Genomic DNA, 43,425 nt, shown 5'->3' with positions numbered 1-43,425 from the left:
GCAGGGAATGCCGGGTGCGCGCTGCACCCGCGGTCTCGTGTGCGCTGCTTGCGCAACAAAAAGATGCACACGAGCATACAGGTGAGCGGAGAACACTCCGACATCCCCTGCGCAATGGCTTTACGGCTTATATCGCGCTCTCCCTGGTGAGCGGGCTTGTTGTCACCATCGCCGGCAGCATATGCCGCCGACTTAGCGCCAGCGTCGCGGCGCCAGGACCACACGACTTCGCCGTACGCCCTTGCTCAGTCGTCTGCTGAACAAGCGCGTCCACCGCATCCCATCCCAACGTTTGGTGGCGATGGCCAACGCCCCTCCTCGGGGATGAGGTGCCGCTGTTATAATTCTGATTTGCCGAAATTGGCCAGCGAAATATTTTTGATTCCGGGGCTTGACACGACTTCCGAAAATCAGAACTGATTTGCCCGACGTGTCGAATTTGCCGCACTTCGTCGCCTGACCCACGATGTCGTCCCTGCCTAGGGGCGCAATTGCGCTCCCGGCGCAGGGACCCATACGCCGCGGCCGATGTGCTCGAAACGAGCTGTTCGACGGCTCTGCTTCAACAATGGCTGCCGGTGGTTATGGGCCCCTGCTTCGCAGGGGCGACGAAGTATTGTGCTCACCTGACGTGATGACAACGTCGCAGCCCGCACGCTAGGCTCGCTCCAACCATCAGGGAGGCGCCACATGAGCGAAGAAAATTCCGTTCTCGTCGAACGCGAGGGACCGGTGACCATCGTTTCCATCAACCGGCCGCATTGCCGCAACGCCGTCGATGGGGCGACGGCGCGCAAGCTCTATGATGCGTTTCTGGCGTTCGACGCGGACCAGGACGCATCCGTCGCCGTGTTCACCGGCACCGGCGGCACCTTTTGTGCGGGCGCGGACCTCAAGGCGGTGGCGGCGGGCGATCCGAACAAGAAGCGCGAGATCGGCGGGTTCGGCTCTATCGCGCCGATGGGGCCGAGCCGGCTGCGGCTGTCAAAGCCTGTGATTGCCGCGGTCGAGGGATTTGCGGTAGCCGGCGGCATGGAGCTGGCGCTGTGGGCAGACATGCGCGTGGTCGCCGAGGACGCGACCTTCGGCATCTTCTGCCGCCGCCTCGGCGTGCCGCTGATCGACCTCGGCACCATCCGCCTGCCGCGGCTGATCGGGCATTCGCAGGCGATCGACCTGATCCTCACGGGACGTCCGGTCGGCGGGCCGGAGGCGCATCGCATGGGCCTTGCCAACCGGCTGGTGCCGAAAGGCGAAGCCCGCGCGCATGCCATTGCGCTGGCGAAAGAGCTTTCCCGCTTCCCGCAAACCTGCATGCGCGCCGATCGCCTTTCGGCGCTGCGGCAATGGGATCTTTCGGAGGAAGAGGCCATCGCCAACGAAATGCGCGGCGGGCTGGAAGTGATCGCCTCGGGCGAGACGTTCTCGGGCGCGGCGCGCTTTGCGTCGGGGGTCGGCCGCCACGGCAAGTTCGCCGCAGAGGCGGGCGACTGAGCGGCCTGTCATAAAAATATTCTTGTCGCGACACGCCGTCGTCATCTAGGACTGGAGCGCGATGACTTTTCGTCATCCCGTTCCGGTTCTTGTTTGTGCATGATTGTTTTTGGGGATTTGAAAAGCACTTTTCCGGATCATGCCCCGGCGGCGGTGCAGGGGGCAGGTTTGAAGTGGCCAATCTGACGGTCGGCTTTCTCAATCCGCGCATGCGCGGCGGGTTCAGCGACGTGCTTGGCGGCAGTGCCGCCAGCATCCTCACCATCACCTTCGGACTGTCCTACGCGCTGCTGATCTTCTCCGGTCCGCTGACGCAGTATCTGTCCTACGGCGTCGCGGCGACCTTCATCTCCTCGGCGGTACTCGCCGCAATCATCGCGGTTTTCAGCTCGCTGCCGTTCGCGGTCGCCGGGCCCGACAGCACGACCGCCGCCACGACGGCGATCCTGGCATCGACCATGGCCGAACGCATGGTGTCGGCCAATCCGTCGGCGCCGCTGCTGGCGCCACTCCTGATCACCCTTGGCGTTTCAGCCCTGGCGACTGGCCTCGTGCTCTGCGCATTCGGCATCACGCGGATGGGCCGCGCCATCCGCTATGTGCCCTATCCCGTCGTCGGCGGATTTTTGGGCGCGACCGGCTGCCTGATCGTGCTCGGCGCGATCAAGGTCATCACGGACGTTCCGGTCACGCTCGCAACGCTCCATCACCTCAGCGATGCCATGGTGCTGGCCGAGCTGCTGGCCGCCTGCGCCATGGCGCTGGTGCTGTACCTGACCTGGCACCGCTCCCGAAGTCCGCTGGGATTGCCGCTGATCCTGATCGGCGGCACGCTGGCGGCGCATCTGTCGTTCTGGCTTGCCGGCGTCTCGCGGCTGGACGCGCAGGCCTCCGGCTGGCTTTTCGAGCCGCTGCCGCCGATCCATTTCATGCTGCCGTGGAGCACGGCCGAGCTCGGCCGCTATCCCTGGCACATCCTGCCTGATCTGGCCGGCGACCTGATTGCCGTCATGTTCGTGACCGCGACCAGCACGCTGTTCAACACCACGGGCATTGAAGTCGCGACCCAGCGCGAGGCCGATCTCGAGCGCGAACTGAACGCGGCCGGCATCGCCAATATCGCAAGCGGCGCGGTGGGCGGCTATGTGGGTTGCGTCTCGGTGAGCCGCTCGATCCTGAACTACAGCGCGGGCGGCAGCAGCCGGCTGTCCGGCCTGACGACAGCGGCGATTTCCGTGCTGATGCTGGCCTTTGCGCCAGCCCTGCTCGGCTACATGCCGAAATTCGTGCTCGGCGGCCTCTTGATCTATCTCGGCGCCGACCAACTTCACAAATGGATCATCGAGTCGCGCAAGCGGCTGTCGATCTCGGAATATCTGTCGCTGCTGGCGATCATCGTCATCATCGTGAAGTGGGGCTTTGTGTCGGGCGTGCTGATCGGCGTCGTGATCGGCTGCGCCACCTTCGCCTTCAGCGCCGCCCGGATCGATTCCATCAAGTTCAGCTTTGACGGCACCGAATATCGCTCTTCGCTCGACCGCTCGCGCGACGACCAGGCAATATTGTCGGCACATGGCCGCGCGATCCAGGGCCTCAACCTCCAGAGCTATCTGTTCTTCGGCTCGGCCAACCGGCTGTATCAGCACGTCAAGGCGCTGCTGGCGCGCCATCCGGAGTGCCGCTATCTGGTGTTCGACTTCAAGCTGGTGACCGGCATCGATTCCTCGGCGGCCTACAGCTTTGCCCAGATCAAGCGCAGTGCGCAGGATCTCGGCGTCAGGCTGGCGCTGGTGCACCTGCCGCCGCCAGCGGAAAAGACGCTGCGGTCGAGCGGGTTCATCACCGATGATGTGCTGATCTTCGACGAGCTCGACCACGCGCTGGAGCAATGCGAGAACGCGATCATCGCCGAGCACCAGGGCCATGCGCAGGAGGAAGCGGACCTGCGCGACTGGTTCACCGGGATCGTCGGATCGGCGGACGATGCGGAAGCGCTGATGCATCGCTGCCAGCGCATCGAGGTCGAGGCCGGCGAGATCATCGTGCGCGCGGGCGAAGCTGCCAATTCCATGCATTTCATCCTGGAGGGGCGGGTCGGCATCATGGTGCCGGCCGAGGGCGGCCGCACCACGCGGGTGCGCAGCCTCGGCCGCTACACCACGATCGGCGAGATGGGGCTGGTGGCGCAGGCCCCGCGCAGCGCGACGATCCAGGCCGAGATCGCCAGCGTGCTCTACGTGCTGAGCACGCAGCAGTTCGAGGCGATCAAAGAGGACGATCCGGCGCTGAGCCAGAAACTGCTGACGTATTTCGTGTCCGTGATGGCGGAGCGGCTGACATTCGCCAACCGCACGATCGCGGTGTTGCGAAGGTGATCAGCCGCGAAGCAGCCGATACTTCTTGTGCTGCAAGCAGGTGTTCACGACCAGCGCATAGTCGGCGGTAGCGGCATCCGCCGCCGCTGCGCCGTTCGCCGCGGTGTTTCCGCCGACCGCTTGCGCGGTGCCGGTCGCCGCGTCCAGCGCCCGCGCCTGGTTGAACGTCGATACGGGCAAGAAACTCGCCGCAGTACCTGCAAGGGAAAGCCCGGTGCCGGCCGCCTGTTGCTGCCGGGCCGCGCGGGCCGCCGCTTCCTGCGGGGCCGCTTGCGCCCGACACTCGGCGAGATCCTTTTGATACTTGGCCGGCTTGACGCGATGCATGTCGACCAGCGGCTCGTAGATCGGCGGCAATTGCTCGGTGCTCGCCGTTTGCATGGGCGATGAACCCGATGACGCGGTTTCGCTGGTCTGATTGCACGCGGCAAGGACGAGGCCGATCACGGCCAGCAGCAAATATCTCATGGAAAAACGCCTCAAAAAAATTACTCAACCTTAATCAGCTACCGATTGAACAGGACGGTGCGGCCGTCGGCAAGGCTTCCGGGGAACAAAGCCGGCGAATGCGGCAGGGATGCAACAGGTGCAATCACGCGGCCAGGCAACGCGCGATTGCGGTGCTGAGGTAGTCTCGTTCGGCGACGCCTCTTCCCTTCTCCCCTTGTGGGAGAAGGTGTCGCGCGCAGCGCGACGGATGAGGGGTCTGTCTCCGCGTGGCGATACCTCTCAATCGACTCGGCTGCGCCCGCGGATAGAACCCCTCATCCGGCGCTTCGCGCCACCTTCTCCCACAAGGGGAGAAGGAAAGAAGGTTACACCCCGGCCATCATCACGTATTTGATCTCGACATATTCTTCCATGCCGTGATGCGAGCCTTCGCGGCCGAGGCCCGATTCCTTGACGCCGCCGAACGGGGCGACTTCGGTGGTGATCAAGCCGGTGTTGACGCCGACCATGCCTGATTCCAGCGCTTCGGCGACGCGCCAGACTCGGCCGAGATCGCGGGAGTAGAAGTAGGAGGCAAGGCCGAACGGCGAGGCGTTGCACATCGCGATCACCTCGGCCTCGTCCTTGAAGCGGAATACCGGCGCGAGCGGGCCAAAGGTTTCTTCATGCGCGACCAGCGCGTCCGGCTTGACGTTCGACAGCACCGTCGGCTCGAAAAAACTGCCGCCGAGCGAATGGCGCTTGCCGCCGGTGACGATTTTTGCGCCGCCCTTCACGGCGTCCGCGATGTGCTTTTCGACCTTGTCGACGGCTTCCATGTTGATCAGCGGGCCCTGAACGACGCCGGCTTCCGTGCCGTCGCCGATCTTCATCGCCGAAACCTTCTTTGAGAGCTTCTCGACGAACTGATCGTAGATCTTGTCCTGGGCGTAGAGGCGGTTGGCGCAGACGCAGGTCTGGCCCATGTTGCGATACTTCGAGACGATCGCGCCTTCGACGGCGGCGTCGATGTCGGCATCGTCGAACACCACGAACGGCGCGTTGCCGCCGAGCTCGAGGCCGAGCTTTTTCACACCGACCGATGCCTGCTGGTAGAGGATTTTCCCGACCTCGGTGGAGCCGGTGAAGCCGACGAAGCGCACGGCGGGATGCTCGCACAGCACCTTGCCGATGGCGGAGGAATTGCCGGTGAGAATGTTGAATACGCCCTTGGGCACGCCGGCCCTTTCCGCCAGCGCAACCAGCGCCAGCGCGGTGAGCGGGGTTTCATTGGCGGGCTTCAGCACCACGGTGCAGCCGGCGGCGAGCGCGGGTGATACCTTTCGGGTGATCATCGAGCAGGGGAAATTCCACGGCGTGATCGCGCCGCAAACGCCGATCGGCTGCTTGATCGCGAGCAGCCGCGCATCCGGCCGCTGCGTCGGGATGGTTTCGCCATAGACGCGGCGGGCTTCCTCCGCGAAGAACTCGACATAGGCGCCGCCGATGTCGACTTCGCCCAGCGCTTCCGCCAGCGGCTTGCCCTGCTCGGAGGTGAGGATCAGCGCCAGGTCTTCGCGGTTGGCGGCGATCAGCTCGAACCATTTACGCAGGATGTTGGAGCGCTGTTTTGCGGTGAGCTTGGCCCAGGCCGGGAACGCGCGTTCGGCGGCTTCCACCGCTTGCGTGGTTTCCGCGGTGCCCATGACCGGGATTTTGGCGAGCTCGGCGCCGTTGACGGGATTGGTGACGGGGCGCGAGGGCGTGCCGACCCAGGCGCCGTCGATGTAGCAGCGATCTTTCAGGAGCGAGGAATCCTTCAACCGGTCGCGTAGCGAGGGGGCGGAAGTCTGGGCGCGGGCGGCAGCGGTCGGGGTCATGGCGTGCTCCTCGGATTTTCTTGGGTTTCCTTTAGGATGTCCCAAGTATAGGCCGAAAACAGCCCAAACGCATCGGCCGCCCGGAGGCGGCCGTTTCAACGATATTTGAGGATCGTTTCTATTCCCGTCGTTCCGGGGCGCGCGAAGCGAGAACTATGGGGCGCACTTGCGCCCCTGAGAACCTCGAGATTCCGGGTTCGATGCTGCGCATCGCCCCGGAATGACGGTGTTACGCCGCGCCGCTCATATAGGTTTCGCGGCGGCCGATCATGCGCTCGGCAGCGGCCTTGGCGTCGGCCCGCGAGTTGGTGGCGCAGGTGCGGTATTCAAGCTCGGGCACCGAGGCGGGATCGCGGCGGCCGAACCAGGACTTGGTTCCAACTTGCAGCATCGCCAGCGCCACGGCGACGTTCTCGACCGCGTCGAAGGAATGCAGCGCGCCGGTACCGGCAACTCGGACTTCATAGATGCCGGGGGTGATCGGCGCTTCGATATTCTCGCCGCGGCCCGGCCGCGGATAGCGCTTCCACTCGCTCCACTTCGAGATCATGACTTGCCCCCGCAACAAATGCTTGCAATTGACATGGGCCGGCGCATTGCCGCCGCCGACACTATTAGTGCTGTAATCTGAATACGTTACTGAACAAACGCCGCCGCCTCAGCACGTCCTGAACGATAGCGGCTATGTGGTGGCTGGTCACCGCTCCTGCAATTCTTCCACCGCACATTATGGAAAAGTGTTGCAGTTTGGCCGCGCCCAGCCCCTCCACGAGCACGCCCATCGGGCGCGCGCGAGGAATCGCGGCATCGGCGCACAGGCGGAGCTTCTCCTTGCCGATGACGTAAAGCGGGAGGAAGATCGCCGCACTCCATAACAATAATCTTGAGGAGGCGACCCCCATGCAGAGCAACGCTCAAATCGATCAATTGCTGCGGCAGAAGTGCGACGCCAAAGAGATCCCCGGCGTCGTGGCCATTGCCGGCACCGGAAACGACGTGATCTACCAGGCCGCGTTCGGCAAGCGCGACCTCGGCAAGGACGATGCCATGACCGCGGACAGCGTGTTCTGGATCGCCTCGATGACGAAGGCGGTCACCACGGCCGCTGGCATGCAACTGGTCGAGCAAGGCAAGCTCTCGCTCGACGAGCCGATCGGAAAGCTGTTGCCGGACCTGGCTTCGCCACAGGTGCTGGAAGGTTTTGACGCCAGCGGCGCGCCGAAGCTGCGGCCGGCGAAGGGGCAAATCACGCTGCGCCAGTTGATGACCCACACCGCGGGCTTTGCCTACAACATGTGGAACGGCGATCTCGGCACCTATCTGGAAAAGACCGGCACGCCCGCGATCACCACCTGCCAGAACGCGGCGCTGCAAACTCCGATCATGAGCGATCCCGGCACGCGCTGGGAATACGGCACCAATATCGACTTTGTCGGCAAGGCGGTGGAGGCGGTCAGCGGCAAGAAGCTGGACGCTTACTTGCGCGACAATCTGTTCGCGCCGCTCGGCATGAACGACACCGGCTTCAAGATCTCCGACTCCATGCGCCAGCGGCTGGTCGGCATGCATGCACGCACGCCCGAGGGCCTGGCACCTATCCCGTTCGAGCTGGAGCAAAATCCGGAATTCCACATGGGCGGCGGCGGCCTCTACGGCACCGCGGCGGATTATCTAAAATTCTGCCAGATGATCCTCAACAAGGGCAAAGCAGGCGGCAACCAGGTGCTGAAAGCCGAGACCGTGGCGCTGATGGGCGAAAACCATATCGGCGCGCTGGAGATAGGCAGGCTGCCAACCGCGACGCCGATCTATACCAACGACGTCGATCTCTTCCCCGGCATTATGAAGAAATGGGGGCTGAGCTTCCTGATCAACGCCGAGAAAACGCCGCAAGGCCGCAGCCCGAACAGCCTCGCCTGGGCTGGCCTTGCCAACACCTATTACTGGATCGATCCGTCGCGCGACGTGGCCGGCGTGATCCTGATGCAGCTGCTGCCGTTCTGGGACGGCAAATGCCTGGAGGCGTTTGCCGGCTTCGAGAGCGGCATCTATGCCGGGCTGGACGTCGGCAGCGGGCAGAAGGCGGCGTGAGCAGTTCGCAACGGTGCGCGACCCACTTCCCTTCTCCCCTTGTGGGAGAAGGTGGCGCGCATCGATAGATGCGCGACGGATGAGGGGTTCTCTCCGCGGGTGCAGCAGTGCTGATCTGAAACATATTCGCCGCGGAAACAGACCCCTCACCCGGCTTCATCTCGCTAACGCTCGATTTCGCCACCCTCTCCCACAAGGGGAGAGGGTGCATCGGTGCGTGGTGCTACAAGCACGTGTCGCCGCTCTTTGGCGATCCGGCCCCGTCGCAGGGGATTTTCTTGTTGAGCTGCTGAAGCTTTTGCTTGGCGTTGTTTTGCGCAACGACGTCGAACATGTTTTTCGGCGTGAGCTGGGTGGCGCGGCGAAGATCGGCCGCGGCCTTTTCGAACTGGCTTTGAGCCTCGAAGACGTCGGCACGCGTCGTGTAGCCCTCGAGCGTCTCCTGCTTCTCGACCGCCTGGTTGAGATCCGCGAGCGCCTTGGCGTAATCGCGCTGCGCAGCGTAGGCCTTGCCGCGCAAGGTCAGCGCCGGCGCATCACCCGGCCGCGCCGTAAGGATCGCGTTCAGGTCCGGCATCGCGCCGGCGGCATCGCCCTTGCCGAGATAGGCCCGCGCGCGCACCAGCCGCATGCCGGTATCGTCGTCGCCTGCCGGCGTCGTGATCTGATTGAGCGCGACGATGGCGCGGTCGTATTGGCCGGAGACGAGCATGACGAGCCCGCGGCCGAACAAGGCCGCCGGGTTGGCCGGATCGCGCTCCAGCACGGCGTTGACGTCGGGCAGGCCTTCGCTGGTGCTGCCCCGGAAGATCAGCGCAAGGCCGCGGCTCGCGCGGGCGCGGTTGTCGAATCGATTGAGCGCCAGCGCCTGGTCGAAATCGGGCAGCGCCTTCTCGTACTGGTTCATGCCGAACCAGGTCGTGCCGCGCTCGGTGAACGCATTGGCGTCCTTCGGCGCGAGCTCGATCGCCCGGTCGAAATCGGCGATGGCTTCCGGAAACTTCTTCTGCATGCGCTTGATGATGCCGCGGCTGACATAGACCTTGCCATTGCCCGGGTCCATCGCCACCGCGCGGTCCACCTCGGCCGTGGCCGCATCGAACTGCTTCATGCCGGCCGTCGCCACCGCGCGAGCCGCCAGCAATGGCGCATCGTTCGGCTTCAGCTTGATGAGTTCATCGAGGTCGGCGCGCGTCTCGGCGAGCTGGTTGAGCTTGCCGTGCACGAACAAGCGCAATTTCAGCGCCGTTTCGTCGCGCGGATCGAGCGCGACGGCCTGATCGAGCAGCGTGACAGCCTCCTGGTATTTCGCCTGGGTGACGAGCGTGACCGCGCGGGCCACCAACTGCTTCCCTGAAGATGCCGGAGCTGATGGCGCCGAAGGGGATGCGACAGGCGGCACCGGCGTCGCCACAGTGGGTGCCGCGCCTGCGGGCTTGTCGCGCCCCTTCGCCACCTCGGACTGCATGGCGAGCGTCGATTCCCTGAATTGCCTGGCTGTTGCATTGTCGGGCGCGGCGGCGAGAACGGCGTCGACATCGGCGAGGGCGCGGGCGTAATCGCCCTTGCTGCTGTAGAGCTGGGCGCGCGCGAAGTAGGCTCCGAGATCCTTTTTGTTCTGCGCGATGGCGCGGGAGAAATCGTCCAGCGCCCGATCGGCGTCGCCCTTGCGGCGATAGGCCTGCCCGCGCCAGTAGAAGCCCGAGGGCTCGTTGACGTTGATGGCGAGCGCGCGGTCGAGATCGTTGATGGCGGCGTCGGCGAGGCCCATCTCGACATAGGCGCGGCCGCGCCCGATATAGACCGGCGCGATATCCTGCCGCGCCGCGATGACGTTGTTGTAGTCGGCGATCGCCTCTCCCCATTTTTTCTGCTGGATGAAGAGATTGCCGCGCGCCTGAAGCACCGCGATGTTCTTCGGCTCGATCTGCAATGCGCGATCGAAATCGCCGCGCGCGGCTTCCTGATTGCCCTTGCGTGCCAACACAACGCCGCGCGTCAGCAGCGCGCGTGCCGAGTTCGGATCAAGCTTGAGCGCGGCGTCGGCATCCGCCAGCGCCTTGTCGAAGCGCGAACTGCTCAGATAAATCCGTGCGCGGTTGAGATAGGCCTTCACCTTGTCGGGCACCGGCCGCATCGCATCGGCGATGATGGCGGAGCAGGCGGGCTCCACCTTGTTCACCGCCGTGCCGTTGCAGTCGGTCCAGTCGTCGGCGCTTGCGGAAAGCGGAAAACCGAGCGCAAAAACGGCGACAACCGCCGGCAGGATGCCGGAGACGGCACGAATTTTCCGCGCTGGCGACACCGATCGCTCCCGTACCCGCCTTTTGCGGCGGAAGCTATCCGGCCGGCACAGGAAAGGCAATTAAGGGTTGCGCGTGGTTTTCAGGCGTTTTCGTGCAGATGACGATTACATTACACGGGCAAGCCGTTTTGCCTGGCTAGTTCCTTCAGCGAAACCTGTGGCCGGGCGCCGATGTGCTGGATCACTTCGGCGGCGGCGAGCGCACCGAGACGGCCGGAGTTGTAATGACCGGCGTTGCGGACCATGCCGAACAGGAAACCCGCGGCAAACAGATCGCCGGCGCCTGTGGTGTCCACCAGCTTCTCGATCGGGGACGCCGGCACCGCCACGGTTTCCAGCTTCGACACCACCACGCAGCCCTTTTCGCTGCGGGTGACGACGCCGAGCCGCGTATCGTCGCGCAATTGCTTCAGCGCGGCGTCGAAATCGGAAGTCTGGTACAGCGAATGCAATTCGGATTCGTTGGCGAAGATCAGGTCGACGGTGCCCTTGCGCATGAGATCGATGAACTCGTCGCGATAGCGATCGACGCAGAATGAATCGGAGAGCGTCAGCGCGACCTGGCGGCCTGCGTCATGCGCGATCGTCGCCGCCTTCACGAAGGCTTCCTTGGCGTTCTTGGGGTCCCAGAGATAGCCCTCGAGATAGAGCAAGTGCGACGCCGCGACCTGCGCCGCGTCGATGTCTGACGGCGTCAGGTCCTGCGCCGCGCCGAGATAGGTGTTCATGGTGCGCTCGCCGTCCGGCGTCACCAGGATGTAGGAGCAGCCGGTGGCGGGGCCGTCCTTGGCAGCAGCGGTTTCGAACGCGACGCCGGCGGCGCGGATGTCGTGGCTGTAGAGCTTTCCGATCTGGTCGTCCTTGACCTTGCCGACATAGGCCGCGCGCGCGCCGAGATTGGCGATGCCGACAATGGTGTTGGCAGCAGAGCCCCCCGACACCTGCGTGGCCGGCCCCATGTCGCGATAGATCGCGGCGGCGCGCGGCTCGTCGATCAGCGCCATGCTGCCCTTGGCCATGCCGTGGTCGGCGAGGAACTTCTCGTCGGTCTGCGCAAAGATGTCGAAGATCGCATTGCCGATCGCCAGCACGTCGTATTTCGCTTCAGCCATTTACCAAGTCCAAATTCGGCGTTGAAAAGGTGCTGCGGCCTATCACGTTAGCCCCTTCGCCAGCAAGCGGCGCTGCCTTTTTGTTTTGACGCGCTTTCTTCACGCGAACCGGTACCCACTTCGCTCGAAAGCGCTTTATAAGCGATTTCATGATCCGCTCCTTCCTCACGGTGTCCTCGGGCACGCTGGCCTCGCGACTGCTCGGATTTGCGCGCGATTCGCTGGTGGCAGCGCTGCTCGGCGCCGGCGCGGTGGCGGATGCCTTTCTGGTCGCGTTCCAGCTCGTCAATGTGGTGCGGCGGCTTTTGACCGAGGGCGCGCTGAACGCGGCGCTGGTGCCGGCCTGGTTGCGGATTCGCGAGCAGGAGGGCGCGGCGGCAGCGGCCGCGTTTGCCGGGCGGGTGCTCGGCACCATCAGCGTGGCGCTCATGATGGCCACGATCCTGATCGGCGTGCTGATGCCTTATGTCATGGCCGTGCTGGCGCCGGGCTTTGTCGGCACGGAAACGCTTCAGCTTGCGGTGAGCAACGCCCGGCTGATGCTGCCTTATCTGGCGTTCGCAGGCCCTGTGACGGTGCTGATGGCGCTGATGAATGCGCAAGGGCGCTTTGCATTGCCCGCATTCTCGCCGCTGCTGTTCAACGTGGCGCTGATCGCCGTGACGGTCGCGCTGCTGCTGTGGCATCAGAGCGCAGCGCTCGCGGCGATGGTGCTGGCCGCCACCGTCGGCGTCGCCGGACTGCTGCAATTGTCGATCCTGCTACTCCGGGGCGACGGTGTCACGGCATGGATCCGCGTCAGCTTTGATCGCGAGATGCGCGGCTTTGTTGCGAAAGCCGTCCCGGGCATGATCGCGAGCAGCGGCCCGCAGCTCCTGATGGTCGCCGGCGCCATCATCGCCTCGTCATCGCCGTCGGCGGTGTCGTGGCTCTATTTTGCGGGCCGGCTGATCGAACTGCCGCTCGGCCTCGTCGGCGTTGCCATGGGCGCCGTGCTGGTGCCGGAACTGTCGCGCGCGGCGCATGGCGAGGATCGGGATGCGATTTCGCACGCCCAGTCGCGTTCGCTGGAGCTTGCGGCCGGGCTCGCCCTGCCGGCGGCGCTCGGGCTGCTGGTGCTCAGCGAGCCGATTGTGAAAATGCTGTTCGAACGTGGCGCCTTCACCGCTGATGATACGGCGGCGACCGCCCGCGCGCTGATGTGGCTGGCGCTGGGGCTGCCGGCGCATGTGCTGTTCAAGGCGCTGGCGCCGGCGTTTTTCGCGCGCGAGAACACCACCACGCCGCTGGCCTCGGTGCTCAAGGGCATCGCACTCGCTACCGCTCTCGCCTTCCTGCTCGGACATTTCTTCGGGTCCGAGGGCGTTGCGGCCGCCCTCACCCTGGGCGCATGGAGCAGCGCGCTATCCCTGCTGCGCGAGGGCGCAACGACGTTCGGATTTTCGCTGGATGCCGCTGCACGAAAGCGCTTGCCGCGCATCGCTCTCGCGGCGCTGGCGATGGGCGGCCTGCTCTGGCTGATGACGACGTTTCTGCCGATCGCCAGTCACGGACTTTTTCAGGCGGCGGCCCTGCTCGCGCTTGTCGCCGCCGGCATTGCGCTTTACGGCCTGATTCTGTGGCTTTTCGGCGTGATCGGCTGGCGCGAGGCGGTTAACGCCGTCAGGTCAGGCGGCTTGCACGACTAGACGCCCCGTGGCAAACGACGCCGCGTAACAGACGGGAACGAGAACCATGGCGTTCGTGGAACGGGTTTTTTCAGGCGTCCAGCCGACGGGCAATCTGCATCTCGGCAATTATCTCGGCGCCATCGTCAACTTCGTGAAGTTGCAGGAAACGCACAACTGCATCTATTGCGTCGTCGACATGCATGCCATCACCATGCCGACCGACGTCTGGGGCGGCCCGGCGGAGCTGGCGCGCAACACCCGCGAAGTCACGGCGGCGTTCATCGCAGCCGGCATTGATCCGAAGAAGCACATCGTGTTCAACCAGAGCCAGGTCTCCGGCCATGCCGAGCTCGCCTGGATCTTCAACTGCGTCGCCCGCATGGGTTGGCTCAACCGCATGACGCAATTCAAGGAGAAGGCCGGCAAGGATCGCGAGAACGCTTCCGTCGGGATTTTCGATTATCCCGTGCTGATGGCGGCCGACATTCTCCTGTACCGCGCCACCCACGTTCCTGTCGGCGACGACCAGAAGCAGCATCTGGAGCTGTCGCGCGACATCGCGCAAAAGTTCAACAACGACTTTGGCGACTCGATCCGCAACAACGGCTTCAATGACGGGCTGTACTTCCCGCTGCCGGAGCCGCTGATCACGGGCCCGGCGACGCGCGTAATGAGCCTGCGCGATGGCACCAAGAAAATGTCGAAGTCGGACGCATCAGACAATTCGCGCATCAACCTCACCGACGATGCCGACACCATCGCGCAGAAGATCCGCAAGGCGAAGACCGATCCGGAGCCGCTGCCGACGGAAGAAAAAGGCCTCGAGCCGCGTCCCGAGGCCGACAATCTCGTCGGCATCTACGCGGCGCTGGCCGGTGTCTCCAAGCAAGCCGTGCTCAAGGATTTTGGCGGCGGACAATTCTCCAGCTTCAAGAACGCGCTGGTCGACGTGTGCGTCGCAAAACTGTCGCCGATTGCCGCCGAGATGAAGAAGCTGGTCGCCGATCCCGGCCATGTCGACGCGATCCTGGTGGACGGCGCCAATCGTGCACGCGCGATCGCGGACGAGACCATGCGCAGGACCAAGGACATCGTCGGCTTCATCCGGCAGGCCTGACGTCATCAACCAAAGATAGACCGGAACCGTCACGCTGCCCCTCTCCCATTGGGAGAGGGAGTGTGGCAGCATGCGACGGTTTGGCAGCACCGGGACATGCATGACCAGCAAGCGACAAAGCTACGAATCGGGTCACCAGCCAAAATGCCTTGTCATCGTCGACGACACCGCGGAGTGGGACCGCGCGGTCTACTATGCCAGCCGCTGGGCTATCCGGGTCGGCGGCGGCGTGGTGATGCTGCGCGTGATCGAGACCGAGGACCAGAACCAGCAATGGCTGGGGGTGGCCGACATCATGCGGGCCGAAGCGCATGAAGCCGCCAACGAGGCGCTCGACCGCGCCTCCGGCCGCGCCAACGGGATTGCCGCGATCACGCCGGAGCGGGTGATCCGCGAAGGCGATCCGGCCGAGCAGATTCTCGATGTCATCGACAAGGACGTCGATATCGCAATGCTGGTGCTGGCGGCCAATCCGGGCCCGGAGGGTCCCGGCCCGATCATCACCACCATGGCGAAGACGGTGGGATCGTTCCCGATACCCCTTATCATCGTGCCGGGCGGACTGACCGACGATGAGATCGACGCGCTGTCCTAGACCTACGCCCGTCATGCCCGGGCTCGTCCCGGGCATCCACGTGTTGTTGCAATTGCTCCGAGCGAGACGTGGATGGCCGGGACGAGCCCGGCCATGACGGAGATGCGCGATCGGACACCTAAATGTTTGATGCACCGCAGGAAAAGCTGCCCTGCGCCCTTGACCGTGCGCCGCGGGACGCCATCTGCTAAGCAGGACCTCACGCGCCGGCCTTGAACCGGCGACGCCGGAGAAAACCATGTTCATTCAGACCGAAGCCACCCCCAATCCTGCTACCCTGAAATTCATTCCGGGTCGCACTGTGCTGGACACCGGCACGATGGAGTTTTCCAGCCGCGATTCCGCAGCCCGCTCGCCGCTGGCCGAAAGGCTGTTCAACGTGCCCGGCGTCACCGGCGTGTTTTACGGCTATGACTTCGTCACCGTCACCAAGGCGGATGGCGAGTGGCAACAGCTCAAGCCCGCGATCCTCGGCGCCATCATGGAGCACTACATGTCGGGTGCACCGCTGCTTGCCGACGGCAGCGCGCACAACGACGAGGCGGCCGACGAGGAAGACGAATTTTTCAATGAGTCTGACGCCGACACGGTCGCGCAGATCAAGGATCTGATCGAGACGCGGGTGCGCCCGGCGGTGGCCAATGACGGCGGCGACATCACCTTCCGCGGCTTCAGGGACGGCGTGGTCTATCTCAACATGAAGGGTTCTTGCGCCGGCTGCCCGTCATCGACCGCCACGCTCCAGCACGGCATCCAGAACCTGCTGCGCCACTTCGTGCCCGACGTGGTCGAAGTGCGGCCGATGTGACATCGGCTGAGCCTGCTCGTTTAGCCGTCATGCCCGGGCTTGTCCCGGGCATCCACGTTTTGGGAGGCGGCAAAGACGTGGATGGCCGGGACAAGCCCGGCCATGACGCCGAAAAAAGCTGCTAACATCCCCTCATGCTGATCCTCGCCATCGATACCGCCCTCGACGCCTGCGCCGCCGCTGTCCTCGACACCGCCCAAAATAAACTGATCGCGCAGGAATCGCAGGCGATGAAGCGCGGGCATGCCGAAGCCTTGATGCCGCTGATCGCGCGCGTGATGAAGGAATCCGGTGTCGCGTTCGACACGCTCGATCGCATTGCATCGACGACGGGGCCAGGCAGCTTCACGGGATTGCGGGTCGGTCTTTCCGCCGCGCGCGGCATTGCGCTGGCGGCGAACAAGCCCGTGGTCGGCGTCACCACGCTCGCGGCCTATGCCGCCCCTGTGGTGAGCGAAAGCGACGAGCATCCGATCATCTCCGCGGTCGATGCGCGGCATGACCACGTCTATCTGCAAGTGGTGAGCGGCAGCGGCGCCGCCCTGGTGACACCGCGCGTTGCATCGATTGCAGAAGCGATCGAGGCCGCGCGCTTCGGTGCGCCGCATCTGGTCGGCAATGCCGCAAAACTCCTCGCCGACCGCTGGCCGGCTGAATCGCCGCTGATCAAGGTCGACCCGCAAGCAGCGCCCGACATCGCCTGGGTGGCCTGGCTCGGCGCCGCCGTCGATCCCCAGGTCGCGCTCGCCCGGCCGCTTTACCTGCGCGCGCCCGATGCCAAGCCGCCGAAAGAGGCGCTGCCACAGGCGCCGCAGCCGGCATGATGAACCTCCTCGCGCAGTGGTGGAGCGGCGGCACGCCGGTGGTGGAGTCCGCGACCCAGCGCGATGCCGCGCGGCTCGCGCAATTGCACGCTGCGTCCTTTCATCGCGGCTGGGGCGAAGGCGAGTTCGAGGCGATGCTGCGCGAGCGCAATACGCTGGTGCATCGCTTGCGGCTCGGGCGAAGGGTCATCGGCTTTGCGGTCTCGCGCATGGCCGCGGACGAAGCGGAGATATTGTCGATCGCAGTCGATGCGGCCTATCGCGGCAAGGGTTTTTCGAACAACCTGCTGATGACGCATCTCGGTCATCTCGCGGGATTTGGCGTGCGCCGTATTTTCCTCGAAGTGGAGGAAAACAATTTGCCGGCGCGAAGGCTATATGAAAAGACCGGCTTCGGCGTCGTCGGCCGTCGCGAACGCTATTACCAGCAGCCCGGCGGGGAACAATTGAACGCGCTTCTGATGCGGCGAGACTTGTCGTAAGATGCCGATGGTGGCAAACATCCTCCGTTCGTCCCCAGGATCATTCCAAGGCCCGCGAGCATGACCGCACTCAAATCCTCCGCGCAAAACGCCACCGGCATCGAGGCGCGCTGCGCCGCGACCGGCATGCGCATGACCGAGCAGCGCCGCGTGATTGCGCGCGTGCTGGCGGATGCCGTCGATCATCCCGACGTGGAGGAGCTGTATCGCCGCTGCGTGGCGGTTGACGACAAGATCTCGATCTCGACGGTGTATCGGACGGTAAAGCTGTTCGAGGATGCCGGGATCATCGAGCGGCACGATTTCCGCGAGGGCCGCGCGCGCTACGAGACGATGCGCGACAGCCATCACGACCACCTGATCAATCTGCGCGACGGCAAGGTGATCGAGTTCACCTCGGAAGAGATCGAGAAGCTGCAAGCGGAGATCGCGCGCAAGCTCGGCTACAAGCTGGTCGATCACCGGCTCGAGCTTTATTGCGTGCCGCTGGACGATGACAAGAATTGATCGCGGGACGTCTCATCAACGTGAATCTAGATCTCGTCATCTTTGACTGCGACGGCGTGCTGGTCGACAGCGAAGTCATATCCTGCCGCGCCCATGCTGAGACGCTGACCCGTCACGGCTATCCGATCACCGAGGAACAGGTGCTGCACCGTTTCCTCGGCGTGTCGGACCGCGAGGCGCGAATGATCATCGAGCGCGAGATCGGGCGAGCGCTTCCCGGTGATTTCGAGGCGCAGGTGAAGGAAGCGACGCTGAAATTCTACGCCGGCGACCTCAAGGCCATTGCCGGCGTTGCCGCGGCAATTGCGGCGATCGATCTGCCGAAATGCGTGGCCTCCAGCGGCACGCCGGAAAAAATCCGCCACGGCCTCGAATGCGCCGGGCTCTACGAGCAGCTCGCACCGCACATTTTCTCCGGCACCCAGGTCAAGCGCGGCAAGCCCGCGCCGGATCTGTTCCTGTTCGCGGCCCGGCAGATGGGTGTCGCGGCAGAGCGCTGCGTCGTGATCGAGGACAGCGTTCCCGGCGTCACCGGCGCCCGCGCCGCCGGGATGACCGTGCTCGGTTTCCATGGCGGCAGCCACTGCCAGCCGGGCCATGCCGACAAGCTGCGCAAAGCGGGCGCGGCTGTGGTGTTCGACGACATGCGGCAATTGCCGGAACTGGTCCGCAGAGTCGATTCGCACCAGTGGCCGGCTAGATTATCCTGCTAGGCAGCTGATAGCCGCACGTGAAACTTGCTACCGGTCGCCTCCGCATAGCGCAGCAACGTCTTTGTGCTCGGCAGCGTTTGACCGCTTTCCAGCCGGGCAATCGTGGACTGACTGGTACGCATTCGCGCGGCCAGTTCAGCTTGTGAAAGACCTGCCCGCACGCGAGCTCGAAGCAGTTCGGCGGCAATCTCGAACTCAGGCGCGAGCGCATCGTACTCTGCCTTGACCTTTGGATTAGCAAGGAGGCGAGCCTTAAGCTTTTCGAACGGGATGGTCATTTGATCTCCGTTGCTCGCCGCAGTGCGCGTTCGATCTCGCTCCGCGGCGTTTTCTGCGTTTTCTTGACGAACGCACGTACCACCACGACCCTCCGGCCGATCGCCGTGACGTAAAGAGCGCGTGCGATTCCGTCGCGGCCTGTCAGCCGCAGTTCCCACAGCTTCCCTTCCAGATGCTTGACGTGCGGCTCACTCAGGCTTTCCAGCCACACAGATGCGATCCGCTCCGCAAGCCGTAAAAAACGTGCCTGCATGTCATCTGGAAGAGCGGCGATCTCCGCAGCGACCGTTTCGTTGAGGATATCCACCCGCCAAGCCACACCACTTGCATATCTTATTTTTGAGATATCCGCAAGACGGCGCCATGACCCAATAAAGGCAGCCCTGCCGCTGGATTTTCGCCCCTGTAGGCTATAATTGAGCCCTGCGGCGCGGATGGCGCCGCTTGCTCCCCGACCAGGTTCCATGACGCCGCCGCGCAAGCTGCATATCAAGTCCTATGGCTGCCAGATGAACGTCTACGATGCCCAGCGCATGGTGGACACGCTGGCAGGCGAGGGCTTTGTTGAGACGGCGAGCGCTGACGATGCGGACCTCGTCATCCTCAACACCTGCCACATCCGCGAAAAGGCCTCGGAAAAGGTCTATTCCGAACTCGGACGGCTGCGGGTGATGAAGGACGAGGCCGCACGCAACGGGCGCCAGATGAACATCGCGGTGGCCGGCTGCGTGGCGCAGGCCGAGGGCGAAGAGATCATCCGCCGCGCGCCCGTCGTCGACGTCGTGGTCGGCCCGCAAAGCTATCATCATTTGCCGCAACTGTTGGCGAAGGCGAAGCGCGACGGACGCGCGCTGGAAACCGAGTTTCCGGTGCAGGACAAGTTTGGCTTCCTGCCGCCGCCGAAGCCGGATGCGATTCGTTCGCGCGGCATTTCCGCCTTCGTCACGGTGCAGGAAGGCTGCGACAAGTTCTGCACGTTCTGCGTCGTGCCCTATACGCGCGGCGCCGAAGTTTCGCGCCCCGTCGCAAAGATCATCGACGACGTGACGCGGCTCGCCGACCACGGCGTGCGCGAGATCACGCTGATCGGCCAGAACGTCAACGCCTACCATGGCGACGGTCCGGATGGCCGCGCATGGCCGCTCGGAAAACTGCTGCACCGCCTGGCCGATATCCCCGGCATCGCCCGGCTGCGCTATTCCACCAGTCATCCGAACGACGTCGACGACAGCCTGATCGCGGCGCATCGGGACTTGTGCGAATTGATGCCGTTCGTGCATCTGCCGGTGCAATCGGGATCCGACCGCATCCTCTCGGCGATGAACCGCAGGCATACCGCCGCGGAATACCACGCCGTCATCGATCGTTTCCGCGCCGCGCGCCAAGACATTGCATTTTCATCGGATTTTATCGTGGGTTTTCCCGGTGAAACCGAAGAAGATTTTTCTGCGACCCTCGCCCTCGTCACACAAATCGGATACGCTGCCGCCTATTCATTCAAGTATTCGCCGCGGCCCGGGACGCCGGCGGCGGACATGCCGGAGATGGTGTCAGCAGGCGAGATGGACGAGCGATTGGAGCGGCTCCAGCAATTGATCGACAGTCAGCAATCGGCCTTCAACCTGGCGGCGATTGGCTCAACGGTCGATGTGCTGTTCGAACGGCCCGCGCGCAAGGAAGGCCAGATCGTCGGCCGCACCGCCTACCTACAGCCCGCGCATGTGATGGCTTCACCCGACATCATCGGACAGATTCGCCCTGTCAGCATCGAGAGCCTCGAGCGCTACAGCCTGCTCGGCCGTCTCGCGTCGCGGCCGATCGCATCCGCGCCGTCAGCGCATTCGCAGATATCTACTGGAGCCTGAACCCTTGCCTAAAAGCGCATCGGATTCGTCTTCGCTCGCTCCCAGCCGCAAACTTGACCGCGACATGCAGATACCGCCCGAAACGCAAGTCGTCATCGATTTCGACGACAACCGCGCCGTTTCCGCCCTCGTCGGCCCTTACGGCCAGAACCTTGCGCTGATCGAGCGCCGGCTCGGCGTCGTGGTCGATTCCCGCGGCAATCACATCTCCATCGCCGGCAGCCGCGACGGCTGCGATGCAGCGCGGCGGGTGCTGGAGACGCTGTATGCGCAGGCCACGCAAGGCCAGGATCTGGCGCAGGGCGACGTCGAGGGCGCCATCCGCGCCGTCATCGCGCAAGGCTCGCTGTTCGAATACGACGCCAAGGCCGCGAAGTCGCAGTTCGAGACCATCAACTTGCGCAAGCGTCCGGTGCGCGCCCGCACCGCCGCCCAGGATTCATATATCCGCGCGCTAAAACGCCACGAGCTGGTGTTCGGCGTCGGCCCGGCCGGCACCGGCAAAACGTGGCTGGCGGTGGCCTATGCCGCGCAATTGTTCGAGCGCAAGGAAGTCGATCGCATCATTCTGTCGCGGCCGGCGGTGGAAGCCGGCGAACGGCTCGGCTTCCTGCCCGGCGATTTGCGCGAAAAGGTCGATCCTTACCTGCGGCCGATCTATGACGCGCTGTACGATTTGATGGATGCGCGGATCGTCGAGCGCGCGCTACAGGGCGGCGAGATCGAGATCGCGCCGCTCGCCTTCATGCGCGGCCGCACGCTGACCAACGCCGTCATCATCCTGGACGAGGCGCAGAACACCACATCGATGCAGATGAAGATGTTCCTGACCCGCCTTGGCGAAAACAGCCGTATGATCGTCACGGGCGACCCGTCGCAGATCGATCTGCCGCACGGCCAGGCTTCCGGCCTTGCGGAAGCGGTGAAGCTGCTCGATGGGGTCGAGGGCATCGCACAGGTGAAATTCACGGCCGAAGACGTCATCCGCCACGAGCTGGTGGCGCGCATCGTCGCCGCCTATGAGGGATTGCCGCAGAAACCGGCAACCGGAAAATCTTGAAACGACAAATAACCGCCGGCAACCCCAAGCAATCGGGTTCCGGCCGTCACCAACATTCCAGAACGATGGCACGCCCTGCCCTGCCCCAGACCGAAGTCCTCATCACCGCCGATTGCTGGCAGAACGAGCCCGCGGCCGAAGCCGTGATCCACCGCGCCATCGAAGCGGCCGCCGAAATGGCCGACGCCGACACCGAGGATGCCGAACTCGCGGTGATGCTGACCGACGATGACGGAATCCGCACGCTGAATCATAACTGGCGCGGCATCGACAAAGCGACGAATGTGCTGTCGTTCCCCGCGCTACAGCCGACCGGTCCGGTCGGGCCGGACGATGCGCCGCGCATGCTGGGCGATATTGCGATCGCCTATCAGACGACCCGGCGCGAGGCCGACGAGGAACACAAGCCGTTCGATCATCACCTCAGCCATCTCGCCGTTCACGGCTTTCTACATCTGATCGGCTACGATCACGAGAGCAACGACGAGGCCGAGGCGATGGAAAGCCTCGAGCGCGAAATTCTTGCGCAGCTCGGCATTCCCGATCCCTACGCGGATCGGGAGCGGGTGAACTGACATGCCGGACTCCGACCCTACCCAGAACAATCCGCGCAACACGCCCAACCTGCCGGCGGTGGTGCAAGAAGGCGAAGTGCTGCGCCCGGCCAACGACAACTGGCTGGTGCGCGCGATCCGCACGCTGTTCGGCTGGAAGCCGGGATCGGTGCGCGACGACCTGAAGGTGGTGCTGGACGCATCGCAGCCGGACGATGTCGGCTTCTCCGCGATCGAGCGCACCATGCTGCGCAACATCCTAGGCCTGCACGAGCGGCGCATCGCCGACGTCATGGTGCATCGCGCCGACATCGTGGCGGTCAAACGCGACATCCCGCTCGGCGAATTGATGAGCCTGTTCGAGAGCGCGGCGCATTCGCGCCTCGTCGTCTATAACGAGACGCTCGACGATCCCGAGGGCATGGTGCACATCCGCGACCTGCTCGCCTTCATCACGGCGAAGGCAAAGGTGGGCGAGGTCGCCAAGACGAGGCGCAAGAAGCCGCTGCCTGCCGGCCTCGATCTGCGTGCGGTCGATCTCGCGCTGCCGCTTGCCGATGCGAACATCATCCGAAAGCTGCTTTACGTGCCGCCGTCGATGCGGGCGATCGATCTGCTCGCGCAGATGCAGGCCTCGCGCATCCATCTGGCGCTGGTGGTCGACGAATATGGCGGCACCGACGGCCTCGTCTCGATCGAGGATATCGTCGAGCAGATCGTCGGCGAGATCGACGACGAGCACGACAGTGACGAGCCGCCGTCGATCGTGCGGCAGGCCGACAATTCGTTCATCGCGGATGCGCGCGCGAGCCTCGATGATGTCCGCACCGTGATCGGCGAGGATTTTGTCACCGGCGAAGCGGGCGAAGATGTCGAGACGCTCGGCGGCTATCTGGTGTCGCATGTCGGCCGTCTGCCGGTGCGCGGCGAAGTGATTTCGGGGCCCGGCAATTTCGAGGTCGAGGTGCTCGATGCCGATCCAAGGCGCGTCAAGCGCCTGCGCATCGCCACGCGCAAGGAGCGCCCGGCCCCGCCCACAAGGCGTCGTCGCGACGCTTCCCCCGAGCAAGGTCAGCCTGCTCCCGAGCAGGGCCAGCCGCCCCCGGCCGGTGACAATCCGGCTCCGCCAACCGGCGATGGAGCCGGCACGCGGTGAGGGTAATCGACAAGCTTCATGCAGCCGCGCTTTCGATCCTCCTGACCTGGGGATGGAAGCGCGCAGTCATTGCGATGGCGGCCGGCGCATTGTCGGTGCTGGCGATGGCGCCATTCAACGCCTGGCCGGTGCTGTTCCTGACCTTTCCGGTCGCGGTCTGGCTGATCGACGGCGCGGCCGGCGGGCGATGGCGCGGCGTGCCGGCCGCCGCGCTATCCGGCTTCTGCTTCGGGCTCGGCTATTTCGTGCCGGGACTGTACTGGACCGGCTACGCCTTCTTTGTCGACGCGCAGACATTTGCATGGCTGACGCCGTTCGCCGTGCTGGGCCTGCCCTCTTATCTTGCGCTCTACACCGCGCTCGGCTTTGCGATGGCGCGGCTGATCTGGACAAAAGACGCCTCGCGCGTGCTGGCGCTCGCCGTCAGCCTCACGGTCAGCGAATGGCTGCGCGGGCATCTGCTCACCGGCTTTCCCTGGAATGCGTTCGGCTACGCGCTGTCGGAGCCGCTGGCGCTGGCCCAGGTCGCATCGCTGATCGGGCTGTGGGGAATGACCTTTCTGACGGTTGCAATCTTCGCGAGCCCCGCGGCGCTGATCGATGGAAAAGCATCCGGCCGCCGGCCGTGGATCTGGCCTGCGTCCGCGCTCGCGCTGCTGGTCGCGATGGGCGCGCTCGGCGCCATCAGGCTTTCGATGCAGCCGACCAAATTGGTTGCCGGCGTCAAGCTGCGCATCATGCAGCCCAATCTCCAGCAGGACGTGAAGTTCAATTACTCCGCCAAGGCGGAGGTGATGCAGAAATACCTGACCTTGTCGGATCGCTCCTCGGGGCCGAATGCCACCGGCGTGCGCGACGCCACCATCCTGATCTGGCCCGAATCCGCTTTTCCGTTCTTCCTCACCCGCGAGGCGGATGCGATGGCGCAGATCGCCGAATTGCTGCCCAAGGGCACCGTGCTGATCACGGGCTCGGTGCGGGCGCCTGACGATGCGAGGCCCGGTACCAGGGTGACGCGCGCCTATAACTCGATCTACGTGATCGACCACGACGGCAGCGTGCTGTCGGTTTATGACAAGCTGCACCTGGTCCCGTTTGGGGAATACCTGCCATTCCAAAACTGGATGGAAAAGCTGGGCTTCAGTCAACTCACCAAGGTGCAGGGCGGCTTCATCGCCGGCACGCGGCGGCATCCGCTCGCGGTTCCCAATGCGCCGCGCGCACTACCGCTGATTTGTTATGAGGTGATTTTTCCCGGAAATGTTGCAGCCCGCGACGATCGCCCGGGATGGATCATCAATCTGACCAATGACGGCTGGTTCGGAATCTCGACCGGCCCCTATCAGCACCTACAGCAGGCGCGGCTGCGCGCGATCGAAGAAGGCCTGCCTGTGGTTCGCGCCGCCAACACCGGCATCTCGGCCGTGATCGATCCGATGGGACGTATTGCCGCACAGCTCGGTCTGGGGCTCGAAGGCGTGCTGGATGCCGGCCTGCCCGCGGCGATCGCACCGACGGTTTTTGCGCGCGTCGGGAACATCCCTGCTGCAATTCTCGTCATGATTGCCCTGACTTTCGTCGTGGTGCGCCGCCTATCGCGGCAGAATTTCCAATGACGAAATTTTCTTTATTCGAGCGGGAATAATTTGGTGTCCGCAGAAGTTCCGCCTGTTGACATATCGGCGAGGCCATTCGCATTCTGCGCGCGCTGTTCGACCCCGGTCGGCTTGTTGCTCAATTGTCCTGATTCGACGACTTCCCCCTCTGAGGAAACGGCACTCGCATCCGAGGCATTGCGCTTGATCGTTTTGCCTCGTCCCCAGGCGCAAATGCCTCAAGGAGAGACGGAATGTCCACCAAAGCACCGAACCCTGTTGACAAATATGTCGGCAGCCGCGTGCGAATGCGCCGCATCATGTTGGGCATGAGTCAGGAAAAGCTCGGCGAGGCACTGGGACTTACTTTTCAGCAGGTGCAGAAATACGAGAAGGGCACCAACCGCGTGGGCGCGAGCCGCCTGCAACAGATCGCCGAGATCTTGCAGGTGCCGGTCGCCTTCCTGTTCGATGGCGGTCCGAGCGGCATCGCCACCAGCGAAAATTTTGGCGAGAGCGGTTCGCCCGCCTATATCTCCGATTTCCTCGCGACCTCGGAAGGACTGGCGCTGACCCGCGCCTTCACGCGCATCGGCGATTCAAAACTCCGCCGCAGCATCGTCGAGCTGGTCGAGCAGATCGCGGCGCGCGAAGCCGCCGAGAAGCACTAAGTCATGATGCGATTACAAGAAATCGCATCATGACCTAGTCTCCTTGTTTGAGCATGATCTCGGTTTCCACGTTGCGCTAACGCGGCCCTGCGGGTCCGGATCATGCTCGAGATCCGACAATCATTTTTCGAAACAGCGGATTGACGCGGCCAAGGCCGCGAGCGCATGACATTGCCAGTATGATTGCAAGGCAATGACCATGAGTTCGGCATCCGCCAATCCGTTCGATGCGGCAAATATCCTCGACGGCATCCGCCGATGGGTCGAGATCGAGACGCCGACCGACGTGCCGGCGCAGGTCAACAAGCTCGCCGACATTGTCGCCGATGGTTATCGCGACCTGCCGGCGACGGTGGAACGCATCGATGGGCGCGACGGCTGCGGCGACCATCTGGTGGCGCGCTCGTCATGGGGCCAGGATGCGGCAGGCATTCTGGTGCTGAGCCATCTCGACACGGTGCATCCGCTGGGGTTCATCGAACGGCTGCCCTTCAAGATCGACGGCGACCGCGCCTTCGGCCCGGGCATCTATGACATGAAGGGCGGCGCGTATCTGGCCTACCACGCATTCCGCACGATTTGCGCCAACGGCGCGCGGCCGCCGCTCGGCATCACGCAACTGTTCGTTTCCGACGAAGAGATCGGCAGCCCGACCTCGCGCGCGCTGATCGAGACTGAGGGACGCAAGGCAAAATATGTGCTGGTGACGGAGCCGGCACGCGACGGCGGCAAGATCGTCACCGGGCGCAAGGGCGTCGCGCGCTTTGAGGTGTTCATCAAGGGCGTGCCCTCACATGCCGGCACGAGGCCGCAGGACGGCCGCAGCGCGATCCGCGAACTCGGCCATGTCATCAACACGCTGGAAGCGATGAACGATTTTTCGCGCGGCATCTCGGTGAACGTTGGCGTGGTCCGCGGCGGCACCAAGCCCAACGTGATCGCGGAGGAGGCCTATGCCGAGGTCGATATGCGCGTGCCGACAATCGCGGATGCGGACGAGCTCGTTCCAAGAATACTCGGCCTGAAATCGCGCACCGAGGGCGTCAGCGTGCGCGTGGTCGGCGAGCTCAACCGGCCGCCTTATGAAAAGAGCAATGCGGGCGCAGCACTGTATGAGCACGCCAAATCGCTGGCGGCCGAGATCGGCTTCGATCTCGTCGACACCTCGACCGGCGGCGGCTCCGACGGCAATTTCACCGCGCCGCATACCGCAACGCTGGACGGACTCGGCGTCGACGGCGAAGGCGCGCATACCCATTACGAGCAATTGTACATCTCGTCGATCGAGCCGCGGGCGCGGCTGCTTCATCGGCTGTATCAGACGCTGCGATGACGCGCCCCTCCAACCCGGATCGCGAGCACGCGCATGGCCAAGGCTCGTTCTTCGGCCGGCGCAAGGGCCACAAGCTGCGCTCGCATCAGACCGATCTGATCGCGAACCTGCTGCCGCGGCTGGCGCTCGACATCGGCACCCCGGCACCGGAAAATCTCACGGAGGTTTTCGAAGCGCCGCTGGAAGGCGTGCGGCTCGAAATCGGTTTTGGCGGCGGCGAACACCTCATCGCGGAAGCGCTGGCCTTTCCGAACACCGGCTTCATCGGCTGCGAGCCCTATGTCAACGGCATGGCAAAGGTCCTCGCCCAGATCGAGGCGCACAATGTCGGCAATGTCAGACTGTTCGCGGGCGATGCCGCCGAGCTGCTGGCGTGGGCGCCGGCGCGCTCGTTGTCGCGCATCGACCTGATCCATCCCGATCCCTGGCCAAAACGGCGGCACTGGAAGCGGCGCTTTGTGCAGGATGCCACGGTGGCGGCGATGGCGCGCGTGCTGAAGGAGAGCGGCGAATTCCGCTTCGTTTGCGATATCGATGACTATGTCGCGTGGACGCTCGCCCATCTCTTGCGCTCGCGCGATTTCGCATGGCTTGCCGAACGCGCCGACGACTGGCGCCTGCCATGGCCAGGCTACACCATGACGCGCTACGGGAAGAAGGCCGCGCGCGAGGGACGCGTGGCCACGTATCTGCGGTTTCGAAGAACAGGTTAAGCAGGAAGGTCAGCGGGAAAAGATACGCGTTCCAGACGACCATCGACGCTTGTTTCCGACTGGACTTGCGCCAATCTCCCAGCCCGCGCCTCCCCAGATCGCATCGACGACACCAATCTCGCCCATGACATCCCGCACAAAAAAGATGTTCGGCGTAGCATTGATCCGCAACGCGCCATCTTCGCCATTGGCCTGCCGCCGCAACATGCACCAGACATCGATCAGGCCGGCTTCACGACCCTGGCCCAATTGGACAATGATTTCCTGATCGCTTGTCGGCTCGCTCAGGTGATGCGTTTGTAGAGATGTGCTGCCCGCGCGGTCTTCGACCTTGCCTGCGAACCGACGCACGAAGGTTGCACCAAGCCAGGAGATCTTGACTTCGGCCGTCGGCGAGACGTCTTCCTTGAAGTGTTCATGACCTACGAATTTTTCGGCAGAAGGGATTGCCGATGTTGACGGCGGATCGGAGGAGTCCACGGCTTTCCCGCGCAGGGAACACTCGATGCGCGCGATTGGAACAATCGACTGACCTTTTTTGGCATCATCCGCGGCTACGCTGAAGCCCGCCTGCACCAAGAAAAACAAAGCAAGCGAACCCTTGAGGCCTACGCGGTGCATTTTCTTGGTTTCCTTGTGTTCGCGTGCTTCACGAACGCAAGGTAAACTTCATCGAGAAGATGTAAACTAAAGACCGGGTTCCTGGTTAAGGATAAAAAGTAAGACCAACTTTGATCCAAGTTTCCGTCAAATGCGACATAACGCAACCGAGCCGAAAATCTGTTGCGGAGAAACTATCGAGTCTGCTGTCCGGCGCGCTGCAATGGTTCCGGATGTTCGAGATGGAATGAGCGTCAGTGATCCGCAATCGCGGCTATATTCGCCTCTCCGACATCTGAACTGGCGGGCTGACGCCCGGTGAGAAACCAGTCGACAGCGCCCTGCAACACCTCGCTTGCGCGCGAAGGGGATCGCTCCAACTCCAGCGAACGCGCCAGGACGGGTTGTTGGCATAGGCCGGAATGCGCCACACCCAAATGGTTTCGTAGACGCTATCTCCTAGTCCCTCGACATCGGGATGAACGGTCGGCCAAAAAGCCGAGACCGAGACAACGACAGCGAGGGCCGCGATCGACGCGGCCGAGATAATCACTTTGCGCATAACGCGCCTACCTTTCCTGCCTCTTCGCGGGCTTCGCTCACCCGCGATTCCCCGTGCTGCAAAATTGCCCCGCGTCAAACGCTGCCGGCTATAAAGCTCAGCCAATTGCGTTGGCAGGGTCTCATTTTTCCGAACGTGCAAGTTCAAGCAATGCCGTCGTCTTAGCCGCAAGGGGCGGATGCAGGCAATTCAATCCACAACCCAAAATCACCAACGGGAAGAAAGTTTGCGGCTTTCCAGGCCTGAAACAGACAAAATCCGCTGTCGCGCCAGCAAAGGATCAGCCTGGCCGGCCTTCTCAACGACGCACCCCGACGCCGCTGTGCCACCAGGCGTGCGCTCAAGACGACCGAATTGGCGCTCCGGAATGACACATCATGGTTTGGCCGCCATCCGCGCCTTCTTCGCGTCGGTGGCTTCCCACACCATGCGCTTGCCGCGCTCGCGGCCGAGCAGCTCGATCGGATCGCGGTTGTCGATGTGGCCGAATTGGCCCTTGTAAACGCTGTAGCCACAAAGCTCCTGGAGGCGGCGGGGAAAGCGGATCGCGGTCTCGCGGGGGATGCCGAGCTGCAAATTTTCCTGCTGCCGCATCCAGCCCCAGCAATAGGCGCAGGAGAACGCAAAGCGCCGGGCATCTGACATGTTGGCACCGCCGCCGTGCCACAGCGCGCTGTCGAACAGCATCACGCTGCCGGCCGGCATGGTCGCGGTGACAGCGTCATATACCCTTCCGTATTCGGGCGATGAATCGTATTTGTGGCTGCCGGGCACGATCCGTGTCGCGCCATTGTCCTCGCGGAAATCCGACAGCGCCCAGATCGCATTGAGCGTGATCGGGATGTGCGGCCGCGGCAACGGGATCAGTTGCGTATCTTCGTGGATCGGCTGCGCTTCCTGGCCGGGGCCCAGCACCAGCGAGCAGAACGACGACAACAGGCACTCCCTGTCCAGCACGCGCTCGACGATCGGCAGCACGTTCTCGTGCAGCGGCACTTCCCAGAAGACGTCGTCATAGGTGAGCAGGTTGTTGATGCGAACGGTCTTGAATCCCTCGAATGAGGTCTTGGCGTAGCCGAGATTATGGTCGCGCTCGGTGCGCAGCAGCGCTTCCTTCAAGCCTTTGACGAGTTCGGAGCTTGCGGCATGCTCGATCACGGTGAAGCCGTCGTCGCGGATTCGATTGGCGTGCGCCTGAATGTCGGCTTCGAGCATTGCGATCTCCCCGTCCTGGCGCTGTGTGGCGCCTTGGGAAGATCATAGCTGGCTCGTTTTGGTCTTGGAAAGAGCCTCAACCGTCATTGCGAGGAGCCAACGGGTCGCGCGAATGCGCGCCCGATGACAGGATCCGCGACGAAGCAATCCAGCTTTCTCGTTGCGGCAAAGCTGGATTGCTTCGCTTCGCTCGCAATGACGGCGGAAGCATCGTACGCGGAAAAAAGAAGCTACAGCGTCTGCCGCGTCTTCCAGAATTCGACCACGCGCGCGGCGGTCGAGGGCATCAGGCGGGCAAAATTGACGCGGGCGCCTTCGAGGTCGGCCGGCGACGGCACCCGGTTCGGCCCCAGCCGCAACAGGATCAGCGCGCGCACGGTCGCCCATTCGAGCCCGATGGTCTTACCGACGATGATGATCGGATCGTAGCGATCGCCGGCGACCAGGCGATCGAGCGTTCCGATCTTCACGCCGGACTTCGCCGAGAGCGCCGCGATCGACTCTTCGTACCGGTGGGCCTTGGCAAAGCCGAGCAGCGCGGCCTCGGTCAGCCCGCCGGCTTCATGCAAAGCGAGAATGGCGCGCTGGGCCGGCTCGAAATTGCGCTTGCTGTCGACCGGCGCGATCAGGCTGTCGATGTTGGTCATCGCCCGCTTGATCGCGGCCTGCCGCGCCGGCTTCACCACATCGAACAGGCGGCGGCGGATGACGTCGATCGAGCCCTCCAGCAATTCCTTCAGATGCGCTTCGGAAAGATCGTCACGCTGGCCGACCGTGATCGTCAGCACGCCGTCCTGCCCGGCCCGCTTGATCAGCGTCGAGTAGCCCGCCGGCGAAAACTGCGCGCCGGCGTTCTTCGCGGCGCTGCGCACCACGTCACGGTCGCCGCGGCCGACCATGACGTCGGTAAGCGCGGGCGACAGGACGGGGCGCTCGGTCATCGCCAGCAGATGCTCCTGGCTTTTGGCGCGCGCGATCTCGATCAGGGCCTGCTCGTCGATCACGGGCGAGCGGCGCAGCAGGGGACCGGCGATCAGAATGTCGTCCTCGCGCGCGAGCTGACCGACCAGCGTGCGCGGCGCATTCGCCAGCAGCGACAGCCGTTCGGCAAGATCGACACGCGCGGCAATTTCGGTGTGCGGCACGAGGCCGATCAACACGCCGTCGAACAGATCGACGTGCTCGTCGCGGAAACTCGGCGCGCCTTGCAGAAACAAATCCGCAATGCGACGCGCCGCTTCGGCACGGCGTTTAGGATCATCACCTCGGACGATCTCTTCGAGCCCGGGGATCAGGGATATCGCAGCCGCCATCTACTCAACTCAACACCGGCCGGCTGGCGCGGTTGCGGGCTATCTAGGCAGGGGTGTGTGAACGAAGGGTTAGGCCGCAAACACCTAAAATTGTGCCCGGAAACGTGCTTAACGAGCTCGCGGGCCTTGCCGGAGGGTACGAAAACCGCTATATCGGCAGCAACTTACAGTTCTCATACGATCGCGTATTGAGAGTGGGCCCCCCGGGACCCGCTCTTTTTTATTACCTGAACGAGGCCGGCTCCCGTAACGGAGCCGACCGGCTCGGGGATACGCAAACCCGACCGATTCCGGGCCCGGAAAGAACGTCAGACAAGCAACGTTAGACCGACCAAGTCAGGCCACTTTTGACGCTGGATATGACCGATCCAATCGCTGGTTCCGTGGACGCCGAACTGCTTGCCGAGCCGCGCCTCGTGGTCGAGCCCGGCGTCGCCGCGCGGGTGTCGGCGGTCGCAGGCCCGGTGCTGGAGGGCATGGGCTACCGGCTGGTCCGCATCAAGATTTCCGGGGAAGCGGGCTGCACCGTCCAGATCATGGCGGAGCGCCCGGATGGAACCATGCAGATCGAGGATTGCGAAGCGATCTCGCGGGCGCTGTCGCCCGTTCTCGATGTCGCCGATCCGATCGAGCGCGCCTATCGGCTGGAAATTTCCTCGCCCGGCATCGACCGCCCGCTGGTGCGCCGTTCGGACTTCGAGCGTTATGCCGGTCATCTCGTCAAGATCGAGATGGCAGTGCCGCATCAGGGCCGCAAGCGGTTTCGTGGTACGCTCGCCGGCGTCGAGAACGGTACCGTTCGCGTTCGTCGCGATGACACGCCCAAGGGCGAGGATGCCGACGTGCTGCTGGTGATGGAAGACATCGCCGATGCGCGGCTGGTGCTGACCGACGAGCTGATCGAGGAAGCGATGCGCCGCGGAAAGGCCGCCGAGCGCGAACTCAAGCAGAACCTCGGACTGGTTCCGCCTCCGCCGCCGCACGCCAGGAAGAGCGATCCGGCGAAGAGCAACAAGCCGAAGCCGAAACAGAAGAAGCCGCTACCCAAGAATACCAAGAAACACCGCCTCGCCGCGCAAGGATTGCCCGGAGGCGAATTCGATCCGACCGAAGGAGACTGAGCCATGGCCGTCAGTGCCAACAAACTCGAACTGCTACAGATCGCGGACGCCGTCGCGCGCGAAAAGTCGATCGACCGCAGTATCGTGATCGCCGCGATGGAAGACGCCATCGCCAAGGCCGCCCGCGCCCGTTACGGCAGCGAGACCGACGTTCACGCCGAGATCGACGCCAAGAAGGGCGAGCTTCGCCTGTCGCGCCACATGCTGGTGGTCGACGTCGTCGAGAATTCGTCGAACCAGATTTCGCTGGCGGACGCGCAGCGCGCCAATCCGGGCGCCAGGGTAGGCGACACCATCGCCGACACCCTGCCGCCGCTCGAATATGGCCGCATCGCCGCGCAATCGGCCAAGCAGGTGATCGTGCAGAAGGTGCGCGAGGCCGAGCGCGACCGGCAGTACCAGGAATTCAAGGACCGCATCGGCGACATCGTCAACGGCGTCGTCAAGCGCGTCGAATATGGCAGCGTGATCGTCGATCTCGGCCGTGGCGAGGCCATCGTGCGCCGCGACGAGATGCTGCCGCGCGAAGTGTTCCGCAACGGCGATCGCGTCCGCGCCTATATCTTCGACGTGCGCCGCGAAACCCGCGGTCCGCAGATTTTCCTCTCGCGCACCCATCCGCAGTTCATGGCAAAACTGTTCGCGCAGGAAGTGCCTGAAATCTATGACGGCATCGTCGAGATCAAGGCGGTGGCCCGCGATCCCGGCTCGCGCGCCAAGATCGGCGTGATCTCGCGCGACTCTTCGGTCGATCCGGTCGGCGCCTGCGTCGGCATGCGCGGCTCGCGCGTGCAGGCCGTGGTGAACGAATTGCAGGGCGAAAAGATCGACATCATTCCGTGGTCGCCCGATATCGCGACCTTCGTCGTCAACGCGCTGGCGCCGGCCGAAGTCGCCAAGGTCGTGATCGACGAAGAGCGCGAGCGCATCGAGGTCGTGGTGCCCGACACCAACAACCAGCTCTCGCTGGCGATCGGCCGCCGCGGCCAGAACGTCCGCCTCGCCTCGCAGCTCACCGGCTGGGACATCGACATCCTCACCGAGCAGGAGGAATCGGAGCGCCGTCAGGCCGACTTCGAGAACTCGACCCGGGTGTTCATGGAAGCGCTCAATGTCGACGAGGTCGTCGGTCAGCTCCTGGCGTCGGAAGGTTTTACCTCGGTGGAGGAACTGGCGCTGGTCGATGTGCGGGAACTCGCGGGAATCGAAGGCTTCGACGAGGAGACCGCCAATGAGTTGCAGAGCCGCGCCAGGGAATATCTGGAGCGGATCGAAGGTGAACTCGAGGAGCGCCGCAAGGAACTCGGCGTCGAGGACGCCATGAAGGAAGTTCCCGGCATCACCTCGAAGATGCTGGTCAAGCTGGGCGAGAACGACGTCAAGACGGTCGAGGACCTCGCCGGCTGCGCCACCGACGATCTGGTCGGCTGGACCGAGCGCAAGGAAGGCAGCGAGCCGGTCAAGCATGCCGGTTTCCTCGACGGCATCGATGTCTCGCGCGACGACGCCGAAACCCTGATCATGCAGGCACGCGTCAAGGCGGGCTGGATAACCGAGGCCGATCTCGCCAAGCAGCAGACCGCGGAAGCCGAGGCTTCCGAAGAACAGACGGCATAACGCGTGTCCGCGAGAGTGGGCACCGGTTATGTGTGAAGACATGCATAAGATGAAGTAACGGAGATGCCGCGCGCATGCTCGCATCGGTCGATACCGATCTCGACAACGGACCGCGGACCGACAGGTCCGCGACGATGCGGATGTGCGCGGTCAGCCGAGAGGTCCGGCCGATCGACGAGCTGATCCGGTTCGTCGTCTCGCCCGACGGCGCCGTGGTGGCGGACCTCAAGCGCAAGCTTCCCGGCCGGGGCATGTGGGTTTCAGCCTCGCGGGCGGCGGTTGCGGAAGCGGTCCGGCGTAACCAGTTTAGCCGCGGGTTCAAACGCGATATCCGCGCCTCGAAGACCCTGTCCGAAGACACCGAAAGCCTGCTGGCTCGCAGCGTGATCGAGGCCCTGGCCATGGCGGCCAAGGCGGGGCAGGCGGTTGCCGGTTTCGGCAAGGTCGAGGATGCCCTCCGGGCCGGGCAGGTCGCGGCCCTGTTGCATGCCAGCGATGGGGCTGCCGACGGAATCCGCAAATTGGACGCTATCGCAAGGCAACCCGCCGGAAATATTGGTGAATCGGCTGAAATCCCGACCTTCACCATTTTAACTTCGGCGCAATTGGATTTGGCACTTGGGCGCTCAAATGTGATACATGCTGCGCTGCTCGCAGGCCCGGCGAGCAAGACCTTCCTGTCGCGTAGCCAGATCCTGGTCCGATACCGGATGGCGGACGACGACAAGACGGCCGGGGGCGGGGCGGCAAAGAATTCTGAAGCGTGATCCGGAAAAAGCGGGGACCGGTTTTCCGTACGGATCATGCTCAAACGCAGATAGGGCGAGGTGACGAAGGAACGTCATCGCGCCCACCGACGAAACTTCAATAACGCTGTGTGCTCGCGCACGACGTAACGAGATTGGGACTAGTGAATGGTTGATACCAAAACGCCTGGCGACAAGACTTTGAGTGTGCCGAGCAAGACCTTGACGCTGAAGCCGCGCGTCGAGACGGGCACCGTGCGCCAGAGTTTTAGCCACGGCCGCAGCAAGCAGGTCGTGGTCGAAAAGCGCGGCAAGCGCCGCATCGGCGGCGACGGACCGGGCATGGCCGAACCGCAGGCACCGGAACCGGTGGTGGCGAAGGCTGCGCCCACGAGGGCACCGGCCGGCCGTCAGCCGTCAGGCCCGCCGGCGGCGCCCCGCAGCAATTCCGGCGTGGTGCTGCGCACGCTGACCGAGGACGAGCGTTCCGCCCGCGCCAGCGCGCTGGCCGACGCAAAGGTCCGTGACGAGGAAGAGCGCCGGGCTGCCGAAGAGGAAGCCAAGCGCCGCGCCAGCCGCGAAGGCATCGAGCGGGCCGAGCGCGAAGCCGCCGAAGCCCGCCGGCAGGCCGAGGAAGAACGCCATCGCCACGAAGAGGAAGCCAAGCGCAAGGCCGAGACCGAGGCCAAGCGGCGCTTTGGCGAAACCGAGGCTCCGAAGCCCGCGCCGGCAACGGCAAAACCCGCGACCACAACCACGACCGCACGCACGCCGGCCGCCGTCAAGGCTCCCGGCATCGCGGTTGAAGCCGAAGAGGACGAAGGTCCGCGCCAGATCCGCCGCGGCCCCGGCGGCGCCATGCGTCCCGTGGCGGCCCCCAAGACCACGCACAAGCCAGGCCCGCAGAAGCAGCGCGGCCGCCTCACCGTCACGACAGCGCTCAATGCCGACGACGTGCGCGAACGCTCGATCGCCTCGTTCCGCCGCCGCACCCAGCGCCTGAAGGGCCATGCCGCGAACGAGCAAAAGGAAAAGCTCATCCGCGAGGTGATCATTCCTGAAGCCATCACGATTCAGGAACTCGCCAACCGCATGACCGAACGCGCGGTCGACGTGATCCGCCTGCTGATGAAGCAGGGCGCGATGCACAAGATCACCGACGTGATCGACGCCGATACCGCGCAACTGATCGCCGAGGAAATGGGCCACACCGTCAAGCGCGTCGCCGCGTCGGACGTGGAAGAAGGCCTGTTCGACATCGTCGACGATTCCACCGATACCGAGCCGCGTTCGCCGGTCGTGACCGTGATGGGCCACGTCGACCACGGCAAGACCTCGCTGCTCGACGCGCTGCGCCACGCCAACGTGGTGTCGGGCGAAGCCGGCGGCATCACCCAGCATATCGGCGCCTATCAGGTGACCTCGCCGGAGAGCGGCAAGAAGATCACCTTCATCGACACGCCCGGCCACGCCGCGTTCACCGCGATGCGCGCCCGCGGCGCCAAGGTGACCGATATCGTCATTCTGGTGGTCGCGGCCGACGACGGCGTCATGCCGCAGACGGTCGAAGCCATCAATCACGCCAAGGCGGCGAAGGTCCCGATGATCATCGCCATCAACAAGATCGACAAGCCGGATGCCAAGCCGGAGCGCGTGCGCACCGAGCTGCTTCAGCACGAGGTGCAGGTCGAGTCGCTCGGCGGCGACGTCGTCGACGTCGAGGTTTCCGCCAAGAACAAGACCAATCTCGACAAGCTGCTGGAGATGATCGCGCTCCAGGCCGACATCCTGGAACTGAAGACCAATTCGGAACGTCCGGCCGAAGGCACCGTGATCGAAGCCAAGCTCGATCGCGGCCGCGGTCCGGTCGCAACCGTGCTGGTGCAGCGCGGCACGCTGCGCGTCGGCGACATCATCGTGGCCGGCGCCGAAATGGGCCGCGTCCGCGCGCTGATCAACGATCAGGGCGAAACGATCGAAGAGGCCGGCCCTTCGGTGCCGGTCGAGGTGCTCGGCTTCAACGGCCCGCCGGAAGCCGGCGACCGCCTTGCGGTGGTGGAGAACGAAGCCCGCGCCCGCCAGGTCACCAGCTACCGCGCGCACCAGAAGCGCGAGAACGCGGCGGCCAGCGTGTCCGGCATGCGCGGCTCGCTCGAGCAGATGATGTCGCAGCTCAAGACAGCGGGCCGCAAGGAATTCCCGTTGATCGTGAAGGCCGACGTGCAGGGCTCGCTGGAAGCGATCCTGGGATCGCTGGAAAAGCTCGGTACCGACGAGGTCGCCGCGCGCATCCTGCATGCCGGCGTCGGCGGCATCTCGGAATCCGACGTCACGCTGGCGGAAGGTTTCAATGCCGCGATCATCGGCTTCTCCGTGCGCGCCAACAAGGAAGCGGCGGCAGCGGCCAAGCGCAACGGCATCGAGATCCGCTACTACAACATCATCTACGATCTCGTGGACGACATCAAAAAGGCGATGTCCGGCCTGCTCGCGCCGACGCTGCGCGAAACCATGCTCGGCAACGCCCAGATCCTGGAGATCTTCAACATCTCCAAGGTCGGCAAGGTCGCGGGCTGCCGCGTCACCGACGGCACCGTCGAGCGCGGCGCCAATGTCCGCCTGATCCGCGACAACGTCGTCGTGCACGAGGGCAAGCTCTCGACGCTGAAACGCTTCAAGGACGAAGTGAAGGAAGTGCAGTCCGGCCAGGAATGCGGCATGGCGTTCGAGAACTACCACGACATGCGGGTCGGCGACGTCATCGAGTGTTACCGCGTGGAGACGATCCAGCGCAGCCTGTAAGTCTGAACCTTACGGCTTCGTCGCAGACGATATTAAGTTAGTTGGCGTCATGCCCGGGCTTGTCCCGGGCATCCACGCCTTAAGAATTCAGCCGCAACAAAGACGTGGATGGCCGGGACAAGCCCGGCCATGACGGAATGTTTTTCGAGAGATAATAATGCCCCGTCACCACCAGAAAAAAGGCTCCGCACCCGGCGGCTCGCAGCGGCAATTGCGCGTCGGCGAGACCGTGCGCCATGCAGTTGCCGATATTCTGGCGCAAGGCAGTGTCCATGATGCGGACCTCGAGGGTCACATCATCACCGTGCCGGAGGTACGGATGTCCCCCGACCTGAGGCTTGCGACCATTTATGTCATGCCGCTCGGCGGCCGCGACACGGAGATCGTGCTCGCGGCACTCGAGCGCAACAAGAAGTTCCTGCGCGGCGAGATCGCGCATCGCGTTAACCTGAAATTTGCTCCTGACATCCGCTTTCGCGTCGACGAACGATTCGATGAAGCGGAACGTATCGAGAAATTACTGCGAACACCTGCGGTGCAGAGAGACCTCGCACCCGATTCGGACGATGAGTGATGATCACCACAACGACGAACCGCGTCGACGAGCCGCAAAATGCGCCCTCGCACGACGCGGACAAAAATATTTTTTCCGACACGCGCAGCGACGAGCGTCGCACCAATAATGATCCTCGCAACGATCCGAGCGCGAACAAACAGCGCCAGAACAACCAGCCGCGCCGCGACCGGCGAGACGTTCATGGCTGGGTAATTCTCGACAAGCCGATCGGCATGACCTCGACCCATGCGGTCGCGGTGGTGAAGCGCCTGTTCAACGCCAAGCGCGCCGGACACGCCGGCACACTCGACCCGCTCGCTTCCGGCGGCCTGCCGATCGCGCTCGGGGAAGCCACCAAGACCGTCCCCTTCGTGATGGACGGCCGCAAGCGCTACCGCTTCACCGTGTGCTGGGGCGAGGAGCGCGACACCGACGACACCGAAGGCCGGGTGGTCCGCACCAGCGATGCGCGGCCGACAGCGGAGGCGATTTCGGCCCTATTGCCGCAGTTCACCGGACTGATCGCGCAGATCCCGCCGCAATATTCGGCGATCAAGGTACAGGGCGAGCGCGCCTATGACCTGGCGCGCGACGGCGAGACCGTCGAGCTACAGCCCCGCCCGGTCGAGATTCACCATTTATCCCTTGTAGAACAATTAGATAACGACCGGTCGGTGTTCGAGGCCGAGTGCGGCAAGGGCACCTATGTGCGAGCGCTGGCCCGCGATATCGGCCGGATTCTCGGCTGTTTCGGCCATATCTGCGCCCTGCGGAGAACCCTGGTCGGGCCGTTTACCGAATCGGACATGATTCCGCTGGCAGAATTGGAGGCTTTGTGTAATAGAGCCGCGTCTGGCGAGGGTAGCCTCGCCGACGCGCTTTTGCCCGTTGAGACCGCGCTGGACGACATCCCGGCACTGGCCGTCACACGGGCTGATGCGGCAAGGCTCCATCGGGGCCAGGCCGTTTTGTTGCGCGGACGGGATGCGCCCAATAGTAGCGGCACAGTCTATGTCACGGTGGCAGGCCGGCTTTTGGCGCTTGCCGAGATTGGCAATGGCGAACTCATCCCCAAGCGCGTGTTCAACCTGACCGGGCTGGTCGCCAGCTCCGGTCGCAACAATGAAAGTATCTGACGATGTCGATTACCGCCGAACGCAAAGCGGAAGTCATCAAGACGAATGCCACCAAAGCCGGCGACACCGGCTCGCCCGAGGTTCAGGTCGCGATCCTGTCGGAACGCATCAATAACCTGACCAACCACTTCAAGAGCCACGTGAAGGACAACCATTCGCGCCGCGGCCTGTTGAAGCTGGTGTCGACGCGCCGCTCCCTTCTCGACTACATCAAGAAGAAGGACGAGGCGCGCTACAAGGCATTGCTCGAAAAGCATAACATTCGTCGTTGATTACAGGTTCGCGCGCGCAACAGTTTTGCGCGCGTATTCGCATGATCTTTCCGCAAGAAGCGGACTTTCGATTTCCGAAAGACGGTCATGCGCAAGAACGTCCAGCAGCAATCCGGCGGCTGGACGGGGCAAGATGCCCAGGACTACCGAAAGGATGGACGCCATCCGAAATTCAAGGACCATGGCAGGATCGCCGGCCGCTGATCTCACATTGCGATCAGCGTCTCGCCATCTTGCGCATGGTCTTTGCGTTTCTGGGGGTCCGTCTTTCGTGAAACCATGAAAGAAGACCGAAATGTTCAACAAGCATACCGTCGAGATCGACTGGGGCGGACGTCCCCTCAAGCTTGAAACCGGCAAGATCGCTCGTCAGGCCGACGGCGCCGTTGTGGCGACCTATGGCGAGACCGTCGTGCTCGCCACCGTCGTGGCCGCCAAGGCGCCGCGCGAAGGCGTCGACTTCCTGCCGCTCACCGTCGACTACCAGGAAAAGACCTACGCCGCGGGCCGCATTCCCGGCGGCTATTTCAAGCGCGAGGGACGGCCGACCGAAAAGGAGACGCTGGTCTCCCGCCTGATCGACCGCCCGATCCGTCCGCTGTTCGTCGACGGCTGGCGCAACGAGACCCAGGTGATCGCCACCGTGCTGTCGCACGACATGGAAAACGATCCCGACATCGTGGCGCTGGTGGCCTCCTCCGCCGCGCTGACGCTGTCCGGTGCGCCCTTCAAGGGCCCGATCGGCGCGGCCCGCGTCGGCTTCGCCAATGACGAGTTCATCCTCAACCCGACGCTCGACGAGATGGCAGAGACCCAGCTCGATCTCGTCGTCGCCGGCACCGCCGATGCGGTGCTGATGGTCGAATCGGAAGCCAAGGAGCTGAACGAAGAGATCATGCTCGGCGCGGTCATGTTCGGTCACCGTCACTTCCAGCCCGTGATCAACGCGATCATCGAACTCGCCGAGAAGGCGGCCAAGGAGCCGCGCGAGGTTACCGCGATCGACAATTCCGAAATCGAAAAGGAAATGCTCGGTCTGATCGAGCAGGATTTGCGCGCAGCCTATGCGATCCCTGTGAAGCAGGAGCGCTATGCCGCCGTCGGCGCGGTCAAGGAAAAGGCGCTGGCGCACTTCTTCCCGGAAGGCCAGGAGCCGAAATACGACAAGCTCCGCGTCGCCGGCGTGTTCAAGGAGCTGGAAGCCAAGATCGTTCGCTGGAACATTCTGGACACCGGCAAGCGCATCGACGGCCGCGACGTCAAGACCGTGCGCAACATCCTGGCCGAAGTCGGCATCCTGCCCCGCGCCCACGGCTCGGCGCTGTTCACCCGCGGCGAGACCCAGGCGATGGTGGTGACCACGCTCGGCACCGGCGAGGACGAGCAGTACATCGACGCGCTGTCGGGAACGTATAAAGAGACGTTCCTGCTGCACTACAACTTCCCGCCCTACTCGGTCGGCGAAACCGGCCGCCTCGGCGGCACCAAGCGGCGAGAGACCGGCCATGGCAAGCTCGCCTGGCGCGCGATCCACCCTGTGCTGCCGCCGCACCATGAATTCCCCTATACGGTGCGTGTGGTCTCTGAAATCACCGAGTCCAACGGTTCTTCCTCGATGGCCTCGGTCTGCGGCGCCTCGCTGGCGCTGATGGATGCCGGCGTGCCGTTGAAGCGGCCGACCGCCGGTATCGCGATGGGCCTGATCCTCGAAGACAAGCGCTTTGCAGTGCTGTCCGACATCCTCGGCGACGAGGACCATCTCGGCGACATGGACTTCAAGGTCGCCGGCACCGATCAGGGCATCACTTCGCTCCAGATGGACATCAAGATCGAGGGCATCACCGAAGAGATCATGCGGGTGGCGCTCGGCCAGGCCAAGGAAGGCCGCATCCATATCCTCGGTGAAATGGCCAAGGCGCTCACCGCCGCGCGTGCCGAGCTCGGCGAATACGCGCCGCGCATCGAGACCTTCAAGATTGCCACCGACAAGATCCGCGAAGTGATCGGCACCGGCGGCAAGGTGATCCGCGAGATCGTGGAAAAGACCGGCGCCAAGATCAACATCGAGGACGACGGCACCGTGAAGGTCGCCTCCAATGACGGCGAGGCCATGAAGGCCGCCATCAAGTGGATCAAGTCGATCGCTTCCGATCCGGAGATCGGCCAGATCTACGAGGGAACCGTCGTGAAGGTGATGGAGTTCGGCGCCTTCGTGAACTTCTTCGGCGCCAAGGACGGCCTCGTCCACATCAGCCAGCTCGCGGCCAACCGCGTGCAGAAGACCTCCGACGTCGTCAAGGAAGGCGACAAGGTCAAGGTCAAGCTGCTCGGCTTCGACGACCGCGGCAAGACGCGGCTGTCGATGAAGGCGGTCGACCAGACCACCGGCGAGGACCTCGAGGCCAAGCAGAAGACCGAGGCGCCGGCCCCGCGCGAAGCGGCCGGCGAGTAAGGATCGCTAACGCATGATCCCGGAAAGCCTGCCCCGCACTTGATGCGGGTACCGGTTTTCCGAAAGGGATCATGCCTCTCAAAAGAGTGATGCAACGGGGGGCGGCTTTTCAGCCGCCCTTTTTGTTTGTGTGACAGAGGCTGTGCGCCCTAACGCCGCAGCGCGGGAAGCGCAAAAATTTGAAACCCGAACCGGCGCTGCTCCGCATTTCACTCTGGGGCAGGCCGGGCTAGGTTTACGTCGCCGGCCCGCGCAGGGTTGTCGCTCATCAGGAGGTTTTTCATGCCATCTCTATCGCGCCGTCATCTGTTCAGCGCTGCGGCCGGCGCCGCTGCGTTTGCGGCCGTGCCGCGGATCGCTTTCGCCCAGGCTGCGGCACCTGCGGCCGCGCCTGCCGCAACCGGCCCGTTCACGCTGCCGCCGCTCAGCTATCCCTTCAATGCGCTGGAGCCGCATATCGACGCCCGGACCATGGAAATCCACCATGACCGGCACCACGCGGCCTATGTCGCCAATATGAACAATGTCGCCAAGAGCAATCCGCAGCTTGGCACGGCTCAGATCACCGACGTGCTCGGCAATCTCAATGCGCTCAACGACGACATCAAGTTCACGGTGCGCAACAATCTCGGCGGCCACGCTAACCACACCATGTTCTGGGAGATCATGGGGCCGGGCGGCGGCGGCAAGCCGGAAGGCGATCTCCTCGCCGCGATCGACAAGGACCTCGGCGGCATGGAGAAATTCCAGAACGACTTTAACGCCGCCGGCGGACGCCAGTTCGGCTCGGGCTGGGTGTTCGTCACCGTCGCCAAGGACGGCAAGCTCGCGATCGAGACGCGCCCCAATCAGGACAGCCCGATCATGGACGGCAAGCGCGCGCTGATGGGCAACGACGTCTGGGAGCACGCCTATTACCTCCACTACCAGAACCGCCGCCCTGACTATCTCAAGGCCTGGTGGAACACGGTGAACTGGAAGAAGGTCGCGGACCGCTACGCCGCGGCGCGCACCGGCACGCTCGGCGTTTAGCTGGAGCGCGATGGGATTGGACTGAATTGATTGGCCGCGGGCTCGTTCAACCTCTCCCGCTTGCGGGAGGGGTCGGCGCGAAGCGCCGGGTGGGGGCTCTCTCCCCACGGGCACCGTTGCTGCGGAAGCACCCCCACCCCGCCCTCCCCCGCAAGCGCAGGGCTATCGCATATGAGCGAGGACTCGATGAGGCGACTTCGTTGTGGCCATCCTTCGAGACGCCCGCCTTTGGCGGGCTCCTCAGGATGAGGTCTTGTTTCGTGGCAAAATCCTAGAACCCTCATGGTGAGGAGCGCCGCCTGCGGCGCGTCTCGAACCATGAAGGCCGGGCTCGCTCACACGCTCAATGGGCCATATGCGATAGCCCTGCCGC

General features: G+C 63.9%; 41 protein-coding genes. 28 read left to right on the top strand and 13 right to left on the bottom strand.

The features are described 5' to 3' along the window. Window positions 1-690 precede the first annotated feature (690 nt). Both JQ628_RS32845 and JQ628_RS32840 read left to right on the top strand, forming a co-directional pair. Complete coding sequence (locus JQ628_RS32845; RefSeq protein ID WP_212230335.1) at window positions 691-1,494, top strand: crotonase/enoyl-CoA hydratase family protein; 804 nt, start codon at window positions 691-693, stop codon at window positions 1,492-1,494. 209 nt (window positions 1,495-1,703) lie between these two features. Further along, complete coding sequence (locus JQ628_RS32840) at window positions 1,704-3,869, top strand: SLC26A/SulP transporter family protein (protein ID WP_212230341.1); 2,166 nt, start codon at window positions 1,704-1,706, stop codon at window positions 3,867-3,869. On the opposite strand, the gene JQ628_RS32835 is transcribed toward JQ628_RS32840, so the two are convergent. The 4 genes from JQ628_RS32835 to JQ628_RS32820 form a co-directional block, all read right to left on the bottom strand. Next, on the bottom strand, window positions 3,870-4,337 hold the full coding sequence (locus JQ628_RS32835) for a hypothetical protein (protein ID WP_212230333.1): 468 nt from the start codon (window positions 4,335-4,337) through the stop codon (window positions 3,870-3,872). It lies immediately after the preceding gene. A gap of 347 nt (window positions 4,338-4,684) precedes the next feature. Further along, the gene (locus JQ628_RS32830; RefSeq protein WP_212230331.1) at window positions 4,685-6,178 is read right to left on the bottom strand and encodes an NAD-dependent succinate-semialdehyde dehydrogenase; all 1,494 of its coding nucleotides are present in this window, start codon (window positions 6,176-6,178) and stop codon (window positions 4,685-4,687) included. A gap of 229 nt (window positions 6,179-6,407) precedes the next feature. Then, on the bottom strand, window positions 6,408-6,728 hold the full coding sequence (locus JQ628_RS32825) for a hypothetical protein (protein WP_212230329.1): 321 nt from the start codon (window positions 6,726-6,728) through the stop codon (window positions 6,408-6,410). Between the two features lie 64 nt (window positions 6,729-6,792). Continuing rightward, window positions 6,793-7,080, bottom strand: coding sequence for a hypothetical protein (locus JQ628_RS32820; RefSeq protein WP_212230327.1), 288 nt, complete (start codon window positions 7,078-7,080; stop codon window positions 6,793-6,795). Between JQ628_RS32820 and JQ628_RS32815 the strand changes: the two genes are divergently transcribed. After that, on the top strand, window positions 7,079-8,269 hold the full coding sequence (locus tag JQ628_RS32815) for a serine hydrolase domain-containing protein (protein WP_212230325.1): 1,191 nt from the start codon (window positions 7,079-7,081) through the stop codon (window positions 8,267-8,269). The two genes, JQ628_RS32820 and JQ628_RS32815, sit on opposite strands and share 2 nt — an antisense overlap. A gap of 223 nt (window positions 8,270-8,492) precedes the next feature. Here JQ628_RS32815 and JQ628_RS32810 read toward each other — a convergent pair whose 3' ends face one another. The 3 genes from JQ628_RS32810 to JQ628_RS32800 all read right to left on the bottom strand — a co-directional run bounded on the left by JQ628_RS32810 (window position 8,493) and on the right by JQ628_RS32800 (window position 11,837). Next, window positions 8,493-10,574, bottom strand: a complete 2,082-nt coding sequence (locus JQ628_RS32810; protein ID WP_212230323.1) for a tetratricopeptide repeat protein — start codon at window positions 10,572-10,574, stop codon at window positions 8,493-8,495. Between the two features lie 110 nt (window positions 10,575-10,684). Then, window positions 10,685-11,686 carry an adenosine kinase gene (locus JQ628_RS32805; RefSeq protein ID WP_212230321.1) on the bottom strand — a complete coding sequence of 334 codons (1,002 nt, stop codon included), beginning with the start codon at window positions 11,684-11,686 and terminating at the stop codon, window positions 10,685-10,687. Then, entirely contained in the window at window positions 11,679-11,837 is a 159-nt protein-coding gene (locus tag JQ628_RS32800) for a hypothetical protein (RefSeq protein WP_212230319.1), read from the bottom strand. Before JQ628_RS32800 ends, JQ628_RS32805 begins: the two co-directional genes overlap by 8 nt. Here JQ628_RS32800 and murJ point away from each other — a divergent pair. From murJ to JQ628_RS32780, 4 genes are all read left to right on the top strand, one after another. Continuing rightward, window positions 11,836-13,374 carry a murein biosynthesis integral membrane protein MurJ gene (gene murJ, locus JQ628_RS32795; RefSeq protein WP_212230317.1) on the top strand — a complete coding sequence of 513 codons (1,539 nt, stop codon included), beginning with the start codon at window positions 11,836-11,838 and terminating at the stop codon, window positions 13,372-13,374. The two genes, JQ628_RS32800 and murJ, sit on opposite strands and share 2 nt — an antisense overlap. A 46-nt stretch (window positions 13,375-13,420) precedes the next feature. Then, entirely contained in the window at window positions 13,421-14,473 is a 1,053-nt protein-coding gene (gene trpS / locus JQ628_RS32790) for a tryptophan--tRNA ligase (RefSeq protein ID WP_212230315.1), read from the top strand. Window positions 14,474-14,573: 100 nt separating this feature from the next. Continuing rightward, a complete protein-coding gene (locus JQ628_RS32785) occupies window positions 14,574-15,068 on the top strand; it encodes a universal stress protein (protein ID WP_212230313.1) in 495 nt (164 codons plus the stop codon). A 238-nt stretch (window positions 15,069-15,306) separates the two neighbouring features. After that, entirely contained in the window at window positions 15,307-15,876 is a 570-nt protein-coding gene (locus tag JQ628_RS32780; RefSeq protein ID WP_212230311.1) for a NifU family protein, read from the top strand. Window positions 15,877-15,896: 20 nt separating this feature from the next. On the opposite strand, the gene JQ628_RS32775 is transcribed toward JQ628_RS32780, so the two are convergent. Next, window positions 15,897-16,121 (bottom strand): hypothetical protein, encoded by a 225-nt coding sequence (locus JQ628_RS32775; RefSeq protein WP_212230343.1) that lies wholly within the window; start codon window positions 16,119-16,121, stop codon window positions 15,897-15,899. Between JQ628_RS32775 and tsaB the strand changes: the two genes are divergently transcribed. The 4 genes from tsaB to JQ628_RS32755 are packed head-to-tail and all read left to right on the top strand — an operon-like array spanning window position 16,014 to window position 18,402. Beyond that, window positions 16,014-16,700 carry a tRNA (adenosine(37)-N6)-threonylcarbamoyltransferase complex dimerization subunit type 1 TsaB gene (tsaB, locus tag JQ628_RS32770; protein ID WP_249128709.1) on the top strand — a complete coding sequence of 229 codons (687 nt, stop codon included), beginning with the start codon at window positions 16,014-16,016 and terminating at the stop codon, window positions 16,698-16,700. The genes JQ628_RS32775 and tsaB overlap by 108 nt on opposite strands. Next, window positions 16,697-17,182 (top strand): ribosomal protein S18-alanine N-acetyltransferase, encoded by a 486-nt coding sequence (gene rimI, locus JQ628_RS32765; RefSeq protein ID WP_212230307.1) that lies wholly within the window; start codon window positions 16,697-16,699, stop codon window positions 17,180-17,182. The genes tsaB and rimI overlap by 4 nt, the downstream gene beginning before the upstream one ends. Window positions 17,183-17,242: 60 nt before the next feature. Then, window positions 17,243-17,689, top strand: a complete 447-nt coding sequence (locus tag JQ628_RS32760) for a Fur family transcriptional regulator (protein ID WP_212230305.1) — start codon at window positions 17,243-17,245, stop codon at window positions 17,687-17,689. A 20-nt stretch (window positions 17,690-17,709) separates the two neighbouring features. After that, window positions 17,710-18,402 (top strand): HAD family hydrolase, encoded by a 693-nt coding sequence (locus tag JQ628_RS32755; RefSeq protein WP_212230303.1) that lies wholly within the window; start codon window positions 17,710-17,712, stop codon window positions 18,400-18,402. Here JQ628_RS32755 and JQ628_RS32750 read toward each other — a convergent pair. Both JQ628_RS32750 and JQ628_RS32745 read right to left on the bottom strand, forming a co-directional pair. Next, window positions 18,399-18,680: a helix-turn-helix domain-containing protein gene (locus JQ628_RS32750; RefSeq protein WP_212230301.1), complete on the bottom strand. Its 282-nt coding sequence runs from the start codon at window positions 18,678-18,680 to the stop codon at window positions 18,399-18,401. The genes JQ628_RS32755 and JQ628_RS32750 overlap by 4 nt on opposite strands. After that, complete coding sequence (locus JQ628_RS32745; protein WP_349628154.1) at window positions 18,677-18,988, bottom strand: type II toxin-antitoxin system RelE/ParE family toxin; 312 nt, start codon at window positions 18,986-18,988, stop codon at window positions 18,677-18,679. Before JQ628_RS32745 ends, JQ628_RS32750 begins: the two co-directional genes overlap by 4 nt. Window positions 18,989-19,145: 157 nt before the next feature. Between JQ628_RS32745 and miaB the strand changes: the two genes are divergently transcribed. The 8 genes from miaB (at window position 19,146) to trmB (ending at window position 27,628) form a co-directional block, all read left to right on the top strand. Beyond that, window positions 19,146-20,546: a tRNA (N6-isopentenyl adenosine(37)-C2)-methylthiotransferase MiaB gene (gene miaB, locus JQ628_RS32740; RefSeq protein WP_212230299.1), complete on the top strand. Its 1,401-nt coding sequence runs from the start codon at window positions 19,146-19,148 to the stop codon at window positions 20,544-20,546. A gap of 4 nt (window positions 20,547-20,550) precedes the next feature. Continuing rightward, entirely contained in the window at window positions 20,551-21,606 is a 1,056-nt protein-coding gene (locus JQ628_RS32735) for a PhoH family protein (RefSeq protein ID WP_212230297.1), read from the top strand. Between the two features lie 65 nt (window positions 21,607-21,671). Further along, window positions 21,672-22,181 (top strand): rRNA maturation RNase YbeY, encoded by a 510-nt coding sequence (ybeY, locus tag JQ628_RS32730; RefSeq protein WP_212230295.1) that lies wholly within the window; start codon window positions 21,672-21,674, stop codon window positions 22,179-22,181. Window position 22,182: 1 nt separating this feature from the next. Then, on the top strand, window positions 22,183-23,316 hold the full coding sequence (locus tag JQ628_RS32725) for a hemolysin family protein (RefSeq protein WP_212230280.1): 1,134 nt from the start codon (window positions 22,183-22,185) through the stop codon (window positions 23,314-23,316). Beyond that, complete coding sequence (lnt, locus tag JQ628_RS32720; protein WP_349628153.1) at window positions 23,313-24,932, top strand: apolipoprotein N-acyltransferase; 1,620 nt, start codon at window positions 23,313-23,315, stop codon at window positions 24,930-24,932. The genes JQ628_RS32725 and lnt overlap by 4 nt, the downstream gene beginning before the upstream one ends. Before the next feature lie 233 nt (window positions 24,933-25,165). After that, on the top strand, window positions 25,166-25,582 hold the full coding sequence (locus JQ628_RS32715) for a helix-turn-helix domain-containing protein (RefSeq protein WP_212230278.1): 417 nt from the start codon (window positions 25,166-25,168) through the stop codon (window positions 25,580-25,582). Window positions 25,583-25,781: 199 nt separating this feature from the next. Next, window positions 25,782-26,915 carry a M20 family metallopeptidase gene (locus JQ628_RS32710; RefSeq protein ID WP_212230276.1) on the top strand — a complete coding sequence of 378 codons (1,134 nt, stop codon included), beginning with the start codon at window positions 25,782-25,784 and terminating at the stop codon, window positions 26,913-26,915. Next, window positions 26,912-27,628, top strand: coding sequence for a tRNA (guanosine(46)-N7)-methyltransferase TrmB (trmB, locus tag JQ628_RS32705; protein WP_212230274.1), 717 nt, complete (start codon window positions 26,912-26,914; stop codon window positions 27,626-27,628). Before JQ628_RS32710 ends, trmB begins: the two co-directional genes overlap by 4 nt. A gap of 9 nt (window positions 27,629-27,637) precedes the next feature. On the opposite strand, the gene JQ628_RS32700 is transcribed toward trmB, so the two are convergent. The 3 genes from JQ628_RS32700 to JQ628_RS32690 all read right to left on the bottom strand — a co-directional run bounded on the left by JQ628_RS32700 (window position 27,638) and on the right by JQ628_RS32690 (window position 31,318). Then, window positions 27,638-28,249: a hypothetical protein gene (locus JQ628_RS32700; protein ID WP_212230272.1), complete on the bottom strand. Its 612-nt coding sequence runs from the start codon at window positions 28,247-28,249 to the stop codon at window positions 27,638-27,640. 916 nt (window positions 28,250-29,165) lie between these two features. After that, window positions 29,166-30,005: a phytanoyl-CoA dioxygenase family protein gene (locus tag JQ628_RS32695; protein ID WP_212230270.1), complete on the bottom strand. Its 840-nt coding sequence runs from the start codon at window positions 30,003-30,005 to the stop codon at window positions 29,166-29,168. Window positions 30,006-30,235: 230 nt separating this feature from the next. Next, window positions 30,236-31,318, bottom strand: a complete 1,083-nt coding sequence (locus JQ628_RS32690; RefSeq protein WP_212230262.1) for a DUF2336 domain-containing protein — start codon at window positions 31,316-31,318, stop codon at window positions 30,236-30,238. A gap of 359 nt (window positions 31,319-31,677) precedes the next feature. Between JQ628_RS32690 and rimP the strand changes: the two genes are divergently transcribed. The 9 genes from rimP (at window position 31,678) to JQ628_RS32645 (ending at window position 43,052) form a co-directional block, all read left to right on the top strand. Beyond that, window positions 31,678-32,439, top strand: coding sequence for a ribosome maturation factor RimP (gene rimP / locus JQ628_RS32685; RefSeq protein WP_212230260.1), 762 nt, complete (start codon window positions 31,678-31,680; stop codon window positions 32,437-32,439). Between the two features lie 3 nt (window positions 32,440-32,442). Further along, complete coding sequence (gene nusA, locus JQ628_RS32680) at window positions 32,443-34,056, top strand: transcription termination factor NusA (protein WP_212230258.1); 1,614 nt, start codon at window positions 32,443-32,445, stop codon at window positions 34,054-34,056. 74 nt (window positions 34,057-34,130) lie between these two features. Beyond that, window positions 34,131-34,823: an RNA-binding protein gene (locus tag JQ628_RS32675; protein ID WP_212230256.1), complete on the top strand. Its 693-nt coding sequence runs from the start codon at window positions 34,131-34,133 to the stop codon at window positions 34,821-34,823. A 147-nt stretch (window positions 34,824-34,970) separates the two neighbouring features. Continuing rightward, the gene (infB, locus tag JQ628_RS32670) at window positions 34,971-37,604 is read left to right on the top strand and encodes a translation initiation factor IF-2 (protein WP_212230255.1); all 2,634 of its coding nucleotides are present in this window, start codon (window positions 34,971-34,973) and stop codon (window positions 37,602-37,604) included. Window positions 37,605-37,761: 157 nt separating this feature from the next. Beyond that, window positions 37,762-38,178: a 30S ribosome-binding factor RbfA gene (rbfA, locus tag JQ628_RS32665; RefSeq protein WP_212230246.1), complete on the top strand. Its 417-nt coding sequence runs from the start codon at window positions 37,762-37,764 to the stop codon at window positions 38,176-38,178. Beyond that, on the top strand, window positions 38,178-39,296 hold the full coding sequence (gene truB, locus JQ628_RS32660) for a tRNA pseudouridine(55) synthase TruB (RefSeq protein WP_212230244.1): 1,119 nt from the start codon (window positions 38,178-38,180) through the stop codon (window positions 39,294-39,296). Before rbfA ends, truB begins: the two co-directional genes overlap by 1 nt. A gap of 2 nt (window positions 39,297-39,298) precedes the next feature. Next, window positions 39,299-39,568 carry a 30S ribosomal protein S15 gene (gene rpsO, locus JQ628_RS32655; protein WP_212230236.1) on the top strand — a complete coding sequence of 90 codons (270 nt, stop codon included), beginning with the start codon at window positions 39,299-39,301 and terminating at the stop codon, window positions 39,566-39,568. A 295-nt stretch (window positions 39,569-39,863) separates the two neighbouring features. Continuing rightward, window positions 39,864-42,020, top strand: coding sequence for a polyribonucleotide nucleotidyltransferase (gene pnp / locus JQ628_RS32650; RefSeq protein ID WP_212230234.1), 2,157 nt, complete (start codon window positions 39,864-39,866; stop codon window positions 42,018-42,020). Window positions 42,021-42,302: 282 nt separating this feature from the next. Next, the gene (locus tag JQ628_RS32645; RefSeq protein ID WP_212230232.1) at window positions 42,303-43,052 is read left to right on the top strand and encodes a superoxide dismutase; all 750 of its coding nucleotides are present in this window, start codon (window positions 42,303-42,305) and stop codon (window positions 43,050-43,052) included. The last annotated feature ends 373 nt before the right edge of the window (window positions 43,053-43,425 follow it).

Origin of the sequence: Bradyrhizobium lablabi (genome assembly GCF_018129385.1) — a bacterium.
In the GTDB taxonomy this organism is placed as follows: Bacteria; Pseudomonadota; Alphaproteobacteria; order Rhizobiales; family Xanthobacteraceae; genus Bradyrhizobium; species Bradyrhizobium lablabi_C.
This window is presented reverse-complemented; position numbering and strand designations above follow the sequence as displayed.

Coding starts and splice junctions, on each gene's coding strand:
- rimP (WP_212230260.1), top strand. CDS start 31,678: ATGACCGATCCAATCGCTGGTTCCGTGGACGCCGAACTGCTTGCCGAG.
- JQ628_RS32780 (WP_212230311.1), top strand. CDS start 15,307: ATGTTCATTCAGACCGAAGCCACCCCCAATCCTGCTACCCTGAAATTC.
- JQ628_RS32690 (WP_212230262.1), bottom strand. CDS start 31,318: ATGGCGGCTGCGATATCCCTGATCCCCGGGCTCGAAGAGATCGTCCGA.
- JQ628_RS32815 (WP_212230325.1), top strand. CDS start 7,079: ATGCAGAGCAACGCTCAAATCGATCAATTGCTGCGGCAGAAGTGCGAC.
- ybeY (WP_212230295.1), top strand. CDS start 21,672: ATGGCACGCCCTGCCCTGCCCCAGACCGAAGTCCTCATCACCGCCGAT.
- JQ628_RS32775 (WP_212230343.1), bottom strand. CDS start 16,121: ATGCCCGCGCTTCATCGCCTGCGATTCCTGCGCGATCAGTTTATTTTG.
- JQ628_RS32800 (WP_212230319.1), bottom strand. CDS start 11,837: ATGAAATCGCTTATAAAGCGCTTTCGAGCGAAGTGGGTACCGGTTCGC.
- JQ628_RS32695 (WP_212230270.1), bottom strand. CDS start 30,005: ATGCTCGAAGCCGACATTCAGGCGCACGCCAATCGAATCCGCGACGAC.
- JQ628_RS32825 (WP_212230329.1), bottom strand. CDS start 6,728: ATGATCTCGAAGTGGAGCGAGTGGAAGCGCTATCCGCGGCCGGGCCGC.
- JQ628_RS32805 (WP_212230321.1), bottom strand. CDS start 11,686: ATGGCTGAAGCGAAATACGACGTGCTGGCGATCGGCAATGCGATCTTC.
- rpsO (WP_212230236.1), top strand. CDS start 39,299: ATGTCGATTACCGCCGAACGCAAAGCGGAAGTCATCAAGACGAATGCC.
- JQ628_RS32750 (WP_212230301.1), bottom strand. CDS start 18,680: ATGACCATCCCGTTCGAAAAGCTTAAGGCTCGCCTCCTTGCTAATCCA.
- JQ628_RS32760 (WP_212230305.1), top strand. CDS start 17,243: ATGACCGCACTCAAATCCTCCGCGCAAAACGCCACCGGCATCGAGGCG.
- miaB (WP_212230299.1), top strand. CDS start 19,146: ATGACGCCGCCGCGCAAGCTGCATATCAAGTCCTATGGCTGCCAGATG.
- JQ628_RS32715 (WP_212230278.1), top strand. CDS start 25,166: ATGTCCACCAAAGCACCGAACCCTGTTGACAAATATGTCGGCAGCCGC.
- JQ628_RS32845 (WP_212230335.1), top strand. CDS start 691: ATGAGCGAAGAAAATTCCGTTCTCGTCGAACGCGAGGGACCGGTGACC.
- JQ628_RS32710 (WP_212230276.1), top strand. CDS start 25,782: ATGAGTTCGGCATCCGCCAATCCGTTCGATGCGGCAAATATCCTCGAC.
- JQ628_RS32835 (WP_212230333.1), bottom strand. CDS start 4,337: ATGAGATATTTGCTGCTGGCCGTGATCGGCCTCGTCCTTGCCGCGTGC.
- truB (WP_212230244.1), top strand. CDS start 38,178: ATGATCACCACAACGACGAACCGCGTCGACGAGCCGCAAAATGCGCCC.
- JQ628_RS32725 (WP_212230280.1), top strand. CDS start 22,183: ATGCCGGACTCCGACCCTACCCAGAACAATCCGCGCAACACGCCCAAC.
- JQ628_RS32645 (WP_212230232.1), top strand. CDS start 42,303: ATGCCATCTCTATCGCGCCGTCATCTGTTCAGCGCTGCGGCCGGCGCC.
- nusA (WP_212230258.1), top strand. CDS start 32,443: ATGGCCGTCAGTGCCAACAAACTCGAACTGCTACAGATCGCGGACGCC.
- rimI (WP_212230307.1), top strand. CDS start 16,697: ATGATGAACCTCCTCGCGCAGTGGTGGAGCGGCGGCACGCCGGTGGTG.
- pnp (WP_212230234.1), top strand. CDS start 39,864: ATGTTCAACAAGCATACCGTCGAGATCGACTGGGGCGGACGTCCCCTC.
- JQ628_RS32700 (WP_212230272.1), bottom strand. CDS start 28,249: ATGCACCGCGTAGGCCTCAAGGGTTCGCTTGCTTTGTTTTTCTTGGTG.
- JQ628_RS32840 (WP_212230341.1), top strand. CDS start 1,704: ATGCGCGGCGGGTTCAGCGACGTGCTTGGCGGCAGTGCCGCCAGCATC.
- JQ628_RS32675 (WP_212230256.1), top strand. CDS start 34,131: ATGCTCGCATCGGTCGATACCGATCTCGACAACGGACCGCGGACCGAC.
- trmB (WP_212230274.1), top strand. CDS start 26,912: ATGACGCGCCCCTCCAACCCGGATCGCGAGCACGCGCATGGCCAAGGC.
- trpS (WP_212230315.1), top strand. CDS start 13,421: ATGGCGTTCGTGGAACGGGTTTTTTCAGGCGTCCAGCCGACGGGCAAT.
- JQ628_RS32785 (WP_212230313.1), top strand. CDS start 14,574: ATGACCAGCAAGCGACAAAGCTACGAATCGGGTCACCAGCCAAAATGC.
- JQ628_RS32830 (WP_212230331.1), bottom strand. CDS start 6,178: ATGACCCCGACCGCTGCCGCCCGCGCCCAGACTTCCGCCCCCTCGCTA.
- murJ (WP_212230317.1), top strand. CDS start 11,836: ATGATCCGCTCCTTCCTCACGGTGTCCTCGGGCACGCTGGCCTCGCGA.
- infB (WP_212230255.1), top strand. CDS start 34,971: ATGGTTGATACCAAAACGCCTGGCGACAAGACTTTGAGTGTGCCGAGC.
- JQ628_RS32820 (WP_212230327.1), bottom strand. CDS start 7,080: ATGGGGGTCGCCTCCTCAAGATTATTGTTATGGAGTGCGGCGATCTTC.
- rbfA (WP_212230246.1), top strand. CDS start 37,762: ATGCCCCGTCACCACCAGAAAAAAGGCTCCGCACCCGGCGGCTCGCAG.